The sequence below is a fragment of the Hungatella sp. genome, assembly GCF_046966825.1.
The window spans coordinates 1-57671 of the sequence record NZ_JBKVCZ010000030.1; the positions used below are offsets into that span (position 1 = coordinate 1).

The window sequence follows — 57671 nt, forward strand, 5'->3', positions numbered from 1 at the left end:
GCCTGATGACATCATCCCCGTTTATGGACGGCCTGATTGTCATCATCGCCCTCTTGTTCTTTGTTCCATCCATCGTCTACGGGCGGGTGGCCGGAACCTACAAAAATGAGAAAGACATCTGCGCCCAGCTGGGCGATAATATGTCAGCGATGGGTGGATATATCGCCCTTTCCTTCGCGGCGGCACAGTTTATCAGCTATTTCAACTACACGAAGATGGGAACTGTCCTGGCCTTAAAGGGGGCGGAGGCGCTGGGAGCGGCCGGAGTGGGCGGCCCGGTGCTGATGATACTCTTTGTCCTCTTTGTGGCCGTGATTAACCTGCTGATGGGCTCGGCCTCCGCCAAATGGACCATTCTGGCGCCGGTGTTTGTTCCTATGTTTATGCTGCTGGGCTACTCCCCGGAGCTGACCCAGGTGGCCTACCGCATCGGAGATTCCTGTACCAACCTGATCACCCCGCTGATGTCCTACTTTGCCATGGTGGTGGTATTTGCCAAAAAGTATGACAGGGAATCCGGCATCGGAACCCTGATTTCCACCATGCTGCCATACAGCCTGTTCTTCATGATTGGCTGGGCGGTGCTGCTGGTGATCTGGATGGTTTTCGGCCTTCCACTTGGACCGGGAGCCGGTTTATTCGTGTAGGCAGCGTGTTTTTCAACATTTTCGACAAAAATTTACAGGATTTTTGGAAGATATTCCATTTTCTTTTTGTTTAAAATAGTATATTATGGTAACAATCATTTATGGATGATGAAATCATATATTTAAAACGAAAGGAGTGATGCGAAAATGAATAGACATGAAATCTTACTACGTACACAAAATGATATTGTAAATTTTGTTAATAAGATTGCGCAATATCCTTTCAGTGCCGATTTACTGTGTGGAAGCCATGTGGTGGATGCCAAATCCCTTTTAGGAGTTCTGGGATTCGGGATGGGGAAAGTCCTGACACTGCAGGTTTATGGCGACGACAGCAGCATGCTGATGTCAGACATCTCAGAATATCTGGTTGTAAGGTAAGCGTAGACGATAAAAATTGAACTCATAAAGTACGGGTAAAGCCGCAGATACCGTTAAACTGTCGACGGACAGTCAGGTTTCTGCGGTTTTATTGTGCAATTTCACACAATTAACAAAAGTTAGATGAATTGTAAGATTTATTCAATTGACATTATCTGGAATTTATGATTTTTTCGATGAAACTGTCAGATATATTGGACGGCTGATTAAATATCATACATAATTTACAGGAGGATGAGCTATGGAAGGCAATAACAACAACGTAACAGACAATGGTGGTTTTGGCTGGGGTCTCTTAGGCTTTTGTATTCCAATCGTAGGATTAATTTTATTCCTGGTTTGGAAGGGCGAGAAACCGAAGACTGCTAAGGCAGCTGGTATGGGTGCATTAATATCCGTTATCATCGGCGTCGTATTCTATATTTTAATGTTCGTAGTTATGGGTATCGGCGCAGCAGCCATGTATTAATCGATGGGAAAGTTCCTGCGCATCCTGTTTGGATGCCATGCGAGAGCGGACCGTTCATTTTTCTATCACGGAAAGCAATTCCCAATCTGTGCCAGATGTACCGGCGAATTAATAGGAATCCTTGCGGGGATTCCTATTGTTATATGCTGGGGCTATGGCAGCGTGTGGCTGATGCTGCTTCTCATGGCGCCCATGGTGGCGGACGGACTGCTTCAGCTTCTGACGCCCTATGAGAGCGGGAATTACCGAAGGCTGGTCACCGGAATTTTGTTCGGGATAGCGCTCATATTCTTTTTCATTCATTTTCACCGGACCTGTGTGCGGATTGCCACGGAAATCCTGAAGCTGCTGATTGATGACCCGGAAAAGGCAGAACGCGTCATGGCCCGTTTTATGTAAGACAGACAAAACAGAAACACACTCTATCGCCGGAGAATTTCTCCGGGAAATAGAGTGTGTTTTTTATTGGGATAAATCTTGGGCAGCCGGTTACAGACTCAAATCCTTGCCGCCGTTTACTTTGTTGAATATTAACAGTGACACCACCGTCAAAGCGGTCAGTATTGTGGACAGAGCCGCCGCGATGCCGTAGTTGCCGCGGACAACCTCCGTATACACCGCCACGGTCAGCGTCTTGGTTCTGCCGGTATACAGAATGATGGCCGTGGACAGCTCGCTGATCATGGTAACCCAGCTTAAGATTGCGCCGGAGACGATTCCGGCCGTCATCATGGGTACGGTGACCTTGAAAAATGATTTCATCTTCGAGGCACCGAGGGAGATGGCCGCTTCCTCGATACTCATCGGAATCTGCTGCAGGATCGCCACCGAGGAGCGGATCGTATATGGAAGCCGCCGGATTACGAGGGCGACAACCATGATCAGCATGGTACCGCTTAACATGACAGGCTTTTTATTGAAGCCGGTAAGAAGCGCAATACCGAGAACGGTGCCGGGCACGATATAAGGAATCATGGAAATGATATCCACTGTGCTGGTGAGCGCGTTCTTTCTGCGGACGACTAAGTAGGCGATCATGATCGCCAGCAGGACTATGATGACGAGGGCGCAGATCGGGATGATAATCGTGTTCTGAATACTCCGTCCCAACTTTCCAAACGCGGAAGCGTAGCTTTCCAGCGAGTAGCCGGGGACGAAAATCTTTCCTTCCGTCTTCTTGAAAGAGGTGTAGCTGACGTATATCTGGGGCAGAATCGCGATTCCCACGACCAGATAGGAGGCCGCGTGAGCCAGGAAGCCGGCCAGCCCTTTCGGCGCCTTCTCCTCAATGGGATGCAGGGCGTTTAAGGAAAATGCGTTCTTATTGGACACGTATTTCTGCGCCAGGAAGACGACAGTGGTGACGACGATGGCGATAACCGCGATGGCCGCCGCAAATCCGTCGTTGCCGCCCACCTCGTTGATGAACTCCGTATAGAGGACGACCGGAAAGGTACGGTACCCTTCGCCGATCAGCATCGGTGTTCCAAAGTCCGCGAAGGAACGCATGAATACCAGCAGGGCCGCGGCCAGAAGCGTTGGCATGATTAACGGAATGACAACCTTGAAAAAGCACTTAATGCCGGAACAGCCCAGGTTGTTAGCCGCCTCCACCAGGGAATTGTCGATATTTTTGAGCGCGCCCTTGGCGTAGAGGAATACCAGCGGGAACAGCTGCAGCGTCATGACGAGCACGATCCCGCCGAAGCCGTAGATATCCGGTATGGTGATTCCGATATTCTTGAAAAATGTAGTGATGACACCGCTTCTGCCCAACAGAAGGATCCAGGAGTAAGCGCCGATAAACGGTGCGGACATGGATGCCACGATGATCAGGATGTTCAGCAGAGATTTTCCTTTTATCTTATAAATGGAGAAGATATAGGCTAACGGCGTTCCAATCGCAATGGACAGAACCGTCGCCGCGATGGACACCTTAAAGCTGTTGAACAGGGTGTTGAAATAGTAACTCTTAGAAAAGAATTTGGTAAAGTTGGCCATGGAGAACTGGCCTGTTTCGGCATCTATGACAGACTGCTGAATTAAGTGGGCCATAGGATAAATCAGAAACAGGGCATAAACTGCGATGGTGCACAGCGTGATGATTCCCCATATGTCCAGCCGGAATTTGCTATTATCCTTCATAGAATGCCTCACTCCTTACGAGATTTACACTGCCTTCCTTGTTAAAGACATTGATCTTATGCTTTTTCACCTGGAGCAGTACCCTCTGTCCCGGTTTCAGCTCGTCTTCGATGGAAGACTCCTCGACGATCTCCACCGTCTTCTGCCCGTCGTCAGTCTCCACGAAATAGTGTGTATTTAAGCCGAGATACGTATATTCCTTCACGACGCCGGAGATGCCCTCCGTTCCATCCGGGGAGATGACGAATTCCTCCGGGCGCACGGAGCATAAGACCTCCTGGCCGGCCGTCTGTTTTAAGCAGTCCATCTCCACCCGGTATCCGTTGCCGAAAACGATAGCGCCGTTCTCCACCCGGGCGGGAATGATGTTGGTTCTGCCGATAAAGGTGGCGACGAAGACATTCTTTGGTCTCTGGTATATGTCCTTGGGAGTGCCGACGTGCTGAATGACGCCGTCCTTCATGACTGCGATGGTATCGCTGATGGCCATCGCCTCCTCCTGATCATGGGTGACATAGACGGTGGTGATGCCGACATCCTTCTGGGTGTGGCGGATCACGCTTCTCATCTCCAGACGAAGCTTGGCATCCAGATTCGACAGTGGTTCATCCATCAGCAGAACGTCCGGGGTGATGACCAGCGCCCGGGCCAGCGCAACACGCTGCTGCTGGCCGCCGGAGAGCTGGTTGGGCATACGCTCGGCAAACTGCATGATCTGCATCAGATTTAAGTATTTATCTGTCTCAGTCTTTATCTTTTCTTTTTCAATCTTTCTGTTTTTTAAACCAAAAGCAACGTTGTCGCGTACCGTCATATTGGGGAATATGGCATAGTTCTGAAAAACCATGCCGATATTCCGCTTGCTGGGGTCCATATCATTGATACGGGTGTCATTGAAATAGATATCACCGCCCTCAATGGAGTTGAATCCTGCGATCATACGAAGAAGTGTGGTCTTACCGCAGCCGGAAGGCCCAAGGAGGGTAAAGAGTTCCCCGTCCCTGATGGTGGCATTTAAGTCCGGGATGACCGTGTTATTACCATACTTCTTAACTGCGTCTTTTATAATAATTTTACTCATCTTTAACCTCCGGCCCTCTCATTTACTCTACTTGGATGACTCTATGCTTGTGAAAATATCGGTATACTTGTTCACGAGCTCTTTCTTATGAGCGCTCACATACGGGATATCCTCTTCGATTACATGGATGTCAGACATTGGTGTCATGAAATCACTGGTTTTTGCGTCTTTTAATACCGGACGGTTGGTAAGGGTTGTTCCCCAGATATTCTGAACCTCCTCGCTGATGATGAAGTCGATAAACAGCTTTGCATTATCCATGTTCTTCGCACCTTTTACAATGGTTGCGGATGCCGGAAGATAAACACTGCCTTCCTTTGGATAAATAATCTTGACCGGAGCTCCGTCCTTTACAAGCTGCGCGCACGGATCTTCATAGGAAAGACCCACCAGATACTCGCCGTCCGCGACTCCCTTGTATACGCCTGAGGAGCTCTCGATGATCTTTCCGTCGATATTGGTAAAGAGATCTTCCACGTATTTCCAGGCTGCGTCGTCCTCATATCCGCCCATTGCCAGCAGAATGTTGGTCAGCTGCGCAAATGCGGAGGAGGAGTTGGCCGGGTCGGCCGTTGCGATCTTGCCCTTTAATTCCGGATTTAACAGATCGGCATAGCCCTCGACCTTGATATCCCCGATTAAGTCGGTGTTGACGATTAAGCAGCTGCCGTCGAGTACGTTGCCGGTGATGAAGCCGCAGGTATTCTTGTAGGCGTCGAGTACGCCGGAATCGTTAGGAGATACGTATGGTTCCCAGAGGTCTTCATTGTCAAATGCCAGGGACCAGGAGCCGCCGAAGAGTACGTCGGCGTACGGATCATTTTTCTCGGACTGGATTCTCTTGACCAGTTCTCCGGTGCCGGCCTGGATCACTTCCACGTCAACACCGTACTTTTCTTCAAACAGCGGGATTGTCGCGTTCATGAGTCCTTCGGAGTTGGGAGAGTAAACCACCAGCTTGCCGCCGCCCTTTTTCGCTTCCGGCTCTGCCGCCTTTGTATCGCCCGCTGCCTCGGTGCCTGCCTCTGCCTTCGGAGCCGCCGTTGTCGCCGGTGTGGAAGAGGAAGAAGAACAGCCCGCCAGAGCCGCTGCCGTCATCGTGAGCGCCATTGCCAATGCAATTGTTTTTTTCATAGTAAATCCTCCTTCGATTGTTGTTTGTATCTCTATTTTAGTAAATATGCATAAAAGATAATACCTGAATTTCCGAACAAACAGCAAAAATACCGAACACATCAGTGAGATCTGTTCGGTATTTTCGTATGTATCCGCTGTGTACAAGTTCAAATGCCTTTATATAATCTTTGTACGGTATTCTTTTGGGGAACAACCCATGTACTTCTTGAAGACGTAGCTGAAATACTTATAGTCCCCGATCCCGCATTTCCATCCGATATCGGAAATGGCATTCCCCTCGTCCCTCAGCATGGCCAGGGCCTTCTGGATGCGGTACCGGTTCAGATACTCGATAACGGTGGTGCCTAACGCCTTCTGGAACCGCTGGTTTAAATAGCGCTCCGAGTAATGCAGCTCTTCTTCCAGGTCGGCCAGCGCAATCTTCTGATCGTAGTTTCTGGCGATGAAATCGAGAATCTGAGAGGCGACCGGGTCCATGCCGCCCATGGAGTCCGGCTCCGGTATCAGAACGGAATGCTTCAGCTTTTCCCGGTCCTCCATCTCCCGGCGGAGAATTCCGATATTTTTCAGTTCCAGGGCCGCCCGTTCCAGCGCTTCCTTCATTTCCTCCATATCCAGGGGTTTTAATACATAATAGGAGACGCCGTTTCGGATGGCTTCCCTGGCATACTCAAAGTCGGAGTAGCCGGTCAGGATGATGGCGACGTAATCATAGGCACATTTCGTCCTGGCGATCATCTGGAGTCCGTCCTCCACCGGCATGTTGATATCGGTTATGACGATGTCCGGGTTCCGCTCTGCGATCAGAGCGCCGCCCTCTTCCCCGTTTCGTGCCTCCCCGACGACACTGCAGTTAAATTCCTCCCACGGCACGGAGTTTTTGATTCCTCTACGGATGATGTCCTCATCCTCTACCAATATTACACTGTACAAGGTTTCCTCTCCTTATTTTTTAATCTGATATCCACCCGGAAATATTCCCCTTCCCGGCTGTCTATGGTCATCTCGCTGTTGTCCCCGTATTCCAGCACAATGCGCCGGGCCAGATTCTGGAGGCCGTTGTGCTCAGTTTTCAGTTCTTCCGATTTTAACATGGCCCGCAGGGTCTCCAGCGTGGAGCGGGGAACGCCTGGGCCGTCGTCCTCGACGCTCAGATAGAGGTAGTCTTCCTCACACCATCCGCGTATGGCGACACGGATTTCCATCTTCTTCTTAAAACCGTATTTAATGCTGTTCTCGATGATGGGCTGTAAAAGCAGCTTCGGAACACGGTATCTCATGCACTCGTCCGCAAGGGCGGTCTCGCAGAGAAAACGGTCTCCGAACCGGGTCCGCTGGATATAGAGGTAGTCTTCTATATATCGCATATCCTCAAGCAATATGACATCCTGCTTCGTGTTGTTGATGCTGTAGCGCAGAATATGCGTGAATTTCTCGATGAGGTGAGCGGCTTTGTCGGGCTCCGACATGATCAGGTACTTGATGGTGTCCAGTGTGTTATAGATAAAATGAGGATTGATCTGGGTCTGTAGGTTGCTGATCTCGATCATGCTGTTTAAACGGATTAAATCGGTGTTGCGCGTGTTCAGATCGTTGATGCTCTTAACCATGCGGTTGATCTGGCTGGCGATCTCCTCGAATTCATCTCCGGTATGGATTTCGATCACATGGCCGCTGTCGCCGTGGCGTATGATTCTCATCTCATCGGCCAGCATGCCGACCGACCGGGCATTCTTTTCCGCCATGAGCTTGGAGAGCCTCAAGGTCATGATAAACCAGATCACGCCCAGAAACACGATGGTCAGGATACCGATGGTAAGATAGAGCACATTTTTCGGGTAATAGATAAAGGAATAGAGAAACACGCCCTCATCCTTCATAAAATGGGACGAAAGGAGATACCGGTTTCCGTGAAGGAAGACCATGCGCTCCTGTGATTCATTTCTGAATTTATTGGTATTCCGCTCCGGCAGAAATCCCTCCCGGGAGCAGAAGATGATATCCCCGTTTGCGGTGGTGATGATGTTGTCGTACTGATAATCGGAAAACAGCCGGGCCCAGTCATGGCCGTTTAAATAGGCGCCCACGAACCCGATAAGTTCGCCGCCGCGGTAAAGGGGTTTGGAGAAGACGTATTCCGAGGTGTCCCCGGTAAAATAGTAAACGGTGTGATAGAGGTCTGGGCCGTTTTCGGCTGTGTTGTCGCAGACAATGCCGTTAAATGCGATCCGGTGCAGGTTCATATCATCGGCGCCGTAGCTGGTATAGACGATATTCCGGTCCCGGTCTGCCAGAATTAAGTTCAGGCGGATCGGGCTGTCTACATTGTACTTGCTTAAGGAGTAATGCACCTCGCTGCCATTCGTCCCATCCTCGATGCACCGTGTAAAAAAGGAGTCATTTTCCGTGTCGTTCAAGTAGGAATCCGTGGCATAATAAGCCGTTTGAAAGGTGCTGGTCAAAAATTCAATGTGTTCCTGCACATTAAACCTGGTGTTTAAATAGTTAATCCCGAAAATGGCGGCTGAAAAAAACAGGCATCCGATGAAAACCAGGAAAACAATATTTCTGGTTGCCGCTTTTTCCAGCTGTTTTTGAAAAATAGTCTGTTCCCGTTTCTGTTTTAATGCCATGGCGGCCTCCCATCAAAGGGCCTGCGGACAGTAACGGTCCGCAGACAGATATACATACATGAAGTATAGCACAAGAATAAAAGGGTGTACACAAGCGGCGTCCAAATCTATTTGAGTAAAAAAATATCGACTTAAGTAAAATGGAGAAAATATCACGTTTTGTAACCGGTCTGTAACTGAGCGCCCCTATAATCAGAAACCGGACTTCAATGGAAACAGGAGGAAATGGATGAAAGGATATTCGTATTTAAAGAGGGCGTTTACATGGCTGCTTACGGTTGTCATCACAGTATCGTATGTGCTGCCAGGGACCGCGGTAACGGCATGGGCGTCAGAGAAAGAGGAGGCGGGAGAGTATCCCCTGCTGGGCTATATAGATGACATCACCGTTCTGTTCGACGGAAAAGAAGCGGCGCCGGGAGATGAATTCAGTGATCTGGATCCGGAGCAAACGTATGTCGTATCGGCCTCGTACCAGAGCGGCGACATTGCGGAAGCGCTGCTTGACGGAGCGCTGGCGGCGGGAGTGGAATATAAGATTCCGCTGCCGGATGTATTTCCGGTTTCCGGCAATCAGGAAATGCTGGAGCTTGTCCTGAAGAAAAATGAGACAAACGCGGAGCTGTATGACCGCCTTGGAGAAAACAACCACGTGATAGGAACCGTGACCTTCACCTTCCGTCAGGCGGTGCCGGCCACGGCTTCTGACAGTACTGCCAGCCACGGCAGCTTCGCGTCTGTGCGGTTCAACCGCTCCTTTGTTGAAAAGATTCAGCGGCTTAACGGGAGAATACAGCAGAAGAAGGCATCTCCGTCGGTGGCCACGGTCTCCCAGCTGTCGGACGACGAGCCGGACGAGGACATCATCGAGGTGAGCAACATCTGGTTCTCCTTCCGGGTATCGGGAAGTGTGGAATGGAGCGATATCTGCAGTAAGGATGTGTATGAGACGGTTCTTCCATTTGAGGGCTTCGGTGACATTTCCCTTCAGTTTCAGGAGCCTGTTCTGGATAAGAAGGAGCAGATAAAGATATCAAAGGAATTTTCCTTCCGGGACTCGAGAGGAGCCGCGGTCTGGGAGATTACCGCAAAGACCACAAATGGTGCAAAATTTCCGGAGGGCACCGTGATCCGTGATATCTACAGCGACAATTCTGTCTGGCTGGAGGATGAGGTAACGGTCGCTTCAGACGGGAAAGCACTTGATACTGAGGACTATGCAATCGAAGCGATACCGGAAATACACGGTTTTGCGGTGACGTTCCTCCGGGATACGGTATCTCCGGTGACCATGACCGTAAAGACAAAACCGGTTATGGATCTGGACGCTGCCGGCGCCGTCGACAAACCGGTGACAATTAAAAATCAGGCCAGTATTACCGTCGGCGATCTGGCGCTTGATACGGCCGATCAGACATATACCTATCCGGCGGCATTGCTGCAGAAAACGGCCGGGGAGATGAAAAACGGGATTCTGCCGTGGACGCTGACGGTGAATCCCGGAGGGGCATATCTGGAGGAAGGCTTTACCATTTCAGATGAACTGAATGAGAAACTGACTTATAGCGGCAGTTTCAAAGTGTATTCCTATGAGGGAAAAGACAACAGTTTGAAGCTGACTGAGCTTTCCGGACACGGAATCACGGACGCCTACGATGAAGAGAGCAGGGTATTAAGCTTCGATATACCGGAAGGGCTTGATATCCCCCTGAAAATAGTATTTGAGACTGCGTATCAGGAGGGATTAAACGGAGGCGAAACGATCACCAACGTGGCGACGGCCTATGTGGCAGACCATGTGATCCGCTCGAAGCCGGCAGCAGGCAGTATCCCGGGCGGCCAGGTCCTCTCCAAAGAGGGAAAATGGGATGGACGTCAGATTACCTGGTCCATCCATATTAACAAACAGGAAATGCCTCAGAATCACGTAATCATCACCGATTTGCTTCCAGTTGGGCAGGAATTTACCGGAACCGTCACAGTCAGTGACGAAGGACAGCCTGGCGGAGTGGTGGAACTCTATCGTTTCGGTGGTGAGGAACCGGAGAGTACCATGGCGGTGGAGCTGGAAGGAAAGGAAAGGAAAGGAAACACAGCTTACCTTTACCCACGGGATCGTGGAAGAGGACGGGGACGATAAGGGAAAAGAGTACTTTACCATTGATTTTGGTGAAGATTTCGTGATGGAAAAAGCCCATGTCGTGACTGTACACACCTTTTTAAACGGGCGGGACAACGTAACAGGCAACCAGCAGCGGGCATACGTAAACCATGTGGAGCTGGAAGCCGATGAGAAAAAGATCGTCATGGATTACGATGGCAGCGTGAAGCTGACGCCGCCCGTTGTACTCAAGAAGACGGGGGCCTATGACGGCAGTACCCAGAAGCTTAACTGGACCATAGAGGTCAATGGGGGAGAGTTTTTACGCAAGGGCTACGTGTTGAAGGACTGTCTGGCACAGCCCCATGCCAACAGCGGCTCCTACCCGGTTGCGGATGGTGGGAAGCTTAAGGACCACACCGATATTTCTTCAGTCAGGATTGAAGTGAGGGAAAAAAGCAGCCCGGATGGACCAGCGTCGAAAACCTGGCATACGGTGCTGGATACAGAGACGGGAACCTGGAATCCCGCAGCAGTTTCCGAAGGCTTTGAACTCACGTATCAGACAGGAAGCTACGAAGCATTAAAAGGAGCCGGGCCGGTAACGGATGGAACCGTGGTAGATTCCGCGGAAGCGGTGGAAGAAATGATCCGGAATATCATGAACGATGGAACGCCGGAAGTACTGGCATTTTCCTTCGGCGATATTGATCAGTATTTCAAGGTGACCATAGGAACCACATTCAGGAAGACTGCGGGTGAAACCATCAATCATCACGATGAGATTTCATACAGAAACCGGGCGGAAAGCTGGTACGAGGGGCTGAAGGGAACGATCGGAGCGGATGGACTTTATCAGTACAAGGGCATACGCCATGTGATCGATTTCCGGAAGAGTTCCAAAGTGGAAGGCAAAGATGCCATTCTGTGGAATATCAATATCAACGACGATAAGTTCCCGGTGGATATAGAAAATGACTGTGACCATGCGTCGTTTGGACTTGCGCCGGGACTCTGTATCACGGATACGCTTCCCCGTGGAATGGAACTTAAAGACGGCCGGATCACCGTAAAAAAGAGCGGCCAGGAAATAACAATGACCGAGGGTGTTCATTACGTTCTCATCGGGGAGCCGGGAGAGCAGACGCTGATTATCCACATTCCGGCTGAGTTTAATGAGGAGGGCCAGGCGCGTCTGGCAGATTCCTTTGTCGTGACATACCGCACGCAGGTGATGACGCTGGAGGGAATGCTTCTCAATACGCCGGTGGTCTATCAGAACGCGGCGAAATGGAGTTATAACCAGTACGTTTCGAAGGAGACCTCCAGTTCACAGAAGATCATCATGTATGATATGTCCGCCGATGCCGGAGGCACGGGAACCGGACTGAAAAAGGCGGAGATAACAAAGTATAAGGCCGATAAACACGGAAAGAACCGCGTAATATTCCCGGGAGTGGAATTTACTCTGGAAAAGAAGGTTGACGGAAGCTGGGTGAAGGTGACTGCGGCCAGAACCGGAGACGATGGAAAAGTGAGCTTCGCGGCTCTGAATCCCAAGACCGAATACCGGATCCGGGAGACGGGCGGTTACGAGGGATATGAACCGTCAAACGATGTTCATGTCGACTTTTCAAAGGGAAATTTCGCGGAGGACGTGATCAATTATCCGATTGATGAGGAGCCGGAAACGCCTCCAGAGACGCCGCCGGTGACAGAGCCGGAGACACCGCCAGTGACGGAGCCGGAGACGCCGCCGGAGACAGAGCCGGAGACACCGCCGGTGACAGAGCCGGAGACACCGCCGGTGACAGAGCCAGAGACACCGCCAGTAACAACACCAGAGACCACACCGCCAGTATCCCCTGAAACACCGGAAAACGGGGGCGGGAGCAGTCACGGGAACAGTCATAATTCCGGCGGCAGCGTACCGAGGCCGGGACAGACTGGTACCGTAACGGAGGGACCGGGATATACTGGCCATACGGAGACGATTCCGGATTCGGAGATTCCGTTAGCGGCAATGCCGACACCGGACTTACCGGGAAATACGGAGATTACCATAGACGATGGAAATGTGCCTCTATCAGGTCTGCCCAAGACGGGAGAGCGCAGACGGCCTGGCTTTAGCCTGTTTATTGCCGCCGGAGTACTTGGCCTGGCGGGGCTGGGACTGAGCGGCAGAAAGAAACGGAGAAATCGGACTGAGCGCTAGAGGAATCAGACGCATCAAATGAGTATAATACAGGGATCTGTGAAAGCAAATGCATACAGATCCCTGTATTTTTTATGCAATCAGGAAAGTATACCTGTTACATAAAAAGCCCTCCGGGAAGAATGCGCACTTCGCGCCAGGAAAATATGGCTGCTGAAGCAACCGCGCTCCGGCGCGAGCGTCCAGCTAGCCGGACGCTTTCTTTTATTTAGACTAAAAACCAGGCCATCCTATGAAACAGAAACTCTCCGGCGCCTCCAACCTGCAAATAAGGACACATTTTTTAATAAACCGAGACCTTTTTTTCTGCCTGATAATTCGATAAAATATGATTAGAAAATATCGGAGGGTGATACAAATGGAGAACTATTACCTTGCAGTGGACATCGGCGCCTCCAGCGGCCGTCATATCCTCGGCACAGTGAAGGACGGAACAATCAGTCTGGAGGAGATTTACCGTTTTGAAAACGGTATGGAGAAGAGAAACGGCCATCTCTGCTGGGATGTGGAATCCCTGTTTCACGAAATCAAGATGGGAATGAAGCAGTGCGCAGTGCAGGGAAAGATTCCGTGCAGCATGGGAATCGATACCTGGGCGGTGGATTTTGTTCTGCTGGACAGAGACGGACAGCGGCTGGGAGACGCGGTCGGCTACCGGGATGACAGGACGAAGGGCATGGACGAAAAGGTATACGAAGTCATTTCTCCGGAGGCCCTGTATGAAAGGACGGGAATCCAGAAGCAGATATTCAACACCATCTATCAGCTGATGGCGATGAAAGAGGAACAGCCGGAGGCACTTTCCGGCGCGGAGTCCCTGCTGATGATCCCGGATTACTTCCATTACATGCTGACCGGCGTGAAGAGACAGGAATATACCAACGCGACGACCACCCAACTGGTCAGTCCGGTGACGAAGACGTGGGACTATGAACTGATTCGTCAGCTCGGATATCCTGAAAAATTGTTTACCGAGCTGTCCATGCCGGGAACCGTGGTAGGGACGCTGACGAAAGCAGTGCAGGACGAGGTCGGCTTTAACTGCAAGGTGGTTCTTCCTGCGACCATGACACAGGCTCCGCGGTTATGGCGGTCCCGGTTCCGGAGAACGGGGAAAGAAAAGGCCATGAGACTGAAAAAACACATGATACGGACGGCGGTCTGTTATACATCAGTTCCGGCACCTGGTCCCTGATGGGTACTGAGTTAAGCGAGGCTGACTGTTCTGCAGAAAGCCGGAAGGCCAATCTGACAAACGAAGGCGGTTATGAGTATCGTTTCCGCTATTTGAAGAACATCATGGGTTTGTGGATGATTCAGTCTGTAAAAAAGGAGCTTGCTGCGGCCGGAGAAGAATATTCTTTCGCTGAACTTTGCCGCATGGCGTCCCATGAGACCATAAAGTCCATTGTGCCCTGCAACGACGATGTATTTCTCGCGCCGGAGAGCATGACGGAAGCGGTAAAAGCGTATTTAAGAGAATCCGGCCAGGAAGTACCGGAGACGGCCGGTGCGCTGGCGGCGGTCATCTACAACAGCCTGGCTCAGTGTTACAAGGAGACGCTGGAGGAGCTGGAAGCCATCACAGGCAGGACGTATCAGGCTGTGAATATTGTGGGCGGCGGTTCCAACGCAGAGTATTTAAACCAGCTGACCGCAAAGGCTACGGGGAAAACGGTATACGCGGGTCCGGGCGAGGCAACCGCCATCGGCAATCTTCTGGCTCAGATGATCAAAGCCGGAGAATTCCAGGGGCTTACGGAAGCGAGAGCGGCGGTTTACAGCTCTTTTGAGATCAGTACATATCAATAATGGAGGAACGAGGATGATACATAAATCATTTAAAATGCATCTGTATGAAGGTATGGCCGAAGAGTATGAGAGACGGCACAACCTTTTATGGCCGGAGATGAAGGACATGATCCATGAGTATGGCGGCCATAACTATTCTATTTTTCTGGACAGCGAGACGAATGTGCTCTATGGCTATATCGAGATTGAAGAGGAAGAAAAATGGGCGAAATCAGCAGACACGGCCATCAACCGCAAATGGTGGGACTATATGGCTGATATCATGGATACAAACCCGGACAACAGCCCGGTGAGTGTGGATTTAAAGCCGGTATTCCATCTGGACTGACCGGCGGTACAGATAAAATCAGAAAGAGGAGAATGATATCATGACAGTAAAAGAGAGATATGAAGCCGCAAAGGAAATTTACCGTGCAGCCGGTGTGGATACGGACGCCGCCCTGGAGGCCCTGAAAAACATTCCGGTTTCCATGCACTGCTGGCAGGGAGATGATGTAATTGGATTTGACGGGGCAGGCGCACTTTCCGGCGGGATTCAGGCGACCGGAAACTACCCGGGACGCGCAAGAACACCGGAAGAGCTGATGGCCGATATGGACGAGGCGCTCAGCCTGATTCCGGGAACACACAGAATCAACCTTCATGCAAGCTATGCCGTATTTGAAGAGGGCGAGTGGGCAGACAGAGACAAGCTGGAGCCGAAGCATTTTGCAAAATGGGTGGAATTTGCAAAGGAAAGGGGCCTCGGAATCGACTTTAACCCGACCTTATTCTCCCACGCGAAGGCGGAAAATGCCACATTATCCAGTGAAGTTTTAGAGATCCGCAAATTCTGGATCGACCATGTGAAGGCATGCATCCGCATTTCCGAGTATTTTGCAAAGGAACTGGGGACTCCATGTACCATGAATATCTGGATTCCCGACGGATTCAAGGATATTCCGGCGGACCGCACGGCTCCGAGAGCGAGACTGAAGGATTCCCTGGATCAGATCCTAGCCATCGATTACGACAAGTCCAGTGTGTTTGTGGCGGTTGAGTCCAAGGTGTTCGGAATCGGTATGGAAAGCTGTACGGTTGGTTCCCATGAGTTCTATATGAATTACGCTTCCAAGAATGATATTTTATGCCTGCTGGACAGCGGTCACTACCACCCGACAGAGGTTGTTTCCGACAAGATTTCTTCCATGCTTCTGTTCTTTGACAAGGTGGCTCTTCACGTGACGAGACCGGTGCGCTGGGACAGCGACCATGTAGTCTTATTTGACGATGAGACGAGAGCGATCGCGGGGGAAATCATCCGCGGCGGCGCAGACCGCGTCTTACTGGCCCTCGATTTCTTCGATGCCAGCATCAACCGCATCAGTGCCTGGGTTGTAGGCATGCGCAATATGCAGAAAGCGCTGTTAAACGCATTGCTTCTTCCGAACGCCAGGATGGCGGAACTTCAGAACAACAGGCAGTTCACGGAATTAATGATGCTTTCCGAGGAAATGAAGACCTATCCGTTAGGTGATGTATGGGATTACTTCTGCGAGCAGAACGGCGCCCCGGTTAAGGAAGCATGGTTTGAGGAAGTAAAGAGGTATGAGGCCGACGTTCTGGCAAAGAGAAGTTAAGGATGCAATGCGGCCTCCGTGCCGTTATGGAATAGAAAAAAACGAGAATAGAGAATAAAAATTACAAGAACAGAAAGAACAGGTGTAAATAAAATGAAAGTAACAGAAGCAGAATTTGTAAAAGGCTTTATCCGTCTCTGTGACGACGGTTTTAAACAGAACTGGCATGAAAGAAACGGCGGCAACTTGAGCTACCGCATCAAACCGGAAGAAGTGGAATCCGTGAAGGAAGAATTAACAGACACGAATCCATGGCAGCCGATCGGAACCAGCGTTCCGAAGCTGGCCGGCGAGTATTTCATGGTAACGGGAAGTGGAAAATACTTCCGCAATGTAATCCTTGATCCGGCGGCCAACAGCTGCATCATCGAGGTAGATGAGGCGGGAGAGAACTACCGCATCTGCTGGGGCCTGGTGAATGGCGGACGCCCAACCAGCGAGCTCCCATCCCATTTGATGAACCATGAAGTGAAGAAAGAAGTTACAAATGGAAAGCACCGCGTGATTTACCATGCGCATCCGACCAATGTCATCGCCCTGACCTTCGTTCTTCCGCTGGAAGACAAGGTATTTACGAGAGAATTATGGGAAATGGCTACCGAGTGTCCGGTCGTATTTCCGGATGGCGTCGGCGTAGTCGGCTGGATGGTTCCGGGCGGACGCGACATCGCCGTGGCCACCAGCGAACTGATGAAGAAGTACGACGTTGCCGTATGGGCTCACCACGGTCTGTTTGCCTCTGGCGAAGATTTTGATCTGACCTTCGGCCTGATGCATACCGTGGAGAAATCCGCAGAAATTCTCGTGAAGGTGCTTTCTATCCGTCCCGACAAGCTTCAGACGATCACCCCACAGAATTTTAGGGATCTGGCAAAGGATTTTAAGGTAACACTTCCGGAAGAGTTTCTGTACGAGAAATAAGAGGCCTGACTGCCATGGTGAGGTCGTGGGAGGCGCCTGGTTCCAGTCTTCGAACATGATTTTTATGAATCAGCTCATCCCCTTCTCCTGTGCGGGCTCCGGAACCGTTCCAGGGTTCGATGCAGAGAAACGGCGCCCTGTCCGGGTACACGGTCCAAAATGCAATCGTCTCAAAGTCCGGATAGGAAACCTCGACGCCACGGCCGCTTTCCCGATGGACGAGAGAGACCCGGCGTGAGGTGATTTCGGGAAAATAGAGGGCATTGTCCTGGAAGAGTTCCCTGGAAAGGGGAATGATACGGCCATGCAGTTCGTATCCGCTTCCGCCGGAGAGATATTCTCCCAGGAGACGGTCAAAGGGCATGGCACATGTGGACTCCTCTTTCTCAAACACAAGACAGTAGTCCTCGAAGACAGCGTCTTCCTCCATAGGACAGCAGAAGCCAGGATGGGCTCCGATGCAGTAATACAGGGCAGAGGAGTCCTTGTTGGCGACCCGGTATTTCAGGAGAAGGCTCCCATGCTGCAGCTCATAGGTCATCGACAGGCAGAAGGACCAGGGATACATGGTTTTTGTGTATTCGCTGTCCTGAAGAAGGAAGGACACGCTGCAGTCTGTCCGTGTGGTCCTCTGAAACTCCATATCCTTGCAGAAACCGTGCTTTGGCAGGCTGTATTCGCTTCCGTCTATCACGATCCGGTTGTCCCGGCAGCCTCCAACCACGGGAAAGAGGAGCGGTGAACAGCGGTCCCAGAAGCGCGGATCCCGCTGCCAGATGTATTCTTTCCCACTGCGGTCTTTTAAAGAAACAAGCTGTGCTCCTGCGCTGTCAATCACTGCGGTCAATTCTGAATTTCTAATTGTAGTCAACATAAATCTTCCCCATTTCTGTAAATTGATACGGATACTATACCATCCTTTTTGCTTGCCGGAAACAGGAATATCGAGTATGATAGTGATAGTGCTCCCGGGAGTACTATAGTCAGGAAAGGAGGCTTGTCCTATGCTTCGCATTGAAAACACCGGAAAATCTCAGATGAAATCCAGAAACAGGGTTCGCGTATTTCGCGAAATTTTAAATCATGAAGGCATTTCCAGAAAACAGCTGGAGAAGCGCCTGGGCCTTTCTGCACCGTCTGTCACGCGGGTAGTGGAGGAGCTGCTGCGGGAGGGGCTTATATGTGAGGAAGGCACTGAACAGACCCATATGGGACGCAGACCGGTTATGCTCTGCGTCAAAAAGAATGCCTATTACAGCGTCGGAATGAATTTAAGCAGATCGAGGCTTTACTACTGTATCAGGAACCTGGGAGGAGAACCGGTGCATTCCGGTGAGATAAGGCTTTTAGGGAAAACGAAGGGGGATCAGCTCTTAAGCCTGATGGAACATGCCGTCCAGGACTGCTTAGAGACTGCAGGTATTGAGAAGAAACACCTTCTTGCCATTGGTATTGCCTCCCGCGGAACGGTAAACGAAGGAAAGGGAAGCGTAATCTATTCACCCGACTCAGGAGAGGAGATCCATGTAAAGGAATACATGGGAGCGCGGTATGACTGTGAGATTCTCGTGGAAAATAACGTGATTGCCGACTTAAAAGGGCAGTATCTGGACTTGAGCGGTACCAACCGGAACCTGGTGTATCTCTACATTTCCGACGGCGTCGGAGGCAGCATTATCTGCAATGGCCAGGTGATCGACGGCGAGAACAGCATGGCAGGTAAGTTCGCCCACATCCTCGTGGAGAGCGGAGGAAGACGGTGCGCCTGCGGAAAAAGAGGACATTTGGAATCGTATGTGTCGAAGCCGGCCATGGAAGAGGCGTACTTTGAAGCCAGCGGGAAACGGCTGGAGCTGCCGGAGATATGCAGACTGGCTGGCGAGGGAGAGAAGGCTGCGGCCGCGGTCCTTAAGGATGCCATTGACAAGCTGGCGATCGGCATTAATCAGATTCTTCTGGTTGTGAACCCCGGAACGCTTGTGTTGTATGGCGATCTGTTCGAGAGCGTCGATGGGATTCTGGAGCGTTTGAAGCAGAAGACGAAGGAACTGGCCTTTACGGAGGAGATTGCCGACAACTGCTGGATGGTGAGAGAAACGAAAAATGTCCGCATTGAAGATAGCATTGCCAGACTGTCTGTGGAGCGGGCTCTGGAGATTATTGTCTAAACTCAATAAAAAAATATAATTTCATATTGAAATAATATAGAGATGTGATATAATGATAAAAAGACAACGGGGTGTGTCTTAAAAATTTAACTAATTAATTTCAAAATGAAATTATATGAAAAGGAGAGGCAGCAAATGAAAAGAAGAAATTTGATGGCATTGGTACTTGCGGGAGTTATGGCAGCGTCGGTTATGGGATGCGCCAGCCAGAGCGGAGCGAAGAATCCTTCTGAGACACAGAAGGAGGCAGCCAAAGAGGGGGCATCCAATGAGAGTGTGTCTAAGGACAATGAGAGTGGAGCCGCCGACAGCGCCGCCGTGCCGGCTGGCAGCTGGAAGCCGGACCATGACATTACGATCCGTGTTCCCAATGCAGCAGGGGGAACCATGGACACGATCACGAGGATTTTGGGACAGGGAATTCAGCAGAGCACGGGAACGACGGTTATGATTAATAATCTGACCGGAGCGTCAGGAGCTATTGCAGCCAATGATCTTCTTGCCAAGGACGCAGATCCCTGCGAGCTGATGACGTCTGGAATCGCGCTCTTTACACTGGCGCCTCTCTTTAATCAGGATATTAAGGTCAGTCTTGACGATTTCGCCATTGTATCCGGCATGGTATCTGAGGATTTTGTACTCTGTGTGAACCCGGAGAAGAGCGGCATCCATAACTGGGAGGAACTGAAGGCCTATGGAGAGAAGGAGCGGATTCTGTTCGGCTCCAATACACCTGGAGGAACGACTCATATGCTGGGCACGGCGCTGTTCGGAGAAGCGGGCTTAAACGCGGAGTCCGTGACATCGGACGGAACGAATAAGGATATGCTGGCCCTGACCTCCGGTGACGTAGTCTGCGCCATCGGCAATGCCAGCGCCTGTCAGCAGTTTATCGAAGAGGGGACGGCCGTTCCCATCGTGGTATTTTCAGCGGACGCCTATGAAGGTTTCGAAGGTTTTACCGTTCCGTCCGTCGTGGATTTGGGATATGATATTCAGTTCAAATCCTGCAACTTCCTGATGGCGAAAAAGGGAGCGGATCAGGCGGCTCTGGATCAGATTCATGACATGATTCAGGCCTATACGGAAACAGAGGAATGTAAGAAACTGGCCGAGAGTGCAAAATACGTCCCGGATATTGCCGACGGCGAGACCGTCCGTGCCATGATTGAGGATTCCGCAAAAATGTGTCAGGAAATCTACGAAAAATATTATCACTAATAAGGCGGGGAGAAAGCGATATGAAAGTGAAGTACAGGACAAATCTGTGGGCCGGAATCGTAAGCGTGATCTTCGGCCTGGCAGTCCTCTGGCTGATTCCGGCTCAGATAGGTACAGAATATTCGTCAGGAAACAGCCTGACTTCCAGGGCCGTTCCCGGCGGAGCAGCCATTCTGTTTATCGTATGCGGCGCGGCGCTGATCGTCCAGAGCCTCATCTTAAAGAAGGACACGGTCCGGGAACTGAATCTGGCAAAAGAAGGCAAGGCGTTCCTTTACATGGCGGTGTTTGGGATCTATGTGATCCTGTTTGACTACAGCTTTATTGTGGCTTCCATATTCCTGGGAGCCGCAACCCTGCTTTTTACAAGGAGTAAAAAGAAGCTGTATTATATAATCGTAATTATCACGGTTTTCGTCCTGTATCTGCTGTTTACGCAGGTACTTCACGTGAGACTGAAGTAGGAGGCCGCAAATGAAGGAAATTATATTTCAGGCACTGCCCCAGCTGTTTACTCTGGAGAACTTTGTATTTGTAAACCTGGGGATTTTTATCGGAATCATTTTCGGCTCCATACCAGGGCTGAATGGCAATCTGGCCATTACCGTTCTGATTCCATTTACGTTTAAATTAGGCAGTGTTCCAGCCCTGCTGATGCTGACTGCCATCTTTTTCGGCTCGAATTTCGGAGGCTCCATAACGGCGATTCTGATCAATACGCCGGGAACGAACGCAGCGGCAGCCACCCTGCTGGACGGATATCCCCTGTCGAAAAAGGGAAAGACCAGGAAGGCCCTGGACATGGCCCTGGCGGCGTCCACCTTTGGCGGACTGGTGAGTGCGTTGTGCCTCCTGTTTTTCGCGCCGCAGATCAGCAAAATCGCCATCCATTTCGGAGCACCGGAGTACTTTGCCCTGGCGGTGTTCGGGCTGTCCGTTATCGCTTCAGTCAGCGGAAGAAGCATCTTAAAGGGTGTGATCAGCGGGGCTTTCGGCGTACTGATCGCCACGGTGGGAATCGATGCTGTCAGCGGCGTCACCCGTTTTACCTTCGGCAGTCTACAGATGTATAACGGAATCAAAATGCTGGCCGTTTTACTGGGCGTTTACGCGATTGCACAGATGATCAGCCGTGTAAACGGCACGGAAGAAGAGGAAGCGGGCACAGAACTGAAGAAGGCAGATCCCTCGGACCGCCTGACGCTTGGCGAATTAAAGAGTACCGTTCCCACTATGCTGAAATCCTCCGCGATCGGAGCGTTTATCGGAGCCATTCCGGGCACGGGCGGGGCGATCGCCTCCTATATCGCTTATAATGAGGCCAAACGCTGCGCAAAATCGGAAGAGAAGTTTGGTGAGGGAGAATTAAAGGGAATCGCCGCGCCGGAGTCCGCCAACAACGGGGCGACCGCGGCCACGCTGATTCCGCTGCTTACACTGGGAATTCCGGGAGATGCGGTGGCAGCCACGCTGTTGGGCGCATTTACCATGCATGGTCTGGTGGTTGGTCCGAAGCTGTTTTCCACTTCGGGTCCGGTCGTTTATGCCATTTTGATCGGCTGTGTGATTTCTCAGATTGTGATGTTTTTACAGGGAAAATATCTGCTTCCCCTGTTCGTAAAAATCACACACATTCCGCAGGAGCTTCTGACGGCGCTTCTGGTTGTTATCTGCTGTACGGGAGCATTTTCACTGGCGAATTCTTCCTTTGACGTGAGGGTCATGCTGATTTTCGGCTGTATCGCTTATTTCATGCAGAAGGTGGAACTGCCTCCCGTTCCGATTATTCTCGGAATCGTTCTTGGCCCCATCGCAGAGGCCAACTTAAGAAATTCCCTGGTCCTTTCAGACGGCTCCTGGACCATATTCTTTAAACGCCCAATCTGTCTGGCGTTTATTATTCTGACCTTTGTTCTGATCTGGCTTTTAAAGAAGAACGACAAAAAGCAGCGGAGCATGGAAGCAGAATTTCTGAAAAAATACGGAGAAAATACGGAGAAGTAAGGAAAGGAACCACTATGCATTACAAAAAACTATGGACGGATTTACACAGCAATATTCATCACAATCAGATGGGAGAACTGAACCAATGGATAGAACACGCCAAAAAGACTGTTGATTTCTGGCCGGTCGCCTACTATCCCTTTTATATGAAGCGTACCGAAACAGGGGCAGGCCTGGAGGATTTATATGACAGGGAACAGATTGAACAGGACTGGGAACAGCTCCGCGAGGCGGTAAAACAGCAAAACGAAGCCGGTTATCCGATGTTTATGGGCTATGAGTGGCAGGGCTCCGGAGAAGACGGAGACCATAATGTGTTCTTTCTGGATAATGAGCAGCCGATGCTCCATCCCATGCGGTACGAGGAACTCTATCAGGCGTATAAGGACAGGACGGCGATAGCCATCCCCCACCATGTGGCCTACCAGCTGGGCAGCAGGGGAAAAAACTGGGAGACGCACCGGGAAGCTTTCTCTCCCTTTGCTGAGATCTATTCCAGCCATGGCTGCAGTGAAAATGATACAGGCCCTTTTGATATGGAGCGCCATCTCCACATGGGGCCGAGAACCGGAGAGACCTGCTATGAGAGGGGGATCGAGAAGGGGTATCTGGTCGGTATGATTGCCTCTGGAGACAACCACAACGTACCGGCAGTTCACGATCATGGAACCATGTGCGTGCTGGTAGCGGACGGCTCAAAGGAGGCGATCTGGGAAGGCCTGTTAAACCGCCGGGTATATGGCGTCAGCAGAAGCCGTATGGATATTGACTTTACCATAAACGGAAGCCCGATGGGGTCTGTGGTGAAGCCGGGAGAGGGGACGCTTTCATTTGCCATTGAGGCGGCGGACGCCATTGACCGGGTAGAGATCCTTCGGGACAATGTTCTGGATACCATGGCGGTTCATGCGGGAACCTGGGAAGAGACTGAGTATACCGGCGTAAGAAAGTATAAGTTTGCAGTGGAGTTTGGCTGGGGGCCGAATCCCAAGTTTTATACGGACCGTCTGACGAAAACATGGGATGGGTCTCTGGAGGTTCCGGGCCGTCTCTGCTCGGTGCAGAAATGCTTTAACAGCTTTGGTCAGGAGCTCTGCAATGTGACGGAGAAATCCTGTGAATTCCATATGATTACCTATATGAGCACCACCACAGGCCACTGGATGGGACCGAGTACAGTTGTAAAGGAAGGCTTTGTATTTGAAGTGGAGGGAAAGCCGGAGGATGAGATCGTGCTGAAGGTGGACCGCTACGTCTACCGCTTTACGCTTAAGGAATTGATGAAATCCTCGAGAATTCTCGCCCAGTATCAGGAGAGCATGGATCTGGCCGCAGAGGTCTTTGGAAATGTGGAACACTACCGCGATGATTTCTACTGGCACAACGCCTATAAGACCAGAATTCGTCAGGCAGTGCCGGAAGAGGCGTATACGATGAAGTATGAAAAGAAGGTGACACTGGAGGCGGGAAGCTGCTACCGGCTCCGGGTACACTTGAGAAATGGAGACACCGCCTGGGTTTCCCCGATTTTTGTGCGGGAATAACAGATAAAAAGAGTTCCTAAGAGTGAAGGCGGATTCCTGGAAATGGAATCGTGAGAGTGGCATTCACTTTTCGGGACTCTTTCTTATTAATATGTAAACTTAAAATGTAAATTTAATGGCGCAGAATGGAATACCACTCTGCGCCGTCTGATTACCGGTTGGCTGATTTTAATTCATTATGGTTCGTCTGCCGTGTCTTCCACAATGGTAGTGGATTCCTCTGCGGCAAATTTCTTCAGTGCATCTCCGGTTCCCTCATATATCTCTTCGACTTCTTCTGAGTCTGCTTCTTTATCTTCTGTATCTGCGGCCTGCTCCGGTTCTTCTTTGAACCCTTCTGTGGCGCCGGCTGCGTAGTCGAGCCCGCCGTCTTCGGTAATATCTTCTTCTTCCTCGTCGTCCTCTGAACGGTCCATAGCGGAATCAAGCATATCCTTGGCAGTGTCGGCAACTGCGGAAGCGGCTTCCCTGGCCGTACTGTTCACGATGCTGGCTGCGTCTTTCACGAGGTTCTTCGCGGCAGAAGCTGCATCCTTGGCTGCGTCGGCCATATCGGCTGCGGCTACCTTGAATTCATCTTTGTCTGCGTGAAGGGATACGTAGTTCCTGTTCATTGTGCTGTCAATCTTGGAAATGTCATCATTCCCGTCATCTTCAAAATCATGAAAATCTTCTTCCAGTTCTTTATGGAAAGATTTATATTTCGTAAAATAAGAGATACCGGCCGCAACGGCACCCGCGATGGTGGCGAAAGCCACTAATTTCCCAAAACCATTACCCTTTTTTGCCATGTGAAACACTCCTTTCATTTGATTCTTATTGTAATACTTATAAAGAAAAAAATAAAGGTATATAATAAGAAAATTTCTATAAACTATGTAGGAACGGGAAAATGCTCTCAGTTATGGAATGAAATTGTAAAAAAAATATAAAATTAGCACTCAACTATTGACAGTGCTAATAATGAGTGATATAACTTAGTATGTGAATAAAAGAAGTTTCCATTGCGAAACAAAAAGAAAGAATCAATAGAAACAGTATGAGGAGGAATTGCAATGAAATTAGTACCATTATTTGACAGGGTAGTATTAAAACCATTGGTTGCAGAGGAAACGACGAAATCCGGTATCGTTTTACCGGGTCAGGCAAAAGAAAAACCGCAGCAGGCGGAAGTAATCGCAGTTGGACCAGGCGGCCTGGTTGATGGCAAGGAAGTAACCATGCAGGTAAAGGTCGGCGATAAAGTAATCTTTTCCAAGTATTCAGGAACCGAAGTGGAAGGCGAAAGCGAAAATGACAAGCTGGTTATCGTAAAGCAGAACGATATCCTGGCTGTGATCGAATAAACCGTATCCCTAAGGCAATACCGAAATCATAACAAAAACGATAGATAGAAAGAAACTGGAGGAATGAAATCATGGCAAAGCAGATTAAATATGGTGTAGACGCCAGAAAAGCACTGGAAGCCGGCGTAAATCAGTTAGCAGACACAGTTCGTGTAACATTGGGACCGAAAGGAAGAAACGTTGTTCTTGACAAATCCTTTGGCGCTCCGCTGATCACTAATGATGGTGTGACCATTGCAAAAGAGATCGAGCTGGAAGATCCATATGAGAACATGGGCGCACAGCTTGTGAAAGAAGTTGCGACAAAGACCAACGACGTAGCTGGTGATGGTACTACTACAGCGACGGTACTGGCCCAGGCGATGATCAATGAAGGCATGAAGAACGTTGCTGCAGGCGCTAACCCGATCGTTTTAAGAAAGGGTATGAGAAAAGCTACTGAGGCAGCTGTAGAAGCGATTGCAAAGATGAGCGAGCCGATTAAGGGCAAAGCTTCTATCGCGAGAGTAGCGGCGATCTCCGCAGCAGACGATGGAGTCGGCGAGATGGTAGCCGATGCGATGGAGAAGGTTTCCAACAACGGTGTCATCACCATTGAAGAATCCAAGACCATGAAGACTGAGTTAGACTTAGTAGAAGGTATGCAGTTTGACAGAGGATACGTTTCCGCTTATATGTGCACCGACATGGAGAAGATGGAAGCCAACTTAGACGATCCGTATATCCTCATTACAGATAAGAAGATTTCCAACATTCAGGAAATTCTTCCATTATTAGAGCAGGTTGTACAGTCCGGCGCAAGACTCTTAATCATTGCAGAGGACATCGAGGGCGAGGCTCTGACCACATTAATCGTAAACAAATTAAGAGGTACCTTCAATGTAGTAGCTGTTAAGGCTCCTGGCTACGGCGACAGAAGAAAAGAGATGCTTCAGGATATCGCTATCTTAACAGGCGGCAAGGTAATTTCCGAAGAGTTAGGCTATGAATTAAAGAGCACCACAATGGATATGCTTGGACGTGCGAAATCCGTTAAGGTTCAGAAGGAAAATACCATTATCGTGGACGGCGAAGGCAGCAGAGACGAGATCGAAGCAAGAATCGGCCAGATCAAGGGTCAGATTGAAGAGACTACATCTGATTTTGATAAAGAAAAATTACAGGAAAGACTTGCGAAGTTATCCGGCGGTGTTGCTGTTATCCGTGTAGGTGCGGCTACCGAGACCGAGATGAAGGAAGCAAAGCTTCGTATGGAAGATGCTTTATCCGCAGCAAGAGCAGCCGTAGAAGAGGGCGTTATCGCCGGCGGCGGTTCCGCTTATATCCATGCTATGAAGGACGTTCAGAAAGTAATTGACAGTCTGGATGGCGAAGAAAAGACAGGTGCAAAGATTATCTTTAAGGCTCTGGAGGCTCCGTTATACCACATTGTGGCAAACGCAGGTCTGGAAGGCGCCGTTATTATCAGCAAGGTAAAAGAGGCTCCGGTTGGCACAGGCTTTGATGCTTATAAGGAAGAATATGTAGACATGATCGAGGCTGGTATCCTGGATCCGACCAAGGTTACGAGAAGCGCATTACAGAATGCGAACAGTGTTGCATCTACCTTATTGACAACTGAATCCGTTGTTGCTAATATAAAAGAAAAAACACCTGTAGCTCCGGCTCCAGGCGGAATGGATATGATGTAATAACGGAAGCAAAAGCGACGCATGCGTAATGAAAAGAGGGTTTGCAGTGCTTGCATTGCAGATCCTCTTTATTTTGTTTCATAGGAATGTTCAGCCTGTGATACAAAAACCCTCCGGGTGATGCAGACTACGCGCTAAGAAAATATGGCTGCTGAAGCGACCGCGCTCCGGCGCGAGTCCGGCTTGCCGGATTCTTTGTTCAGGAAAGTACAGCCTGTAAGATCATCGCCCTCCGGGGATGCGGACCGTGAACTATATCATCTCCCTTCACAGAAGAAAGGACATCAGTCTATGAATGAAATGTATGCAGAATGGCTCGTAAAACGAAAAGCACCAGCTTATATGATGCTTGTCAAGGTATTGATGGTTCTGGTATGTGTGGTGGCATTCTTTATTGCTGTATCCCCGCTGCTCGGAATTTTCGGAATCCTGGTTCTCTTTGCGGCAGCAGCGGCAGCCTACTTTGTCTTCCGCAACAGCGAAGTCGAGTTTGAGTACCTCTATGTAAGCAATCAGCTGACGATTGATCGGATTTACGGGAAGACCAAGAGAAAAAAAGCCTGGGAAGGTTCCATGGATGAGATTCAGATCGTTGCGCCTACCGGTTCCACGGAAGCGAAAGATCACGAGACAAATAATATGAAGGTTCTGGATTTCTCTTCTCACACCTCGGACGCCAAGACATTTACATTGATCAGCCAGTCCGGCAGTGAATCCATGAAGATTATTTTCGAGCCGAACGATAAGCTTCTTCACTGCATGAAGATGACGGCTCCACGAAAGATCGTGGACCGCGTTTAAGGAGATGCCTGGAACGTCGTTTGAGGATTTGTTTCAGGATAAGATTTATAAGGGTAAAAGGAAAAGGACAGATACATGATGTGGATTAGGACGCGGAGTGTGTTTGGCCTTTTTTTGTGGTCTTTGGGAATGGGGGAGGAGAAGTGAAGCTAAAATGGCTGGATTGGTGAAGGGGATAATATTTACGGACGAATTAAGCGTAGATGATTTGTAAAAAGTATGTATTGATAAGGCGTATGGGAGATTTTTATAGAAATTTTTGTAAAACTTAACATCGATGCTTGACAGGTGTAATTCGAATATAGTAAGATAGAAAACAAGTTCCACAGCATTTTCTTGCCTGTGAAATTCTAAAATTCTTTGTTTCAATGCGGTTTCCGCAAAAAAATCCTATGTTTAGCTTCAGGAGAGTTGGTGATGTGTATGATTGATTGAGAAAAAGTCTTGTAATGGCAAAGCTTTTACAGTATAATGAAAACATCTGAGTGACGTAAAAACTAAAGATAGGAGGAGTGAAATGACAATAGATGAAAAGTTGGATTTACTCTGTGGAAATGTTCAGAGTATAAATGATAATGTAATTGTGATGAAAAATGATATGGCTATGATGAAGGGCGATATCTTGGAATTAAAAGGCGATGTAGCAGAGCTGAAGAGCGATATGGCTGAGGTTAAAAGCGATATCGTGGAGTTAAAAAGTGATGTAGCAGAGCTGAAGAGCGATATGGCTGAGGTAAAGAGTGATATCGTGGAGTTAAAGAGTGATGTAGCAGAGCTGAAAAGCGATATGACTGTGGTAAAGAGCGATATCGTGGAATTGAAGAGCGATATGGCTGTGGTAAAGAGCGATATTGTAGAATTAAAGAGCGATATGACTGAGGTAAAGAGCGATATGACCGTGGTAAAGACTGATATCATAGATCTGAGAAATGATATGAACACCATGGAAGGCAGAATTGATGCTAAGATGGAACAGTTAAATGAAAATGTGAAGGGGATTCGTTTTACCATTGAAAATGAAATCCGCCCGAGTATTGCTCTTATTGCAGAATCACATTTCATTCTGAATAGAAAACTGGATGAGGCGATAAGAGTAGCGGGAAGTATCGAAATGACAAGAATTCGAGTCGGCATACTGGAAGATGATGTAAAGAAGCTGAAAAGAGTAGTAAATATGTGATCTATATCATAAGATACGAGAAATTAGTAGATTATGAAGAGAATATCAGTTATACAACAGAGCTTACTATAATTAGAAAAGAAAACAGTAAATAAATGAATGCAGCTTACTTCGACAAATGTGCCGAAATAGGCTGCATTTTTGATTATAAGCTTTTATTTTTAATTTGGATCTTAAAGGCATAAAATAAAGACCAGCAATATACAATAACAAAAGATTTCTAAATAAATCAAATACAAATCATAAATAATAAAATGTTATTATGTGTTAACATTTACTGATATATAAATAAAGGTGATGGAATATAGATCGAATGTGCTAACAGCATTTCCTATAATTTCATAGATACAAACCAAGAGTAAGTAAGACAGCTTGACAGGCCCCATATTAACATATAAAGTATAAGAAACATATCGTTTCAAAATCAGGTGAGACGGCCAAATAAATCCAAGTCGAACGGCAGAAGGAGCTCTACATGAAAAAGCTAAGAAGTCCCTTGTTATCGGTGCTCGTAATTTACATACTGTGTTTTATCTTTCGAATGATAGAATACTTTATGATTCGTACAGATCAGACCTTATTGGGAGAAGCGATCATACATAAGATTGCTGGCATCATAATTCTCTGGATTGCAATAAAAATGCTATCTACTGATTTCGAGTTTATTGGATTTAAGCGTAAAGGTATATTCAAAAATTTTGCATTCGGTTTACTGTTTGGTATTTCTGTGTTTGCGGCCGCATATGGGGCAGAAATCCTGATTGCAGTTTCGCAGGGGAATTTCCAGTCCCTTCAATTTTATGTCAGCAGCTATGCTGTGGATAAAAATATAGGAAATCAGACCGGTATCCTGTTCTTCCTTATTTGTATTGTTGGTAACATCGTTAATGTACTGATGGAGGAAGGCGTATATCGAGGACTTTTTCAAAAAATTCTTCAACAGAAATACAAATTTATTGCAGCAGCAATTATTTGCTCCATTTTATTTGGTGTGTGGCACGTCATAGGTCCGATTCGCAATTATTATGACGGTTTGAGCAGCATGGGAGGGATGGCGGCCAACATTTTCATGTTGGTAATCACAAGCAGTCTTGTTGGTTTTAAAGCGGCTATGATAACGAAATTAACCGGCTCACTTTACATGGCTATGGGGGATCATTTTGTCAATAATACAATCGTAAATATTTTACACGTTACTTCCTATACAGGCGCTGATGAATTGATGTTTGTGCGAATCACAATTGCTCAAAGTCTCTCATTTCTGTTGGTTCTTATTTTCTATATCTGGAAACAGAAGAAGACTGATTCAGACAGTTCTCCCTCCGGAAATTAGTCAGCCGTATCGAATCGGGAATGGCATCATTAAACGATAAATTTTGAATGCGGGCAGTGCATTTGTTTACATACTTATGCATTGCCCGCTTGATGATCATGCTCATTCGGACAGGAAGAATTTATCTTGTTTTTTCCCTGGCTTCTATGAGCTGAATATAGTTTTTCTTATATAGGGAAACAAATATTGTTGAAACATGTTTAAAGCGTGGTTGCTAGAAACGTAAATGCAGGTAAAATACAAGGGGTCTGGAATTAGCATAGAAGATATAAAGCCACACAAAAAAATTAATCATTAATAACATACAGCTTAAAGTAAAAACAAAGGGCTTAACAAAAGAAATATAAAGTATTCCTTACAAACTCCCAAATAATGTAAATTTATAAGCCGCGATGAATATATTAAATACGCTGGAAATTATGTCTTTCACACACGGAAAACAGATTGAAATTGTCCGTTGACAAGTGACGCAAAATTTGTTAAACTATGTAACTAACAAGCAAAAATATATTAGTTACATTAATAAAAAGGACAAGAAAGAGAGGAAAAATTAATGGGTACAATTATTGGCGACGGCATTACTTTTGACGACGTACTTTTAGTTCCAGCTTATTCAGAAGTAATTCCCAATCAGGTTGATTTGACGACCTACCTCACGAAGACCATCAAGCTGAACATTCCCCTGATGAGTGCTGGTATGGATACGGTTACCGAGCACCGTATGGCAATTGCCATGGCAAGACAGGGAGGTATCGGTATTATCCACAAGAACATGTCGATTCAGGCACAGGCAGATGAGGTTGATAAGGTAAAGAGGTCGGAGAATGGCGTCATTACGGATCCATTTTATCTTTCCCCAGAACATACATTAAAGGATGCGGACGAGCTGATGGCGAAGTTCCGCATTTCCGGTGTGCCGATTACAGAGGGCAAAAAGCTGGTTGGTATCATTACCAACCGTGATTTAAAATTTGAGGAAGATTTTTCCCGCAAAATTAAAGAGTGTATGACTTCCAAAAATCTGGTGACGGCGAAGGAAGGCATTACCATGACAGAAGCGAAGAAGATTCTTGCCAAGGCGAGAGTGGAAAAGCTTCCGATCGTTGATGAAGATTTTAATTTAAAGGGACTCATTACAATTAAGGATATTGAAAAGCAGATCAAATATCCGTTGTCTGCAAAAGACAGCCAGGGAAGACTTCTGTGTGGTGCTGCCATCGGAATTACTGCTAATGTTCTGGATCGTGTGGCCGCTTTGGTCGCTTCCAAGGTCGATGTGATTGTCCTGGATTCCGCTCATGGCCATTCCGCCAACGTACTAAACTGTGTACGCATGATTAAGGAAGCATACCCGGATCTTCCGGTTATCGCTGGAAACATAGCGACCGGAGACGCGGCAAAGGCCCTGATTGAGGCTGGTACAGATGCGATTAAGGTCGGTATCGGACCTGGTTCTATCTGTACTACCCGTGTGGTTGCCGGTATCGGTGTGCCGCAGATCACGGCAGTTATGGATTGCTATGCGGTAGCGAAAGAATATGGAATTCCAGTTATTGCAGACGGTGGTATCAAGTATTCCGGAGATTTAACAAAGGCCATCGCAGCGGGCGGTAATGTCTGCATGATGGGTAGTATGTTTGCAGGATGCGATGAGAGCCCGGGAACATTTGAGCTGTATCAGGGAAGAAAGTATAAGGTATATCGTGGCATGGGGTCTATTGCAGCCATGGAGAACGGAAGCAAGGACCGTTACTTCCAGTCTGATGCCAAAAAACTGGTTCCGGAAGGCGTGGAAGGCCGTGTTGCATACAAAGGTCTCGTCGAAGATACCGTATTCCAGATGCTGGGCGGACTCAGAGCAGGAATGGGTTATTGTGGTGCTTCTGATATTAAGACACTTCAGGAAACAGCTAAATTTGTAAAAATTACCGCAGCATCCCTGAAGGAAAGTCACCCGCATGATATTCATATTACGAAAGAGGCTCCGAACTACAGTATTGATGAGTAGGATCGGTTGTGACGGAATTGTGGCATATCTATAAATAGTATAATTATAATAGGAAGAGACTCTGTTTTGAGAAAGGCAGAGGCTCTTCTTTTTTGTGTTAAAATCGCATAAAAATCCAGGGAGCGATTTAGCGAAGATAAAATTGAAAGAATCATGAAATACCAGAATAATAACGAAAATATAATGATAGATAACGAAATATGTACAATATACTGAAAACAATAAAGAATATTAAAAATATACAAATAAATACAAAGGCTTTCATATGACTAATTTACTAAAAAAACATGATAAAGTTACGAAAGAAAATATGGTAAAACCTTGAAATGTAACCAGTTTGTTACCGTGTCGAGGTATAATGCATCTATACATGAAATCTCTTAAACAAAAAACAGAAAATATATGCAATTTGAGAGGCGTAACTGCCTGAAACATAGGCAGATGTAGTTGAACAAATGAAAAGAAGGTGAAAGATGTCCACAGCAAAGAGAAGGAAGATTCACAATTCTTATCGTTATTTTACCATAGCAGCAGATGAATATGGAGAGAGGTGCATGAAAGGTAGTATCTTTCATGCAGGAAGAGCACCCGGAATTCGATCTGGCAGCTTTTTGGGAACCGACTATCCAGAACCAACTATTTAGATCCGATCATCCAAGGCGCCTGCAAAGGCACATTTAATCTGGGATACTTACCATTCAGGAGGTAAGAAAGCTGCCTTTACGATAAAGGTCCTGTACAGGAAACACTCGGCCTGACAGGAGTAAGCGGCTGGCATGGTGCCAGCAAGAAGCAGGCTTTCAGAAGATTTATGGAGAAGATTCTTATGATATCCTCCGTGCTGGAAAGCGAAAGAGAAAAAATGAGTGCGAAGATAGATCTTATACAGAAGATAGAAAAAAGTATTTATGGAAGGATAAGGAAGGAGAGAAAGTATGAAAGGACTTAGAAAAAGGTTCAGACGAGGGCTGGCTGGATTTCTGGCGTTTGTATTGACGATGACATCGTTTAATATGGTGTCATGGGCGGATGTGGCGAGTGCATTTGATAAAGAGAATGCCACATTTATCATGAATGGAGAAGATCTTCGGGATTCCGCGCAGGCGGCCATTGACAATGGCAATGAGTTCAATTTTGAAGATCTTGGTGCAGACACGTCAGACAGGAGTCTGGCCAAAGAATATCGAAAACTGTTTGAATCAGGGACAGTTTTTGAATTTTCTCCATCATATGACATGGATGATGAGGAGTACGCAGATGGGGCTGAGCTCCGAATGTTTATTCGTGTTGATGATGCGTATGAAGGGTATCAGATTACAGGAGATGAGGATATCATTTTCCTGTATATCAATGATTCTGCATCAAGAATCACATTCCGTTCCAAAATTGACGGGTATACAACTCAGAAGGTAACGGTAAAAGGAAATTCTTCCTTATTGGAGACCAATGGTGCGGCGGTATCAGGTGGAGAAAATGCAGATGCGGCTCAACTCCCGGATGCGGACGAAGAGACAAATTCAGCGGAAGAGATGGAAACTCCCGATGCAGATAAAGAAACCGATTTAAATGGAGAGGTTGAGACTTCAGAGGCAATTAAAGAAACTGATTCGAATGGAGAGGCCGAGACTTCAGAGGCTAATAAGGAAACAGAGCCAGAAGATGCAGTGGAAACCCCTGAGGCAAAGGAAGGAACAGAATCAGGAGAGACCGCTGAGACTTCAGCGGCCGATACAGAAACAGAAGAAAAATCAGAAGTTCCGGATGCAAATACCAGTGCGGCAGAAAATAGTAATCTGGAAACCGGAGCTGGTCAATCAGATGCGGTTCAGACGCCTGACGCAAATACGGCAGAAGAGAATCAGACTTCAGAGAATGATACAGCTGCCGGACAGATTTCCGAAGGCGATGGCAACACAGGCACTTCGTCTGATGAAAATGCTGCGGCTTCCAGTTCTGACAATAACAGCAGTGCAGATACATCGTCTGACAAAGTGGAACAGTTATCCATTTCACGCCATCTTGCCTATGTTCTGACAACTGCTATCTCGAATCATGAAGAGACCGAGGAAAAGGCTAATGATTCAGACGACGGGAAGAACAGCAATGCAGCCGATCTTCCTGCTGATCATCAGGAAACAGCAGAGGAACCTCAAAGTGAGGAAGCTGACAATACAGAGTCCGGCGCTGAAATAAATGAGGATCCGACAATTGCTTTGCCTGTGGAAACTGAGAACAGTAATGATGCAGTAAAGGAAGAAGAACAGACCACCGTTTCGTCCGAAGAGATGAGTCAGGCAGATGAAGAAGCAGGCGCGAGCGGGAAACCGGATGAAAAAGAATCTGCTGTAACGGTTGAACCTTCAACAGAAGTTGATGAGCAGGAAGAAAAGACGGTATCAGGAAATACAAGCGGTAAGACGTATGGACAGATCGTGCTGGATGAGTCCTATTACGCGAAAGCTTATGTCACAACACTGAATAAGCTTCATGTTGATGTATCGGCAGAGGGGTATGCAGTAACTTACACAGTAACCCCGGTAGGTGCAGCGACAGTAAAAGGTGCGAAGAGCGTTCCGGAAGGAAATGATTTAAGCTTTACAGTAAAACCTCAGGTAGGCTACATGATTGACCGGGTAACTGCAAATGGAGAGGAACTGGAAGCAGTCGACGATTCCGAAGCCACAGATTCTAACGCTTCTTCCTTAGCAGAGCGCTATCTCGTAGCGTCCGTGGCAGAGGTACAGGAGATTGTCGTATTCATGTCGGAGACCGGAGAGCATCCGGAGTTTCACTACAGCAGGACCCTGGGGGACGTAGTAGTTTCTCTTCATGTAGAAGAAGGGATTTTGCCGGCCGGTACTGTGGCAAAAGTAACGGAGGTCACTGAAAAAGTAGAAGAAGCGGTTAAGGAAAAAACAGCAGAAGAGACTGGTGATGATACATCTGAAAATACAGTTCTTGCCTATGACATTAAGCTGTTTGCAGAGAATGATGAAGGAGAACTGGAAGCTCTTGATAACAGCTGGAGCGAGAATGGCTATGTAGACGTTACTTTCTCAGGTAAGGCGATAGAAGAGAAGAGCGCTGAGGCGGAGACGGTTGAAATTAAACATGTTGATATCGGCGAAGTAGATGTAACGGCAGATGATGTAAGCAAAATTACTGCAGAAGAAGTTCAGACGATGGAAGACGTGTCGGAGGTCATCGAGGTTCCTGGAGATGCAAAAATTAACGAAGTAGCATTTGAAGCAGAGCATTTTTCTATCTATACCATCTATTTTAGTACCACTACTTCGTCTGAAATTAATATTATAACAGTAGATACCAACGGTAATGTGATTGGCAATATAAATAGCGGATATTATTTTTCTAGTGATGAAAAAAAATCTGTTGAGTCAATTGCTAAAGAAATAACTCCGGCTGGTTATGAACCAGACATAGCTACAATTGGCGGAAAATATAGTGGAGGTAAAGTTGATACAAAGTATTATGATAAATCTCAAGCTGTATCAGTGATACAGAGAACTGGCGTAGTAAATAAAAAATTGCAGTATAAGGTGGGGAATACAGCTTATAAAGAGATGTCATCTGATACACAAGACATATATTTCTGGGTTAACCCCAAAGTGGTTACAATAACTTTCAATTTAAATAATGGAACAGGAACGGTACCCCAAGCGATTACAGCTCAAGCAGGTCAAACGATTGATTTGCCGTCAAGTGATGGAATTCATCGTAATAATTACATTATGTTAGGGTGGGCAGAACAAAAAGATTCCAATACGGTTCCAAAATCAACAGGAAATGCAATTCAGATATATTCACTAAATGGTAAATTCGAAGTTCCGGGCAAAGATGTAATTCTTTATGCAGCGTGGGCACAAACTGATGGAAGCCGCAGTAATGATACACTGGTGGTTGCGATACGTAAAGACGGCTTGGTACCTTCTGAACCTACGATTAGGCCGGATAGTGAAAACGAATTTTACACTTATATAACCGGAAGCAAAGGGGTGTCTGTTGGTAATATATTAGGATACTTAAATCAAGCACATACTACAGCAGGAGTAGAAGCGGTCTCTAATAATTTAAAAACAAGTTTTTTAGATTATGTGAATGATTTAAATTCAAACAACAAATACTGGAATCCAGATACTCACTATATTGAATGGTATGTAATAAAATATCAAGGAAATGATTCCAAATGGCATATAGATGGTGCTATTAGAGACAGAAGTAAAGTTTCACTAGACTATAGACCTAATTGCAATGATTATACAGGTCATTTTCCTGATAGTGAACAGTATACGCCAGGTACGATGGCTGCTGTTAGTGGCGCAGGAACGATGACCAGGCCGGGTTATATTTTTAATGGCTGGGATACGGAGCGAGAAGGTACTGGTGTAAGGTATTATGAGAATGATAGAATAAAAATGACCCAAAGTGTAATTTTATATGCACAGTGGATAGAAAAAAATACTGTATCGATATACTATAAAGCCGTAGATACAGAACCTAATGTTACTGGAGGTGAAGTATCAAATAAAAGTGAGAACTTGAATCCGGATACTGGCATTGCAGCAGGATCTACAGCAAAAGCCTATCGGGGATATCGTTTCGTAGGTTGGTTTAAAGAGGCAGAAGCTATCAATAAAATCACAGAAAATAATACTTTAAGTCCTCAAAGACCGGAAGAAGGCTGGATTAATAATACTACTTTCTATGCGGTATTTGCCAAAGATTATAGCAAGACTTTTAATTATACAATAGAATATTATAAGGATGGTGAGGACCAACCATTTGAAACAGTTGGCCCAAAGCAAGTATACCAGTATGCTCCAGAAGTAAGAGAAGTATCTTATGATAATAAGCCACAAGGCTATCGGGTGGATATGAATGCTTCGACAGTACTCCCATTTACTGTCAGTGAAACAGACAATATAATAAAGGTTTATTATGTGACAGATGAAACTCAAAAAAATTTTGCATATAAGATCAACTACTATATAAAAGGAGGAACGACGAAAGTTCCGGGTATTGAAACGAATCCTGTAACCGGAAAAGGCTATGTCAATCAAGTAGTTAAAATCGAGCATCCGGTAGTTACAACAGGCTATAAGGTAATGGCGGGACAGCCGACCAGTCTGGTTGTACGGGGGGATGGAAAATCTGAAGAAACTGTATATTATGAGATCGATGAGAGCCAGAAAGATTTTGCATACAAGATCAATTACTTTATAAAGGGGGGAACCACAAAGGTCCCAGGAATTAATCCAAACCCGGTAGTAGGAAAAGGTTATATTAATGAAGAAATACTGGTTGAGCATCCAAATGTAACCACGGGATATAAGGTAATGGAGAATCAGCCGACCAAACTGATTGTAAAAGAAGACGGGACGGCAGAAACTACGGTATTTTATGAAATCGATGAAGGCCAGAAAAATTTTGCTTATAAGATCAATTACTTCATTAAGGGAGGAACTACAAAGGTTCCGGGAATCGAACCCAATCCAGCAGAGGGAAAGGGATATATCAATGAAGTAATAAAGGTTAAACATCCAACGGTTACCACTGGATATAAGGTAATGAAGGATCAGCCGACCAGTTTGCTTGTAAAGGAAGACGGAACGGCAGAAACCACAGTGTTTTATGAAATCGATGAGAGCCAGAAAGATTTTGCATACAAGATTAACTACTTCATCAAGGGAGGAACCACGAAGGTTCCAGGAATTGATCACAATCCGGTAGAAGGAACAGGTTATATCAATGAAGTAATTACAGTAAAACATCCAACGGTTACCACGGGATATAAAGTAATGAAAGATCAGCCGACCAGCCTGATTGTAAAAGAAGACGGGACGGCAGAAACAACGGTATTTTATGAAATCGATGAGAGCCAGAAAGATTTTGCATACAAAATTAACTACTTCATCAAGGGAGGAACCACGAAGGTTCCAGGAATCGAACCCAACCCGGTAGTAGGAAAAGGCTATATCAATGAAATAATTACAGTAGAGCAACCAATCGTAACAACAGGCTATAAGGTTATGGAGAATCAGCCGACCAGTCTTATGGTAAAGGAAGATGGAACAGCGACGGCGACTGTATATTATGAAATAGACGAGAGTCAAAAAGACTTTGCGTATAAGATCAACTATTTCATAAAAGGTGGAACCACTAAGGTCCCGGGAATAAATCCAAATCCAGTAGAAGGTAATGGGTATATTAATGAAGTTATTACAATTGGGCACCCAATAGTTACCACAGGATATAAGGTTATGAAGGGGCAGCCAACCAGCCTTGTTGTAAAAGCAGATGGAACAGCAGAAGAAACTGTATACTATGAGGCAGATGAGGCGCAGAAGGACTTTGCATATAAGATCAATTACTTTATAAAAGGAGGAACCACGAAAGTTCCAGGAATAGATCCCAACCCGATTGAAGGAAAGGGTTATATTGATGAAGTTATCACGATTGAACATCCAACAGTCAAAACCGGATATAAGGTTATGAAGGACCAGCCGGCTAACCTTATTGTAAAAGCAGATGGAAAGGCTGAAGCAACTGTATATTATGAAATCGATGAGAGCCAGAAGGATTTTGCATATAAAATCGACTACTTCATCAAGGGAGGAACTACAAAGGTTCCGGGAATTAATCCTAATCCTGTAGAAGGAGAAGGACATATCAATGAAGTAATTACAATTGATCATCCGACAGTAACAACCGGTTATAAGGTAATGGAAGATCAGCCCACGAGCCTGATTGTGAAGGAAGATGGAACAGCAAAAGCAATTGTGTATTATGAAGTAGATGAGAATCAGAAAAACTTTGGATATAAAATTAACTACTTCATAAAAGGGGGAACCACGAAGGTTCCAGGAATTGATCCCAATCCGGTAGTAGGAAAAGGCTATATAAATGAAAAGATACTGGTTGAGCATCCAATCGTCACAACAGGCTATAAGGTAATGGAAAATCAGCCAACCAGCCTCGTAGTAAAAGAAGATGGAACGGCCGAAGTTACGGTATATTATGAAGTGGATCATAAACAGAAGAATTTCGGATACAAGATTAACTACTTTATAAACGGAGGAACTACTAAAGTACCTGGAATCAGTCCTAATCCAGTAGAAGGAAAAGGTTATATTAACCAGGTGATTCCAATTGATCATCCGGAGGTGGATACGGGATATAAGGTGTGTGAGGATCAGCCAAGAGTTCTAATAGTGAAAGAAGATGGAACGGCAGAGGCGAATGTATTTTATGAGGTAGATAAGGGGCAGAAGGATTTTGCATATAAGATTAACTACTTTATAAAAGGAGGAACCATAAAGGTTCCGGGAATCGAACCCAATCCAGTAGAAGGAAAGGGCTATATCAATGAAGTCATTGCGGTTGAACATCCAGTAGTTACTACAGGATATAAGGTTATGAAGGAGCAGCCGACCAGTCTGATTGTAACGGAAGACGGAACGGCAGAAACAACGGTATTTTATGAGATAGATGAAAGCCAAAATAATTTCTCATATAAGATCAATTATTTTATAAAAGGAGGAACCACGAAGGTTCCAGGAATTGATCCCAATCCGGTAGAAGGAACAGGTTATATCAATGAAGTGATTACAGTTGACCATCCGACAGTAACAACGGGGTATAAAGTAATGAAGGATCAGCCAACCAGTCTTATAATAAAAGAAGATGAAAAGGCAGAGGCAACTGTATATTACGAGATCGATGAGAGCCAGAAAGATTTTGCATACAAGATCAACTATTTCATTAAGGGAGGAACCATAAAGGTTCCGGGAATTGAACCAAACCCAGTAGAAGGAAAAGGCTATATCAATGAAGTAATTACAGTAGAGCATCCAGTCGTCACCACGGGCTATAAGGTAATGGAGAATCAGCCGGCCAGTCTTGTAGTGAAAGAAGATGGAAAGACAGAAGCTACCGTATATTACGAGGTCGATGAGAGCCAGAAAGATTTTGCATACAAGATCAATTATTTCATTAAGGGAGGAACCACAAAGGTTCCAGGAATTGATCCAAACCCGGTAGAAGGAAAGGGCTTCATCAATGAAGTTATCAATATCAAGCATCCATTAATAACTACAGGATACAAGGTAATGGAAAATCAGCCAACCAGTCTTGTTGTAAGAGAAGATGGTACCTCAGAGGCGACAGTATATTATGAGGTAGATGAAGAACAGAGAGATTTTTCATATAAGGTTAATTATTTTATACAAGGAGGGACTACGAAGGTTCCTGGAATAGAGCCAAATCCAGTAGAAGGTAACGGATATATCAATGAAGTGATTACAGTCGATCACCCAGTGGTCAACACAGGTTATAAAGTGATGAAGAATCAACCAATCAGTCTTATTGTAAAAGCGGACGGAACGGCAGAAGCTACTGTTTATTACGAAGTGGATAAAGAACAAAAATTCGATTATGAAATCTACTACTATATTTATGGTGGAACTGACGCTGTTCCAGGAATTACACCGAATCCATTTAAAGGAAAGGGATATCTTGGAGAAGAAATTAATATTATTCATCCAAATGTTAGTTCTTATGGATATAGGGTGATGAAAGATCAGCCGGATAAATTAGTCATTAATGGGCCGGAAAAGACTACGCAGATCATCTATTATGAACTTCGAAATGATTTAATAACTACAATTAATTATTATTATGACAATGTGAAAGCAGACAGTGAAACACTTAGAAACTTTAATGCAATCTATGGCGATTTAATTCTAAAAGATATATTAATAGAAAACGAAGTGACTCGCTTGGATGGAAAGCATTATGTTTTAGACGGAATTGATGGTCGGGATAAAAGAGTAACTGTAAAAGCTAATGATAACGTTGTCAACATCTACTACGCCCTTGACGAAAAAGGCGCCGGACCGGATCCCAATAAGCCGGACCAGATTCCGGATAAGTACCAGATAACCTTTACTTATACTGCATCTGCAAATGGTAAGGTGGAAGGACGTCTGGAAGAAGTAGTTACAAGGGAGAAAGAGGCAGATGGCAGCTTCAGTACGACAAATCCGGCGTATCCGGAGGCGTTGGTGACAGCATCGGCGGACAGCGGATACAGATTCGTGAACTGGACCTCCAGTGAAGTGGGAACCGTTGATGGTGAGCCGGTAAGCACATTTGCGGCTGAAGCAGATATCAGGAAAGCCGGTTTTACGACAGATTCCATTTTCACAGCACATTTTAATGCAAAAGATGATACAACTTACAGAGTGGAGTACTACTACGAATCCCAGGGCAGGTATCCTGCATCTACAGATAACTATGAAATCAGAACGGGCAAGACCGATGCAGCCGTATCTGTTGCAGACAGTGACAAAGTGAAGGCAGGATATGTATATGATACGACGGCATCAAATGTAGAAAGCGGGATTGTTAAGGGAGACAATAGCCTGGTATTAAAACTCTACTTTAAACAGCAGTTTACAGTAACTTATCGGCCGGGAGATCACGAATTCTTTACAGAGCAGGTGATTGGCGGAATATCTTACGGCGATAAGACGCCGGAATTTACAGGCATAATGGATATCAGAGGAAAATACGTATTCAATGGCTGGAAACCGGTTGTTGCAGAGAACGTAACAGAAAACGCAGTGTATGTGGCACAGTGGAAGTATACGGGCAGCAGTGACGGCGGAAACAGCGGAGGCGGCAATACCCCGAACCCAGATCGTCCATACGTTCCAGGAGGTCCAGGTGAAACCGTAACTGTTGAGCCGGGAGATGTACCTTTGGCGAATCTGCGTGAAAGCGGCCCGGCAGATAATTTAATCCTGATCGATGATGGCAATGTACCGCTTGCCGGTCTTCCTAAAACCGGTGACCGCACAGGAGCACACGCAGGATTGGCAGCACTGCTTTCCGGATTCCTGCTGGCAGCGTTTACCGTGCTGAGCAGCAAGAAGAGGGAAGAAGAGAAGTAAAGCTTTACAATAAAAATGATTAAAAAGGCGAAGGCCTGGCAGAAGTAATAATCTGTCAGGCCTTCGCCTTTTATGTCGAGAATCTTTTAAAAAAATCAAATATTCTATTAAAAATAAGTGAATTTTTATATTTTTACGCTATAACTAAGTCTCTAATTTCTGCCATCTTAAGTATTTCGTTATTCTTTCTTTTAGGCAAAGTTTTGTCCGCCTAAATTTTTTCGTGAAGTAAATTTATGACCTTATTTTCGCTTATGTAACGAAAAGTTATGAAAATCACGATATATAACACAATATAGGGTGCATCAAACAACAAAAATTAAAAAATATAGGGGGTGAATAGAAAATACAGATTAAAAGATAAAGACAATATTGTATAGACTAAAGGCTGCATCCATGATGTGAATGCTAAAAAAATAGCGAAAAGTAAGAAATAGTACATATAATTTATTTTATTATACAGTTATTTTGATTTTTTAAATTTATTTTATTTCCATATCTTACAAAAACATTAATTATAAAAGCATTATACAGCGCCATGGTCACAAAACGGTTACATTTCAAGATTTTTCCATAATTTATTTTTGCTTTTTTGCTTTTTTTAATACCAGGTTGGCTGTTTTAAAACTCATAAAATAAATTATAGGAAGGTGAATAAATTGTCGATAGCAAAAATGAGCATGATTCATAATTCATATCGCTATTTTACCATTTCCGTAGATAAATACGAAGATCGATGTATGAAGGGAGTTATCTATCATGCGGGAAAAACTCCGGGAATCCGATATGATAATTTCCTTGAAATGATAATTCAAATGAATCGTATTTTTGACAGCATGTCATGTCCCAAACAGGCTATGGAACTGAGGCGATTTACAGGAATAGAGTATCCGGAGCCGGTAATACGGGAATGCAACCGGTATCAGAATGGCAGAATGGCGACGTTTCAGATTTATGTAAAATTTCGCTATAACGCCAGTTGGCAGGGAGACATTACCTGGCTGGAAGGTGAACAGACAGAAAGCTTTGAAAGTCTTTTGCAGATGCTTCAGATGATTGATCGAATCTTTACCGGTCAATCGAAGGAGAGAGGAACGAGGGTCACAAAAATCTGCCAGATTGCGATTAATTCCTGCGAAAAGGGATTGGTGACAGGAAGAGTACAAAACGCTTTTATCAATCATCTGGAGCGATTTAAAGGAACCATTGGTCTGGCTGATGCTATGGTACGTCTGTTTGAAGCAGGCGTTGGAGAAAATGATTCCGGAAAATCTCTGGAAGGAAAAATTATTTCAGAGGAAACCTGGGATTCTTATCGTTTAGGCGGGAAGGAAGCGACCTTCCTGATTAAGATCCTGTTCAGGGAACACTCAACCTGGCAGGGAGTAATTTACTGGCGTGAAACCGGTGAGAAACAGGCTTTCAGAAGCTTTTTGGAGATGATCATGTTGATAGCTTCAGCATTAGAAAGCGGTAAGGAAGAGAGTGAGTTTGAAGATAGATTTACAACAACTAATAATAGAGAAAAAGCCCGGATGGAAGGGTAAGGAAGGAGAGAAAGTATGAAAGGACTTAGAAAAAAGTTCAGACGAGGGCTTGCCGCGTTCCTGGCATTTGTTCTGACCATGACCTCCGTGAATACGGTGTCACTGGCAGATGTATCAAATGCACTGGAAACAGAAAAAGCTACCTTTGTCATGAGCGGAGAAGATATAGTGGAATCCGCTCAGGCTGCTATTGATAGTGGCAGTACCTTTACTTACGAGGATCTCGGAATCGAGGAGACAGGAAGTACAGCGAAAGAGTATCAGAAGCTATTTACAAATGGCACAGTATATGAAATCGCCCCTTCTTATGACCTGGACGAAGAGGAAAACGCAGACGGAGCGAATCTCCGGATGTTTATCCGAGTAAAAGGTGAAACAGAAGGATATCAGATAACTGGTGAGGAAGAAATTATTTTCCTTTATATCAATGACTCTGAATCCAAAATTGCATTTCGTTCCAGAATTGATGATTATGTAACGGATAAGGTTACGGTTAAAGGAAATTCTTCTTTGGCAGAAACCGAAAAGCCGGTACTCGATGAGAATGGAAATGCAATAGAAGGCGATAAGCCGGCACAAACTCCGGAAGAATCCACTGAACCCAGTGGGGAAACCGGAAGCGTAGAAGAAACGAAGGAGCCGGAGACTGAGGCACCGGCACAGGAACCGGAAGAATCGATGCAGGAACCGGAGACGGAGGTACCAACGCAGGAACCGGAAACAACAGCACCGGCAGAAGATCCGAAGACAGAGGCTCCTACGCAGGCAGAAACCGAAAAACCAACACAGGCCCCGGTACAGGAACCGGAAACACAGGCCCCAGTGCAGGAGCCAGAGACACAGGCACCGGAAACTGATGCGGCAACACAGGCGCCGGAAGTGCAGGAACCAGATACAGAAGCTCCGGCACAGGAACCGGAACCAGAAGCACCGGCACAGGAACCAGAGACGGCAGATACAGGAAATGAAACCGCGTCTATAATAAGAAACAACACCTACGTATTGACAACTGCAATTGAGCCGACTTCAGAAGAATCAGACGTATCAATTGTAGAGGAAGAGGTTTCGAAAGCAGATAGCCCGAAAGAGGATACAGAAGCAAATACGTCTGCCGATAATCCGGTTACAGTAAGCACAGGAAGTAATGCGGATAAAGGTGATCATGCCGATCATGAAGAGAATAAACCTTCAGAGAAAATCGAAGGCAAGACCTATGGCCATGTATTACTCAATGAAGAAAGTTATGCGAAAGCATATGTAACGACCCTTGATAAAATGGGGATATCTGTTGAAGCAGCAGAAGGATTCACTCTTACGATTCATCATAATGCATTTTATAATGATAAAGATATATCAGAGGATGAAGTGATTAGAGGTCTGAAGGAAGGAGATGTGATTAATCCGGCGGATTATGCATGGGATAAAGATTTTCTTACCTATGCGGGGAGCAGTCAGGATAATATTGTTATAAGCAGTCAGACTGAGAACAGAGTAGATTTATATTATAATGCAATAGCTGAAGAAAAAACAGAAGATGAGGTGAGAATTACAGGCGCTATCCCCAGAAGCTATTTTCGATCGGTAAAAGCAGATGATAATACTACACCTGGTAAGGTATTTCCAACGAAAACAGCAGAGTGGGTAGATGAAGCGAATGGCATTGGCAAGATTGATTTTACGATATATGGAAACCCAATTAGACGAGGCAGTGATGTAGTTTTAGTTATTGACAGCTCCGGCAGTATGGAGGGAGAAAAATGGTCAACAGCTAAGAATGCAGCTAAAGGGTTCATAGATAATTTATATCAGAATAAAGATGGGGTTGTATCTGACGATAGAATTGCTATTGTTGATTTTGACAGCTCGGCAAAGGCTTATCCTGGTATAAATAATGGATCAGAGACTTTTTTAAAGGTTGATGACAAAATTACGGTAAATAAAAAAAATTATTCAGCAACAAATTATTTTAAATCATATGTTTTGGATTCCCAAATGAAAGATAAAGGCGGAACAGACTATGATAAAGCATTACAAACAGCTCAGAGCGTTATTAATAATCGTAGGGATAGCTCCAGACCAGCATATATTGTATTCATGAGTGATGGAGAACCTAATGGTGAGTGGGTTTTTGATTGGCTGAACACTTATTATGATTATTATGACGGTCAAGAAGTAGCATCAGAACTTAAAAATAACGGTGTAACCATTTATTCTATTGGGTTAAATATTGGCTCTGATAATTTTACTGATTTCATTGTCCCATTAGCTTCCGATCCTGCATCAACATATGCTAAAAATATAGTTAATACAAGCGATCTGGTAGGCATCTACAACGCCATCGCCAGCTCCATCAAAATCGCCGGAACAGAAGCGGCAATTACAGACGTCATCAACACAGAAGCGTTTGAGATTGCAACGGATTACAACGATGGCATGTGGTATGAAGCAAGCACAGGCACCGTAAGCAAGAGTTCCGATAATAAGACGGTTACATGGGATTTCGGTAATATTTCCGCCAATAAGGAAACCCTTACTATCTATATTAAAGTAAAGGATACGGTACCAGGCGGCACCGCACCGGATACCAACAAAGAAGCAAAAGTAGATTACACGGATCCAAATGAACAGTCCCAGACTCAGGATATACCGAGCCCCAACCTGGCAGTTGGAGATGTTGGCACCATCACATTAAACTATTACCTGGTTAATGAAGACGGTATTACAATCAACGGAACCGGCGAAGCGATTGATTTTGCACGCCGCCAGCAGCTGGGAACCAAACTTTACGGGGATGCACCTCAGGAGTTTGGCAGCTATACCGTGAATGCACCATCGACCATTGAGTACAATGGTATCAAATATCAGTATGTAGCGGCAAGTGCATCTAAGGATGGAAGTGCGAATCCTTCAAATGTAGAGCTTAGCCCTGCCAAGAAGGCTGTTAATCTGTACTATGGCTATCAGGAAATCAAAGATGTCACAGTAACCTTTCACGGCAACGGAGGCACGCCAAGCGTTAGCAGCGTGACCGTGCCAAAGGATACCGCTTTAGGCGGCCAGATAGCAACCGCAGCAAGAGAGGATCACAATTTCCTTGGCTGGAATACAGCAATGGATGGCTCCGGCAGCGCGTTCACTTCCAACACGATCGTTACAGATAACATTACTGTATACGCACAGTGGCAGAAAAAACAGGCGCTGACCATCAAAGCAGCCGATACAGAAAAAGTTTATAATGGTGAAATGCAGTATGCATCGGAAACAGGATACGAATCGACTGGTTTAAAAGCAGGTCACAGAATTACTAACATAAAAGCCAGTGGTTCCGGACGTGATGTTAAGGAAGATGGCTATCCAATCACCATTACAGGTAGTGTAAAAGTTGTAAATGAATCGGGTGTCGATGTAACACATGAATACACGATTACAAAAGAACCGGGAACTTTGACAATTAAACCAAAAGAAGTGACAATTACGGTAGATAACAGTTCAAAGGCCTATGGTTCCCTGGACCCGAAGTTCACCGGTAAAGTAGAAGGCCTCGTAAACGAAACAGACCTTGGCACCGTATCATTTGTGAGAATAAATGAGGCTGAGGAAGTCGATGTTTACAAGGAAGTACTCGCTGCAAAGTATAAAGCAAATAAAAACTATACTGTAACAGAGCACAGAGGCGACTTTGAAATCAAGGTAGCTACGATGCCGGGAGCGTCTTTATCGGCTAAGGGCGGCAGCTGGGAATACGATGGAAATGCACATTACGCAGCAGCAACTCTTAATAAGGCGGATGGCTATACCGTATATTACAAAGTGAATGACGGTGACTGGACAGTAAACCCGCCGAGTGTAACAGCGGTATCAGAAGGTATTGTAACGGTATCTGTAAAAGCAACGAAACATGGCTATGTAGACCTGGGGACTGAGAATGTCACGCTGCAGATAACACCGAAGCCAGCAACAATTACAGTAAAAAATGCAGAAAAGACCTTTGGAGAAAGCGATCCAACCTTTGAGGGAACCGTACAGGGACTTGTAAATAGTACAGATCTTGGAACGGTTACTTATAAACGATCGAATGATACCGAGAGCGTGGGAACGTATAATAAAGTCCTGATTCCAGAATACACAGTAAACACCAATTATAAGGTAACTGTAAATCCAGGTGATTTCAAAATTAATCCGGCAAAGGATCCTGAGGCGGACTTAAAGATCGCCGGAGGCAGCTGGCCGTATGACGGAAAAGAGCATAAAGTAAAGCTGAATGTCATAGATTCTGCACTGGCTGCACTGAAGAGATATACGATTGAATACAGTACGGACGGAGGCCAGACCTGGTCTAAAAATGTACCGGGAGTGACCAATGTATCCGACGGAACACTTACCGTTATTGCAAGAGGTACTCGCGAAGGTTATGAAACGCTGAAATCGAATGAAGTTACGATTTCAATTACGCCGGCGCCGGTAACGATTGTTGTTGACAATGCAGAAAAGTTCTATAATGACCTGGATCCGGCATTTACAGGAAAGATAAACGGACTTGTAAAAGCGGGAGATCTTGGAAACGTAACCTACAGCAGAACCAATGCCGATGAAGAAGTAGGCGTATATCAGAACGTATTAACTGCAAACTTTTATATAAATAACAACTATACAGTAGAGATAGAAAAGGGCAATTTCGAAATTAAGAGCGCATCACTCGAAAGCGCAGTGCTAACTGCGAAAGGCGGAGAGTGGACTTATGATGGAAATGCACATGCCGCCACAGCTGCATTGGAACATGCACCCGGCTATACAATCTATTATAAGACCGGAAACAGCGGCTGGACTACAGAAGCACCGAGTGTGACAAACGTAGCAGATGGGCTTGTAACAGTATCGGTTAAAGCAGAACGCCATGGATACGAAGCCCTGGAGGCAGAGGATGTAACGCTCAAAATACTGCCGAAGGAAGTCATCATCCAGGTAAAGAATGCAGAGAAGTTCTTTGATGAGCCGGATCCAAAATTCGAAGGAACCGTGTCAGCGTTAGTAAACCAGGAAGACCTTGGAACGGTAACGTATACCAGAGAGAATACGGAAGAAGCAGTTGGCAACTACCCGAAAGTATTGACAGCAAACTATACTTCAAATGGTAACTATGAAGTGACCATTAAAAAGGGCGATTTTGAAATCAAGACAGCGACTTTGGAAGGTGCTTCTCTAAGCGCAGACGGCGGAAGCTGGACGTATGATGGAAAAACGCATTACGCCAACGCAGAACTTACAAATGCGGATAACTACACCATCTATTATCGTGTAGGAGATGGTGAATGGACGACGGAAATACCAGGTGTTACCAATGTATCAGAAGGCGAATTGACAGTATCTGTGAAGGCAACGAGAACCGGCTACGTGGATCTTGTGACAGAAGATGTCAAACTTGTCATTACACCAAGAGACGCGACTATCACTGTAAATGATGCAGAAAAATTCTACGACGAAAAAGATCCGTCATTTACAGGAACAGAGACTAATCTGGTAAAGGCGGGAGATCTGGGAACGGTTACTTACCGCAGGACCAACGATGACGAGGAAGTAGGAACCTATAAAAAGGTATTGACGGCAGATTATACCGCCAATGGCAACTATAAAGTAACCATAGTAAATGCAGATTTTACGATTAAAACTGCTTCTATCGCAGGTGCGAAATTAACCGCGGCCGGCGGAAGCTGGATCTACGATGGCGAGGCCCATGCAGCAGCCGGAAGAGTTGAGAACGCAGACGGCTACACTGTATACTATAAAGTCGGAGACGGCGAGTGGACCACAGAGGCCCCGAGTGTAACCAATGTACTGGACGGAACCGTGACAGTATCCGTAAAGGCGACAAGAACGGGTTATGAAGAACTGACGACTGACGCGGTTGCTCTGGAGATCATTCCGAAAGATGCAGCCATTGTCGTAGACGATGCAGATAAGTTCTTTGATGAAGCAGATCCGAAGTTTACAGGAACCGTGACAGGACTTGTAAAGGAAGGTGATTTAACAGGGCTGACCTACATCAGAACAAATAAAGACGAGGCAGTCGGCATTTATCCGGAAGTACTGGCAGCAGCCTATATAGAAAATCCGAACTACAATGTAACCGAGCACAGGGGAACGTTTGAAATCAAGACAGCGACCATGAAGGATGCCAAAGTGACGGCAGACGGCGGAAGCTGGGTATACGATGGAGCGGCACATGCGGCGACAGCATCTCTTAAGAACGCAGACGGCTATACCGTATATTACAAGGCTGGAGACGGCGAATGGACCACGACAGCACCGAGCGTCACCAACGTGGCAGAAGGGATCGTAACCGTATCCGTCAAGGCAACGAAAACCGGATATACAGATTTAACGGCTGAAGACGTAACCATTCAGATCACAAAGAAGCCGGCAACGATCACGGTAAACAATGCGGAGAAGTTCTTTAACGAGGCAGATCCGGCATTTACCGGAACCGTAACAAAACTGGTAGCAGACGGTGATCTCGGAACGATAACCTATGTGAGAACCAATGACGCGGCAGGTGTGGGAACGTATGAGAAGGTACTGGATGCAGTTTACACAGACAACACAAACTACGAAGTAACCGTAAAACGCGGCGACTTTAAGATTAAAGAAGCGAAGGACCCGGAGGCAGATCTTAAGATTGTCGGAGGAAGCTGGGTATATGACGGAGATGAGCACAGAGTAAAACTGGATGTCATCGATTCCGTTCTGGCAGCACTGAAGAAGTATAAGATCGAATACAGTACGGACGGAGGAAATACCTGGTCTGAGACAGTACCGGGAGTCACCAATGTAGCAGATGGAACCGTAACTGTGATTGCAAGAGGTACCCGTGAAGGTTATGAGACCCTGGTATCCAATGAGACAACAATCCAGATCACAGCCAGAACCGCAACGATCCGGGTACATGACGCGGAGAAGTTCTTCGATGAATCTGACCCGGCATTTACGGGAACAGAAGAGAACCTGGTAAAAGCAGGGGATCTCGGAACCGTAATCTACAGAAGAACAAACGCAGACGAAGCAGTAGGAACCTATCCCGAAGTACTGACCGCGGACTACACGGCAAACAGCAACTATATTGTAAATGTAGTAAATGGAGACTTCGAAATCAGGACCGCATCCATAAAAGATGCAAAGCTGGAAGCAGCCGGCGGAAGCTGGATCTATGACGGAGCAGCCCACGCGGCCTCCGGAAATGTAACGAACGCAGACGGCTACACAGTATACTACAAAGCAGGCAATGGCGAGTGGACCACCGAGGCCCCGAGCGTCACCAATGTACTGGAAGGAACTGTCACCGTATCTGTGAAGGCTGTGAGAAGCGGCTATGCAGATTTAACGACAGAGGATGTAACCCTTAAGATTACACCAAGGGAAGCAGCCATCACAGTGGATCATGCGGAGAAGTACTTTGATGAGCAGGATCCGGAGTTTACCGGAACGGCAGCAAACCTTGTGGCGTCCGGAGATCTGGGAACCATTACCTACAGAAGAACCAACACAGAAGAGGCAGTAGGAACCTATCCGAAGGTACTGACAGCAGATTATGAGTCAAACAGCAATTACATTGTAACCGTAGTGAAGGGAGACTTTGCCATTAAGACCGCGATCCTTGAAGACGCAGTGCTGACAGCAGCAGGAGGAAGCTGGACCTATGACGGAGCCGCCCACGAGGCAGCCGCTAAGCTTGAGCATGCACCTGGTTACACGATTTATTATAAGGCTGGAAACGGTGAATGGAGTACCGAAGCACCAAGCGTTACCAATGTAGCAGATGGAACCGTAACGGTATCTGTGAAGGCGACGAAAAACGGTTATGAGGACTTGACGGCTGAAGATGTAACGATTCGCATAACAGCAAGGCCGGCAACCATTGTTGTAGATAACAAATCCAAATCTTATAGTGACATTGACCCATTATTTACGGGTCAGATACAGGGATTGATATCCGACGGAGATTTAGGGACTGTAGTTTACCACAGACTTGACGCGGATAAGAACAAAGAGGCGGTTGGCGCTGACATTACACTGACTGCAAGCTACAGCGATAATTCCAACTATAAGGTAGAGGTGAAGAACGGTAAGCTGGATATCATTGCATTAAATACGAATACCGTTAATGTAACCGGAGAAACCGTAACGTATGATGGAAAGACACATGGACTGAGAGAAGTAACCGCACTGAAGGAAGGCTCTACGATTCTTTACTCCGTGGATAATCAGAACTTTAGTGAGACAGTGCCTGTCTTTACAGAAGCGGGCAACCACACCGTCTATGTGAAGGCTGTCAATCCGAATTATCACGACACAGCCGTTGTAACAGGTATTGTAGTCATTCAGAAACGTGCATTATCCATTACAGCAGCCAGCGCGGAAAGAAAATACAACGGAACAGAATTAACCGCACCGACCGCATCGATCACAGACGGAACGCTTGCAGACGGCCAGACACTGACGGCAGTTAAAGTGACAGGTTCACAGACCTCAGTTGGCAGCAGCGAGAATATAGCCAGTGATGCAGTGATCATGGCAGATAATGCAGAAGTTACCTCCAACTATAATATCACTTATTTAGCAGGCACCCTTAGAGTAACCTCAGGCAGCAGCGGAGGCGGTGGAGGCGGAGGCGGCAATACTCCGAATCCTGATAAGCCATACGTGCCGGGGGGACCTGGAACTGATCCGGGAACAGTAACGATTGAACCGGGTGACGTACCGTTGGCAAACTTACCGGAAAGCAGTTCGTCTGATAACTTAATACTGATTGATGACGGCAATGTACCGCTTGCAGGTCTTCCGAAGACCGGTGATCGTGCAGGTGCACACGCAGGATTAGCAGCACTGCTGTCTGGATTCCTGCTGGCAGCATTTACAGCGCTGAGCAGCAAGAAGAGGGAAGAAGAGAAGTAAAGATTGCGATATGAAATGTGTTATTACGCAAATGGCGGCGGCCTGGCAGATGTTATGATCTGTCAGGCCGCCGCCATTTGTAGGAATTAATTGCCGAGCTGCTTATTTTCCCGTCAGAAGCTCCACCTGCGCTACTACCTGTCCGATGTACACGCTCAGCGGCAGCTCCTCACAGCCAACCACGTAGTGATTGCATTTGTTCACCGGAATCAGGATTTTCTTAGCCTGGCTGGAGCCGATGGCTTCCGCCATGACCGGTGTGATCTCGCCGAGCAGGGAGTTCGGGATTACGATGCCGATGGGCCCGATAATAATGTCCGCGCTGCGGCTGGCCACTACCACGGGGTTTTCACCGGTTGCACCGGCGTCCGCACCGGCTTTCAGCATGGAGGAGGTGGCGATGGAGTTGGTTCCGATTGCGGTTATTTCAAGTTCCGGATGGGACTTTTTTAACTGGACAATAACGGCGTGTCCCATCTTGCCGCCCTGCCCGTCGATTACGATAATTTTCATTTGTAGGTTCCTTTTCAATGAGATATGATTTTCTTATTTATTATAAAACATTCCTGGCGTGTTTACAAGAAAAGGGTATGAATTTTGAAGTGTCTCCCTTTTCCCTGTTTACGGAAGGGCTTACTTTGTAGTATAATATGGAATTATAAATCCAATAAAAATTCCGGAATCGCAGATCCGGCAATCTGATAACCAATTATAATGTGCATAGACCAACAATTACAAAAAACAGGAGGAATACATCATGTATGTAGAAAACAAAAATGTTCCGCTTACAGACTTAGGCGGCGGTGTTGTGCGGAAGGTACTGGCCTACAGCGAGAATTTAATGAATGTGGAGCTGAAGTTTGAAAAGGGAGCGATCGGTGCAAAACACAGCCATCCTCATGAGCAGATCGGTTATATTATATCCGGTTCCCTGTTATTTCAGGAGGAAGGCAAGGAAGACAAGGTTCTGGTAACAGGAGACAGCTATTACGTTGAGCCGGATGTGGTGCACGGTGTGGTAGCGTTGGAAGAGACCATGCTGCTGGATATCTTTACACCAATGAGAAAAGATTTCGTGGAATAAAGAACCATAACAAGGGAGAAGTCCGGGAAACAGTTTCATTTCCCGGACTTCTTCCTTATTTCTCCTTATGAGGCAGTCTGCCGCGTAAGAAGCGTTTCTTTAATTTACTCCAGTTAAACGGTATTACCGGATAGATATAGCTCTTGCCTGCAATCGTCTTGTTAAATACGACAGCACAGACGGATAGTATGACTCCGATGGCAAATCCCCAGTAATTAAAGAGGGCGGTGAGCACCAGAAGGATCATTCGCATGAATTTGAATGCATAGCCCAGCTCGAAGCTGGCCTGGGAGTAGTTTGCAACGGTGACGAAGGCCATATAGAGCATGGTTTCACTGTTAAACCAGCCGGATTTTACGGAGTATTCACCCAGGACGATACCGGCGATAACACTGAGCGGTGTGGTCAGCATGCTGGGCGTATTGACGGCGGCCAGCCTCAGACCGTCGATGGCAAATTCCAGTATGAGAAGCTGGAAGATGAGCGGTACATGAGGCGGTTCTGACAATTGAATGAACTCCAGCCAGGAAGGGATGACATTGGGATTCTGCATCAGCAGAAGCCACAGCGGCGTTAAATAAAGTGTCAGCACAGAGATCGCCATACGCGAAAGCCGCAGGTATGATCCCGTTACCGGCGGGAAATAGTAATCGTCGGCTTCTTCAATAATGTCGAAGACAGACGAAGGCAGAATCATGGCGGCAGGAGAGTTATCTACCAGAATGATGATATTTCCCTCCAGGATCGAGGCGGCCGCAGTGTCGGGACGCTCGGAAAATTTAAACTTCGGAAATGGATTGTACCATTTATGTGGATAAAGGCACTCTGCAAGGCTTTCCTGGTTCATGGTCAAAGCGTCGACCTCCAGCTTGTTGATCCGGTCTTTGATCATGGCGAGGAGATTTTCATCGATCCGGCCCTGCATGTAGCAGAGGGCGATGTCCGTGTGGGAGCTTTCCCCGGCGCTGGTGATCTCCATGGTGAGCTTTGGATCACGGATTCGGCGGCGGATCAGGGCCGTGTTGAAAATAAGGGTTTCCACAAACCCGTCACGGGAACCGCGAAGTACCTTGTCTTTTTCAGGCTCAGACACGCCGCGGGCCGGATAGGTGCGGCAGTCGATGGTGAAGCAGCTGTCATACCCGTCGATGAACAGACACGACACGCCCATAAGGAGCTGGCCGATCATCTCGGAATCACTCTTTACCAGTCCAACCTCTCCGTAGGGAAGGTATTTCTTGGAAAATGCATGAGCGTCTTCCGGCATGGAGTCTTCCTTCAGCGTCGAAAATGCCTGGAGTATTTTGAGCCATACCTCATCTTTGGTGAAGCCATCTATAAAATAGAGACAGGCCTCCCGCCCACCCACATGGATGACTCGGTAGACTACGTCGAAATTCGTGTCCACATTCAATTTTTCTTTCAGATAAGACATGTTATCAGAAAGCTTACTGGAAAAGTCCATATTATGGTCTCCTTTTTTTACTGTTTTGGTAGTCCGCGGATTAAGCGGCAATGAAAGGGAATAAGCGATATAGAAAGTATGCGCATTTTTGATGAAAATATGTTTCATGAAAACATGTACGTATGACAAAGACGTTTTTGCATACATTGTAGAAAAAATTGCGATAATGATTCTTCCAGCCCGGCCCTTTTTTGGTGAAATACACTAAAATGATTGACTTTTTCCATTATTGATGTTATGATTGTCCATGTGAGAAGCACAAAGGGGTGCCTTGCGTGTATGATTTCAGGCATGGGGATGCCAGAATTATAAGAACTTAATAATGTGACGGTTTTAGATCGTGACGAAGAACTGCTTTCTGTGGGGGATAAGCAGTTCTTTTTTTGTAGTAGAAAAGTACTCCTATTACATAAAAAGCCCTCTGGGCAGGAGGCGCACTGTGCGCCAGGAAAATATGGCTGCTGAAGCGACCGTGCTCCGGCGTGAGCCCGGCTTGCCGGACTCTTTCCTGGTCCATGGAAAATTTGTGATCAGGGAATCACAGCAAGTAAAATCAAGCATGAAATGCTCCGTGGCTTTATAATAACGGCAGGGTGGTTGAAACAAGGAGAACAGACGAATGTACGAGTGGCAGAAACAGATTCAAATCTTTGTCGATGAAATTGACAAATGCATCAAAAATTATAACGATGAAGCTTTGACACTGAGCTTTCTTTCCCGCAGTCTCGGTTATTCCGAATTCTATACGACGAGAAAATTTAAAGAGATATCGGGTATGCAGTTTCGGGATTACTTAAGGCTGAGGAAATTAGCCTTTGCACTAAAAGAGGTCCGGGACAGTGATAAGAGCTTTTTGGATATTGCGCTGGATTATGGTTTTTCGTCAAATGAAGCCTTTACCAGGGCCTTTAAAAGGACTTATGGCATGACGCCCAGTGAATACCGCAAAAAACCGAAGCCAGTTGTTCTGCGTACAAAAATAAACCCCTTCGACCGCTACTTATTAGGATTAGGAGAAATTGGCATGATGAAATCTACCGATGATATTAAAATTTATTTTGTAACCATACCCGCACACAAATTTCTGCACATTAAAAATTATGAGAGTAATGGATACTGGGATTTCTGGCAGAAACAGAATCTGATTCCGGGCCAGGATTACGAAACCATTTGCGGTTTACTCGACAGCATTAAGGGAAAATTAGACGATGAGGGCGGAAGTGAACCTAACAGTGGAAGCGGTCAGATCATGGCCTATATTAACGACCCGGAAGGCAGACTCTGCGACTGGGGAATCCCGCGCACCGAGTGTCACGGCGTACGGCTGCCTTATGATTATAAAGGTGAGATACCGCCGCAGATGCTGCTCATTGATGTTCCTGAAGCCGAGTATGTCGTCTTTGAACACGGTCCCTTCGATTATGAACAGGAAAACCGCAGTGTTGAGGAAAAGATTGAAGCGGCAATGGCGGCCTTTGATTATTCCGGCACCGGCTACAGCTTTGATGCCACACCGGGCAGAATCACATACTTTTACTTCAATCCGGAACAGTATTTTAAGTATATCAGACCGGTGAAAAGGTAGAGGAATGTCTACATCAGAGCAGCAAACCGTATCCCATCATACGTAAACGAATTCCCATAAGCAAAAAGATCGGGATTTTCAAAAATGAACTGTACAAAGAAAATGATATTCTGTTCAGGATTCTCTGGCTTTTTGAAATAGGTTTCATTGTCGATTAAAACGATAATCGTAAAATCTTCCAGATGAACGTGTGTAACCCGGTAATCGTCGGAATCGAGATAATCCAGCATCTGATCAAATTTTTCTTTGGGCAGTTTCGTCTCATGCTGAATCTTCGTGACGACCATCTTAAATTTTTCCATAGGTACCTCCTCATTGTGCCTGCAGTGAAGTTCGCAGAGCCTAATGGCAATGTGCCTTCAGAAATTGAAAAAAACCGCCGGAACCTAATCGTTTAGGATTCCCGGCGGTTTCGCCATGGAGACAACAGGGCTCGAACCTGCGACCTTCTACACGTCAAGCAGATGCTCTCCCAGCTGAGCTATATCTCCATATCGCTATTTTAATCGAAAGGAGCAAAAAAATCAATAGTTAGAATAAAATTTTTTAAGTTGTCTTAATTTGTATTGATGGAAGTGAGAATTTTACATATAATAGCATTAATGCGTACTTAAGG

At 46.3% G+C, this 57671-nt stretch carries 36 protein-coding genes, 1 tRNA gene and 1 pseudogene; 27 read left to right on the forward strand and 11 right to left on the reverse strand.

Going from position 1 to position 57671, the window contains the following annotated elements; all coding sequences use genetic code 11:
* The 4 genes from ACLTD4_RS11695 to ACLTD4_RS11710 all read left to right on the forward strand — a co-directional run.
* Nucleotides 1-647: AbgT family transporter (locus tag ACLTD4_RS11695; protein WP_412331323.1), on the forward strand; the 647-nt coding region annotated here is incomplete at its 5' end.
* A 147-nt stretch (nt 648-794) separates the two neighbouring features.
* A complete protein-coding gene (locus ACLTD4_RS11700) occupies nt 795-1028 on the forward strand; it encodes an HPr family phosphocarrier protein (protein WP_006778566.1) in 234 nt (77 codons plus the stop codon).
* Between the two features lie 241 nt (nt 1029-1269).
* Nucleotides 1270-1497 (forward strand): hypothetical protein, encoded by a 228-nt coding sequence (locus tag ACLTD4_RS11705; RefSeq protein WP_006778567.1) that lies wholly within the window; start codon nt 1270-1272, stop codon nt 1495-1497.
* A 3-nt stretch (nt 1498-1500) separates the two neighbouring features.
* Nucleotides 1501-1896: a DUF2085 domain-containing protein gene (locus ACLTD4_RS11710; protein ID WP_006778568.1), complete on the forward strand. Its 396-nt coding sequence runs from the start codon at nt 1501-1503 to the stop codon at nt 1894-1896.
* Between the two features lie 90 nt (nt 1897-1986).
* Here ACLTD4_RS11710 and ACLTD4_RS11715 read toward each other — a convergent pair whose 3' ends face one another.
* The 5 genes from ACLTD4_RS11715 to ACLTD4_RS11735 all read right to left on the reverse strand — a co-directional run bounded on the left by ACLTD4_RS11715 (nt 1987) and on the right by ACLTD4_RS11735 (nt 8493).
* Nucleotides 1987-3642: an ABC transporter permease gene (locus tag ACLTD4_RS11715; RefSeq protein ID WP_412331324.1), complete on the reverse strand. Its 1656-nt coding sequence runs from the start codon at nt 3640-3642 to the stop codon at nt 1987-1989.
* A complete protein-coding gene (locus ACLTD4_RS11720; RefSeq protein ID WP_055653764.1) occupies nt 3632-4723 on the reverse strand; it encodes an ABC transporter ATP-binding protein in 1092 nt (363 codons plus the stop codon). Before ACLTD4_RS11720 ends, ACLTD4_RS11715 begins: the two co-directional genes overlap by 11 nt.
* A 27-nt stretch (nt 4724-4750) precedes the next feature.
* Nucleotides 4751-5857 carry an ABC transporter substrate-binding protein gene (locus ACLTD4_RS11725; RefSeq protein ID WP_117621247.1) on the reverse strand — a complete coding sequence of 369 codons (1107 nt, stop codon included), beginning with the start codon at nt 5855-5857 and terminating at the stop codon, nt 4751-4753.
* A 159-nt stretch (nt 5858-6016) separates the two neighbouring features.
* Nucleotides 6017-6793 (reverse strand): response regulator transcription factor, encoded by a 777-nt coding sequence (locus tag ACLTD4_RS11730; RefSeq protein WP_055653760.1) that lies wholly within the window; start codon nt 6791-6793, stop codon nt 6017-6019.
* A complete protein-coding gene (locus tag ACLTD4_RS11735; protein ID WP_117621246.1) occupies nt 6781-8493 on the reverse strand; it encodes a sensor histidine kinase in 1713 nt (570 codons plus the stop codon). Before ACLTD4_RS11735 ends, ACLTD4_RS11730 begins: the two co-directional genes overlap by 13 nt.
* 229 nt (nt 8494-8722) lie before the next feature.
* Here ACLTD4_RS11735 and ACLTD4_RS11740 point away from each other — a divergent pair, with 229 nt between their 5' ends.
* The 6 genes and pseudogenes from ACLTD4_RS11740 to rhaD all read left to right on the forward strand — a co-directional run bounded on the left by ACLTD4_RS11740 (nt 8723) and on the right by rhaD (nt 17161).
* Nucleotides 8723-10633, forward strand: a complete 1911-nt coding sequence (locus ACLTD4_RS11740) for a hypothetical protein (protein WP_412331325.1) — start codon at nt 8723-8725, stop codon at nt 10631-10633.
* A gap of 1315 nt (nt 10634-11948) precedes the next feature.
* Entirely contained in the window at nt 11949-12809 is an 861-nt protein-coding gene (locus tag ACLTD4_RS11745; RefSeq protein WP_412331331.1) for a doubled motif LPXTG anchor domain-containing protein, read from the forward strand.
* A 358-nt stretch (nt 12810-13167) separates the two neighbouring features.
* Nucleotides 13168-14621: pseudogene (gene rhaB, locus ACLTD4_RS11750) on the forward strand (rhamnulokinase).
* A 13-nt stretch (nt 14622-14634) separates the two neighbouring features.
* A complete protein-coding gene (gene rhaM, locus ACLTD4_RS11755) occupies nt 14635-14949 on the forward strand; it encodes an L-rhamnose mutarotase (protein ID WP_117621242.1) in 315 nt (104 codons plus the stop codon).
* A 40-nt stretch (nt 14950-14989) separates the two neighbouring features.
* A complete protein-coding gene (locus ACLTD4_RS11760; RefSeq protein ID WP_117621241.1) occupies nt 14990-16240 on the forward strand; it encodes an L-rhamnose isomerase in 1251 nt (416 codons plus the stop codon).
* 93 nt (nt 16241-16333) lie between these two features.
* On the forward strand, nt 16334-17161 hold the full coding sequence (rhaD, locus tag ACLTD4_RS11765; RefSeq protein ID WP_055654392.1) for a rhamnulose-1-phosphate aldolase: 828 nt from the start codon (nt 16334-16336) through the stop codon (nt 17159-17161).
* On the opposite strand, the gene ACLTD4_RS11770 is transcribed toward rhaD, so the two are convergent.
* Nucleotides 17121-18035, reverse strand: a complete 915-nt coding sequence (locus ACLTD4_RS11770; protein WP_117621240.1) for an aldose 1-epimerase family protein — start codon at nt 18033-18035, stop codon at nt 17121-17123. The genes rhaD and ACLTD4_RS11770 overlap by 41 nt on opposite strands.
* Nucleotides 18036-18165: 130 nt before the next feature.
* Here ACLTD4_RS11770 and ACLTD4_RS11775 point away from each other — a divergent pair, with 130 nt between their 5' ends.
* From ACLTD4_RS11775 to ACLTD4_RS11795, 5 genes are all read left to right on the forward strand, one after another.
* Nucleotides 18166-19329, forward strand: coding sequence for an ROK family transcriptional regulator (locus tag ACLTD4_RS11775; protein WP_002602642.1), 1164 nt, complete (start codon nt 18166-18168; stop codon nt 19327-19329).
* A 135-nt stretch (nt 19330-19464) separates the two neighbouring features.
* Entirely contained in the window at nt 19465-20550 is a 1086-nt protein-coding gene (locus ACLTD4_RS11780) for a tripartite tricarboxylate transporter substrate binding protein (protein WP_055653749.1), read from the forward strand.
* 20 nt (nt 20551-20570) lie between these two features.
* Nucleotides 20571-21014 (forward strand): tripartite tricarboxylate transporter TctB family protein, encoded by a 444-nt coding sequence (locus ACLTD4_RS11785; protein ID WP_117621239.1) that lies wholly within the window; start codon nt 20571-20573, stop codon nt 21012-21014.
* Nucleotides 21015-21024: 10 nt separating this feature from the next.
* Nucleotides 21025-22554 carry a tripartite tricarboxylate transporter permease gene (locus ACLTD4_RS11790; RefSeq protein ID WP_055653747.1) on the forward strand — a complete coding sequence of 510 codons (1530 nt, stop codon included), beginning with the start codon at nt 21025-21027 and terminating at the stop codon, nt 22552-22554.
* A 14-nt stretch (nt 22555-22568) separates the two neighbouring features.
* Nucleotides 22569-24098, forward strand: coding sequence for a hypothetical protein (locus ACLTD4_RS11795; RefSeq protein WP_412331326.1), 1530 nt, complete (start codon nt 22569-22571; stop codon nt 24096-24098).
* 176 nt (nt 24099-24274) lie between these two features.
* Here ACLTD4_RS11795 and ACLTD4_RS11800 read toward each other — a convergent pair whose 3' ends face one another.
* Nucleotides 24275-24889, reverse strand: coding sequence for a hypothetical protein (locus ACLTD4_RS11800; protein WP_002602647.1), 615 nt, complete (start codon nt 24887-24889; stop codon nt 24275-24277).
* Nucleotides 24890-25153: 264 nt separating this feature from the next.
* On the opposite strand from ACLTD4_RS11800, the gene groES reads away from it, so the two are divergent.
* The 10 genes from groES to ACLTD4_RS11850 all read left to right on the forward strand — a co-directional run bounded on the left by groES (nt 25154) and on the right by ACLTD4_RS11850 (nt 52921).
* Nucleotides 25154-25444: a co-chaperone GroES gene (gene groES / locus ACLTD4_RS11805; RefSeq protein WP_055653743.1), complete on the forward strand. Its 291-nt coding sequence runs from the start codon at nt 25154-25156 to the stop codon at nt 25442-25444.
* A 71-nt stretch (nt 25445-25515) separates the two neighbouring features.
* Nucleotides 25516-27135, forward strand: a complete 1620-nt coding sequence (groL, locus tag ACLTD4_RS11810) for a chaperonin GroEL (protein ID WP_117621237.1) — start codon at nt 25516-25518, stop codon at nt 27133-27135.
* 291 nt (nt 27136-27426) lie between these two features.
* A complete protein-coding gene (locus ACLTD4_RS11815) occupies nt 27427-27936 on the forward strand; it encodes a DUF6106 family protein (RefSeq protein WP_117621236.1) in 510 nt (169 codons plus the stop codon).
* Nucleotides 27937-28453: 517 nt separating this feature from the next.
* A complete protein-coding gene (locus ACLTD4_RS11820) occupies nt 28454-29116 on the forward strand; it encodes a hypothetical protein (RefSeq protein WP_117621235.1) in 663 nt (220 codons plus the stop codon).
* Nucleotides 29117-29591: 475 nt separating this feature from the next.
* Nucleotides 29592-30449 carry a CPBP family intramembrane glutamic endopeptidase gene (locus ACLTD4_RS11825; RefSeq protein WP_117621234.1) on the forward strand — a complete coding sequence of 286 codons (858 nt, stop codon included), beginning with the start codon at nt 29592-29594 and terminating at the stop codon, nt 30447-30449.
* Nucleotides 30450-31002: 553 nt separating this feature from the next.
* On the forward strand, nt 31003-32457 hold the full coding sequence (gene guaB, locus ACLTD4_RS11830) for an IMP dehydrogenase (RefSeq protein ID WP_117621233.1): 1455 nt from the start codon (nt 31003-31005) through the stop codon (nt 32455-32457).
* An 811-nt stretch (nt 32458-33268) separates the two neighbouring features.
* Nucleotides 33269-33406, forward strand: a complete 138-nt coding sequence (locus tag ACLTD4_RS11835; protein ID WP_181988615.1) for a hypothetical protein — start codon at nt 33269-33271, stop codon at nt 33404-33406.
* Nucleotides 33393-42428, forward strand: coding sequence for a doubled motif LPXTG anchor domain-containing protein (locus ACLTD4_RS11840; protein ID WP_412331327.1), 9036 nt, complete (start codon nt 33393-33395; stop codon nt 42426-42428). The genes ACLTD4_RS11835 and ACLTD4_RS11840 overlap by 14 nt, the downstream gene beginning before the upstream one ends.
* Before the next feature lie 650 nt (nt 42429-43078).
* Entirely contained in the window at nt 43079-43975 is an 897-nt protein-coding gene (locus ACLTD4_RS11845) for a hypothetical protein (RefSeq protein ID WP_412331328.1), read from the forward strand.
* 15 nt (nt 43976-43990) lie between these two features.
* The gene (locus ACLTD4_RS11850; protein ID WP_412331329.1) at nt 43991-52921 is read left to right on the forward strand and encodes a doubled motif LPXTG anchor domain-containing protein; all 8931 of its coding nucleotides are present in this window, start codon (nt 43991-43993) and stop codon (nt 52919-52921) included.
* A 102-nt stretch (nt 52922-53023) separates the two neighbouring features.
* Here ACLTD4_RS11850 and ACLTD4_RS11855 read toward each other — a convergent pair whose 3' ends face one another.
* The gene (locus ACLTD4_RS11855) at nt 53024-53434 is read right to left on the reverse strand and encodes a DUF3842 family protein (protein WP_002602660.1); all 411 of its coding nucleotides are present in this window, start codon (nt 53432-53434) and stop codon (nt 53024-53026) included.
* A 244-nt stretch (nt 53435-53678) separates the two neighbouring features.
* Between ACLTD4_RS11855 and ACLTD4_RS11860 the strand changes: the two genes are divergently transcribed.
* The gene (locus tag ACLTD4_RS11860) at nt 53679-54005 is read left to right on the forward strand and encodes a cupin domain-containing protein (protein ID WP_110322517.1); all 327 of its coding nucleotides are present in this window, start codon (nt 53679-53681) and stop codon (nt 54003-54005) included.
* Nucleotides 54006-54060: 55 nt separating this feature from the next.
* Here ACLTD4_RS11860 and ACLTD4_RS11865 read toward each other — a convergent pair whose 3' ends face one another.
* Nucleotides 54061-55470 carry a spore germination protein gene (locus ACLTD4_RS11865; protein WP_055659411.1) on the reverse strand — a complete coding sequence of 470 codons (1410 nt, stop codon included), beginning with the start codon at nt 55468-55470 and terminating at the stop codon, nt 54061-54063.
* A gap of 619 nt (nt 55471-56089) precedes the next feature.
* Here ACLTD4_RS11865 and ACLTD4_RS11870 point away from each other — a divergent pair.
* Nucleotides 56090-57055 carry a helix-turn-helix transcriptional regulator gene (locus tag ACLTD4_RS11870; protein ID WP_055659409.1) on the forward strand — a complete coding sequence of 322 codons (966 nt, stop codon included), beginning with the start codon at nt 56090-56092 and terminating at the stop codon, nt 57053-57055.
* An 8-nt stretch (nt 57056-57063) separates the two neighbouring features.
* Here ACLTD4_RS11870 and ACLTD4_RS11875 read toward each other — a convergent pair whose 3' ends face one another.
* Together ACLTD4_RS11875 and ACLTD4_RS11880 are read right to left on the reverse strand one after the other, a co-directional pair.
* Entirely contained in the window at nt 57064-57357 is a 294-nt protein-coding gene (locus ACLTD4_RS11875) for a hypothetical protein (protein WP_055659407.1), read from the reverse strand.
* Nucleotides 57358-57473: 116 nt separating this feature from the next.
* Nucleotides 57474-57546 (reverse strand) — tRNA-Val (locus ACLTD4_RS11880).
* Between the last annotated feature and the right edge of the window lie 125 nt (nt 57547-57671).

Bases quoted from the DNA above. Each gene is read 5' to 3' on its own strand.
- ACLTD4_RS11835 (WP_181988615.1), top strand. From the start codon at position 33,269: ATGGAGAAGATTCTTATGATATCCTCCGTGCTGGAAAGCGAAAGAGAA.
- ACLTD4_RS11795 (WP_412331326.1), top strand. From the start codon at position 22,569: ATGCATTACAAAAAACTATGGACGGATTTACACAGCAATATTCATCAC.
- ACLTD4_RS11855 (WP_002602660.1), bottom strand. From the start codon at position 53,434: ATGAAAATTATCGTAATCGACGGGCAGGGCGGCAAGATGGGACACGCC.
- ACLTD4_RS11815 (WP_117621236.1), top strand. From the start codon at position 27,427: ATGAATGAAATGTATGCAGAATGGCTCGTAAAACGAAAAGCACCAGCT.
- ACLTD4_RS11745 (WP_412331331.1), top strand. From the start codon at position 11,949: ATGTCCGCCGATGCCGGAGGCACGGGAACCGGACTGAAAAAGGCGGAG.
- guaB (WP_117621233.1), top strand. From the start codon at position 31,003: ATGGGTACAATTATTGGCGACGGCATTACTTTTGACGACGTACTTTTA.
- ACLTD4_RS11720 (WP_055653764.1), bottom strand. From the start codon at position 4,723: ATGAGTAAAATTATTATAAAAGACGCAGTTAAGAAGTATGGTAATAAC.
- ACLTD4_RS11820 (WP_117621235.1), top strand. From the start codon at position 28,454: ATGACAATAGATGAAAAGTTGGATTTACTCTGTGGAAATGTTCAGAGT.
- ACLTD4_RS11740 (WP_412331325.1), top strand. From the start codon at position 8,723: ATGAAAGGATATTCGTATTTAAAGAGGGCGTTTACATGGCTGCTTACG.
- ACLTD4_RS11790 (WP_055653747.1), top strand. From the start codon at position 21,025: ATGAAGGAAATTATATTTCAGGCACTGCCCCAGCTGTTTACTCTGGAG.
- ACLTD4_RS11865 (WP_055659411.1), bottom strand. From the start codon at position 55,470: ATGGACTTTTCCAGTAAGCTTTCTGATAACATGTCTTATCTGAAAGAA.
- ACLTD4_RS11715 (WP_412331324.1), bottom strand. From the start codon at position 3,642: ATGAAGGATAATAGCAAATTCCGGCTGGACATATGGGGAATCATCACG.
- ACLTD4_RS11800 (WP_002602647.1), bottom strand. From the start codon at position 24,889: ATGGCAAAAAAGGGTAATGGTTTTGGGAAATTAGTGGCTTTCGCCACC.
- ACLTD4_RS11780 (WP_055653749.1), top strand. From the start codon at position 19,465: ATGAAAAGAAGAAATTTGATGGCATTGGTACTTGCGGGAGTTATGGCA.
- ACLTD4_RS11875 (WP_055659407.1), bottom strand. From the start codon at position 57,357: ATGGAAAAATTTAAGATGGTCGTCACGAAGATTCAGCATGAGACGAAA.
- ACLTD4_RS11770 (WP_117621240.1), bottom strand. From the start codon at position 18,035: ATGTTGACTACAATTAGAAATTCAGAATTGACCGCAGTGATTGACAGC.
- ACLTD4_RS11825 (WP_117621234.1), top strand. From the start codon at position 29,592: ATGAAAAAGCTAAGAAGTCCCTTGTTATCGGTGCTCGTAATTTACATA.
- ACLTD4_RS11870 (WP_055659409.1), top strand. From the start codon at position 56,090: ATGTACGAGTGGCAGAAACAGATTCAAATCTTTGTCGATGAAATTGAC.
- ACLTD4_RS11710 (WP_006778568.1), top strand. From the start codon at position 1,501: ATGGGAAAGTTCCTGCGCATCCTGTTTGGATGCCATGCGAGAGCGGAC.
- ACLTD4_RS11785 (WP_117621239.1), top strand. From the start codon at position 20,571: ATGAAAGTGAAGTACAGGACAAATCTGTGGGCCGGAATCGTAAGCGTG.
- ACLTD4_RS11700 (WP_006778566.1), top strand. From the start codon at position 795: ATGAATAGACATGAAATCTTACTACGTACACAAAATGATATTGTAAAT.
- ACLTD4_RS11850 (WP_412331329.1), top strand. From the start codon at position 43,991: ATGAAAGGACTTAGAAAAAAGTTCAGACGAGGGCTTGCCGCGTTCCTG.
- ACLTD4_RS11725 (WP_117621247.1), bottom strand. From the start codon at position 5,857: ATGAAAAAAACAATTGCATTGGCAATGGCGCTCACGATGACGGCAGCG.
- rhaD (WP_055654392.1), top strand. From the start codon at position 16,334: ATGAAAGTAACAGAAGCAGAATTTGTAAAAGGCTTTATCCGTCTCTGT.
- groES (WP_055653743.1), top strand. From the start codon at position 25,154: ATGAAATTAGTACCATTATTTGACAGGGTAGTATTAAAACCATTGGTT.
- ACLTD4_RS11840 (WP_412331327.1), top strand. From the start codon at position 33,393: ATGAAAGGACTTAGAAAAAGGTTCAGACGAGGGCTGGCTGGATTTCTG.
- groL (WP_117621237.1), top strand. From the start codon at position 25,516: ATGGCAAAGCAGATTAAATATGGTGTAGACGCCAGAAAAGCACTGGAA.
- ACLTD4_RS11705 (WP_006778567.1), top strand. From the start codon at position 1,270: ATGGAAGGCAATAACAACAACGTAACAGACAATGGTGGTTTTGGCTGG.
- ACLTD4_RS11760 (WP_117621241.1), top strand. From the start codon at position 14,990: ATGACAGTAAAAGAGAGATATGAAGCCGCAAAGGAAATTTACCGTGCA.
- rhaM (WP_117621242.1), top strand. From the start codon at position 14,635: ATGATACATAAATCATTTAAAATGCATCTGTATGAAGGTATGGCCGAA.
- ACLTD4_RS11775 (WP_002602642.1), top strand. From the start codon at position 18,166: ATGCTTCGCATTGAAAACACCGGAAAATCTCAGATGAAATCCAGAAAC.
- ACLTD4_RS11735 (WP_117621246.1), bottom strand. From the start codon at position 8,493: ATGGCATTAAAACAGAAACGGGAACAGACTATTTTTCAAAAACAGCTG.
- ACLTD4_RS11860 (WP_110322517.1), top strand. From the start codon at position 53,679: ATGTATGTAGAAAACAAAAATGTTCCGCTTACAGACTTAGGCGGCGGT.